The organism is Escherichia sp. AM3 (assembly GCF_032029835.1).
Classification (GTDB): domain Bacteria; phylum Pseudomonadota; class Gammaproteobacteria; order Enterobacterales; family Enterobacteriaceae; genus Escherichia; species Escherichia coli.
This window is the reverse complement of record NZ_JAVUPQ010000020.1, coordinates 1-57,671: the sequence shown is the minus strand read 5'-3', so window position 1 is coordinate 57,671 and position 57,671 is coordinate 1. Positions and strand designations below refer to the sequence as shown.

The 57,671-nt window shown below is 49.9% G+C and carries 54 protein-coding genes, 1 tRNA gene, 1 other RNA gene and 2 pseudogenes; 21 read left to right on the top strand and 37 right to left on the bottom strand.

Translation table 11 applies throughout. The annotated features are described in order from the left end of the window. Window positions 1–63: 63 nt before the first annotated feature. From RTW80_RS10605 to RTW80_RS10585, 5 genes are all read right to left on the bottom strand, one after another. Entirely contained in the window at window positions 64–612 is a 549-nt protein-coding gene (locus RTW80_RS10605) for a recombinase family protein (RefSeq protein ID WP_000639140.1), read from the bottom strand. A gap of 59 nt (window positions 613–671) precedes the next feature. Beyond that, window positions 672–971: a hypothetical protein gene (locus RTW80_RS10600; RefSeq protein ID WP_312719065.1), complete on the bottom strand. Its 300-nt coding sequence runs from the start codon at window positions 969–971 to the stop codon at window positions 672–674. 106 nt (window positions 972–1,077) lie between these two features. Further along, window positions 1,078–1,272 carry a hypothetical protein gene (locus RTW80_RS10595; RefSeq protein WP_021543321.1) on the bottom strand — a complete coding sequence of 65 codons (195 nt, stop codon included), beginning with the start codon at window positions 1,270–1,272 and terminating at the stop codon, window positions 1,078–1,080. 9 nt (window positions 1,273–1,281) lie between these two features. Next, entirely contained in the window at window positions 1,282–2,034 is a 753-nt protein-coding gene (locus tag RTW80_RS10590; protein WP_021543320.1) for a hypothetical protein, read from the bottom strand. 13 nt (window positions 2,035–2,047) lie between these two features. After that, window positions 2,048–4,300, bottom strand: coding sequence for a hypothetical protein (locus RTW80_RS10585; RefSeq protein WP_409415303.1), 2,253 nt, complete (start codon window positions 4,298–4,300; stop codon window positions 2,048–2,050). Window positions 4,301–4,595: 295 nt separating this feature from the next. Between RTW80_RS10585 and RTW80_RS10580 the strand changes: the two genes are divergently transcribed. Beyond that, window positions 4,596–5,687, top strand: a complete 1,092-nt coding sequence (locus RTW80_RS10580) for an acyltransferase (RefSeq protein WP_021543318.1) — start codon at window positions 4,596–4,598, stop codon at window positions 5,685–5,687. Here the strand turns inward: RTW80_RS10580 and RTW80_RS10575 are convergent. From RTW80_RS10575 to RTW80_RS10525, 11 genes and pseudogenes are all read right to left on the bottom strand, one after another. Continuing rightward, window positions 5,666–6,451, bottom strand: a complete 786-nt coding sequence (locus tag RTW80_RS10575; RefSeq protein ID WP_001310746.1) for a hypothetical protein — start codon at window positions 6,449–6,451, stop codon at window positions 5,666–5,668. The two genes, RTW80_RS10580 and RTW80_RS10575, sit on opposite strands and share 22 nt — an antisense overlap. 26 nt (window positions 6,452–6,477) lie before the next feature. Further along, window positions 6,478–7,152, bottom strand: a complete 675-nt coding sequence (locus tag RTW80_RS10570) for a YmfQ family protein (protein ID WP_021543317.1) — start codon at window positions 7,150–7,152, stop codon at window positions 6,478–6,480. After that, window positions 7,149–8,297: a baseplate J/gp47 family protein gene (locus RTW80_RS10565; protein WP_021543316.1), complete on the bottom strand. Its 1,149-nt coding sequence runs from the start codon at window positions 8,295–8,297 to the stop codon at window positions 7,149–7,151. Before RTW80_RS10565 ends, RTW80_RS10570 begins: the two co-directional genes overlap by 4 nt. Next, a complete protein-coding gene (locus tag RTW80_RS10560) occupies window positions 8,287–8,736 on the bottom strand; it encodes a phage GP46 family protein (RefSeq protein ID WP_001280393.1) in 450 nt (149 codons plus the stop codon). Before RTW80_RS10560 ends, RTW80_RS10565 begins: the two co-directional genes overlap by 11 nt. Continuing rightward, window positions 8,733–9,314 (bottom strand): phage baseplate assembly protein, encoded by a 582-nt coding sequence (locus RTW80_RS10555; protein ID WP_001075147.1) that lies wholly within the window; start codon window positions 9,312–9,314, stop codon window positions 8,733–8,735. Before RTW80_RS10555 ends, RTW80_RS10560 begins: the two co-directional genes overlap by 4 nt. Continuing rightward, a complete protein-coding gene (locus tag RTW80_RS10550; protein ID WP_000102291.1) occupies window positions 9,311–10,396 on the bottom strand; it encodes a phage baseplate assembly protein in 1,086 nt (361 codons plus the stop codon). Before RTW80_RS10550 ends, RTW80_RS10555 begins: the two co-directional genes overlap by 4 nt. Continuing rightward, window positions 10,393–11,793: a DNA circularization protein gene (locus RTW80_RS10545; protein WP_021543315.1), complete on the bottom strand. Its 1,401-nt coding sequence runs from the start codon at window positions 11,791–11,793 to the stop codon at window positions 10,393–10,395. The genes RTW80_RS10550 and RTW80_RS10545 overlap by 4 nt, the downstream gene beginning before the upstream one ends. Before the next feature lie 46 nt (window positions 11,794–11,839). Continuing rightward, window positions 11,840–13,693: a hypothetical protein gene (locus RTW80_RS10540; protein WP_021543314.1), complete on the bottom strand. Its 1,854-nt coding sequence runs from the start codon at window positions 13,691–13,693 to the stop codon at window positions 11,840–11,842. A gap of 141 nt (window positions 13,694–13,834) precedes the next feature. Beyond that, on the bottom strand, window positions 13,835–14,113 hold the full coding sequence (locus RTW80_RS10535; protein WP_000818812.1) for a phage tail assembly protein: 279 nt from the start codon (window positions 14,111–14,113) through the stop codon (window positions 13,835–13,837). 1 nt (window position 14,114) lies between these two features. Continuing rightward, window positions 14,115–14,486 (bottom strand): phage tail tube protein, encoded by a 372-nt coding sequence (locus tag RTW80_RS10530; RefSeq protein WP_312719056.1) that lies wholly within the window; start codon window positions 14,484–14,486, stop codon window positions 14,115–14,117. A 3-nt stretch (window positions 14,487–14,489) separates the two neighbouring features. After that, window positions 14,490–15,467: pseudogene (locus RTW80_RS10525) on the bottom strand (phage tail sheath subtilisin-like domain-containing protein); the annotation flags it as partial. 10 nt (window positions 15,468–15,477) lie between these two features. Between RTW80_RS10525 and RTW80_RS10520 the strand changes: the two are divergent. Genes RTW80_RS10520 through RTW80_RS10510 form a run of 3 tightly spaced genes read left to right on the top strand, consistent with a single transcriptional unit; the run spans window position 15,478 to window position 17,005 of the window. Beyond that, window positions 15,478–15,600 (top strand): hypothetical protein, encoded by a 123-nt coding sequence (locus tag RTW80_RS10520; RefSeq protein ID WP_259282643.1) that lies wholly within the window; start codon window positions 15,478–15,480, stop codon window positions 15,598–15,600. 11 nt (window positions 15,601–15,611) lie between these two features. Next, a complete protein-coding gene (locus RTW80_RS10515; protein ID WP_000432226.1) occupies window positions 15,612–16,724 on the top strand; it encodes a RecT family recombinase in 1,113 nt (370 codons plus the stop codon). A 38-nt stretch (window positions 16,725–16,762) separates the two neighbouring features. Beyond that, window positions 16,763–17,005 carry a DUF4060 family protein gene (locus tag RTW80_RS10510; RefSeq protein WP_312719046.1) on the top strand — a complete coding sequence of 81 codons (243 nt, stop codon included), beginning with the start codon at window positions 16,763–16,765 and terminating at the stop codon, window positions 17,003–17,005. Between the two features lie 235 nt (window positions 17,006–17,240). On the opposite strand, the gene RTW80_RS10500 is transcribed toward RTW80_RS10510, so the two are convergent. Continuing rightward, on the bottom strand, window positions 17,241–18,434 hold the full coding sequence (locus RTW80_RS10500; RefSeq protein WP_000627155.1) for a tyrosine-type recombinase/integrase: 1,194 nt from the start codon (window positions 18,432–18,434) through the stop codon (window positions 17,241–17,243). 504 nt (window positions 18,435–18,938) lie between these two features. Here RTW80_RS10500 and kch point away from each other — a divergent pair. Then, window positions 18,939–20,192, top strand: coding sequence for a voltage-gated potassium channel protein (gene kch / locus RTW80_RS10495; RefSeq protein ID WP_000020078.1), 1,254 nt, complete (start codon window positions 18,939–18,941; stop codon window positions 20,190–20,192). A gap of 54 nt (window positions 20,193–20,246) precedes the next feature. Here kch and RTW80_RS10490 read toward each other — a convergent pair whose 3' ends face one another. Next, window positions 20,247–20,420 carry a YciY family protein gene (locus RTW80_RS10490; RefSeq protein WP_001309467.1) on the bottom strand — a complete coding sequence of 58 codons (174 nt, stop codon included), beginning with the start codon at window positions 20,418–20,420 and terminating at the stop codon, window positions 20,247–20,249. A 142-nt stretch (window positions 20,421–20,562) separates the two neighbouring features. Here RTW80_RS10490 and cls point away from each other — a divergent pair, with 142 nt between their 5' ends. Both cls and RTW80_RS10480 read left to right on the top strand, forming a co-directional pair. Then, entirely contained in the window at window positions 20,563–22,023 is a 1,461-nt protein-coding gene (gene cls / locus RTW80_RS10485; RefSeq protein WP_000214516.1) for a cardiolipin synthase, read from the top strand. Between the two features lie 34 nt (window positions 22,024–22,057). Further along, window positions 22,058–22,387: an HI1450 family dsDNA-mimic protein gene (locus RTW80_RS10480; protein ID WP_000366959.1), complete on the top strand. Its 330-nt coding sequence runs from the start codon at window positions 22,058–22,060 to the stop codon at window positions 22,385–22,387. A gap of 52 nt (window positions 22,388–22,439) precedes the next feature. Here the strand turns inward: RTW80_RS10480 and oppF are convergent, their stop codons facing one another. The 5 genes from oppF to oppA all read right to left on the bottom strand — a co-directional run bounded on the left by oppF (window position 22,440) and on the right by oppA (window position 28,026). Further along, window positions 22,440–23,444 (bottom strand): murein tripeptide/oligopeptide ABC transporter ATP-binding protein OppF, encoded by a 1,005-nt coding sequence (gene oppF / locus RTW80_RS10475; protein WP_000994905.1) that lies wholly within the window; start codon window positions 23,442–23,444, stop codon window positions 22,440–22,442. Beyond that, a complete protein-coding gene (gene oppD / locus RTW80_RS10470; RefSeq protein ID WP_000110945.1) occupies window positions 23,441–24,454 on the bottom strand; it encodes a murein tripeptide/oligopeptide ABC transporter ATP-binding protein OppD in 1,014 nt (337 codons plus the stop codon). Before oppD ends, oppF begins: the two co-directional genes overlap by 4 nt. An 11-nt stretch (window positions 24,455–24,465) precedes the next feature. Beyond that, window positions 24,466–25,374, bottom strand: a complete 909-nt coding sequence (gene oppC, locus RTW80_RS10465; protein WP_000979661.1) for an oligopeptide ABC transporter permease OppC — start codon at window positions 25,372–25,374, stop codon at window positions 24,466–24,468. A 14-nt stretch (window positions 25,375–25,388) separates the two neighbouring features. Continuing rightward, window positions 25,389–26,309, bottom strand: coding sequence for an oligopeptide ABC transporter permease OppB (oppB, locus tag RTW80_RS10460; RefSeq protein ID WP_000911112.1), 921 nt, complete (start codon window positions 26,307–26,309; stop codon window positions 25,389–25,391). An 85-nt stretch (window positions 26,310–26,394) separates the two neighbouring features. Next, window positions 26,395–28,026 (bottom strand): oligopeptide ABC transporter substrate-binding protein OppA, encoded by a 1,632-nt coding sequence (oppA, locus tag RTW80_RS10455; protein ID WP_001297114.1) that lies wholly within the window; start codon window positions 28,024–28,026, stop codon window positions 26,395–26,397. 283 nt (window positions 28,027–28,309) lie between these two features. Here oppA and RTW80_RS10450 point away from each other — a divergent pair, with 283 nt between their 5' ends. Then, on the top strand, window positions 28,310–28,606 hold the full coding sequence (locus RTW80_RS10450) for a hypothetical protein (RefSeq protein WP_001211521.1): 297 nt from the start codon (window positions 28,310–28,312) through the stop codon (window positions 28,604–28,606). Between the two features lie 157 nt (window positions 28,607–28,763). On the opposite strand, the gene ychE (RTW80_RS10445) is transcribed toward RTW80_RS10450, so the two are convergent. Together ychE (RTW80_RS10445) and ychE (RTW80_RS10440) are read right to left on the bottom strand one after the other, a co-directional pair. Continuing rightward, window positions 28,764–29,411 (bottom strand): NAAT family transporter YchE, encoded by a 648-nt coding sequence (gene ychE, locus RTW80_RS10445; RefSeq protein WP_000616554.1) that lies wholly within the window; start codon window positions 29,409–29,411, stop codon window positions 28,764–28,766. Between the two features lie 30 nt (window positions 29,412–29,441). After that, complete coding sequence (gene ychE / locus RTW80_RS10440; RefSeq protein WP_211180492.1) at window positions 29,442–29,495, bottom strand: protein YchT; 54 nt, start codon at window positions 29,493–29,495, stop codon at window positions 29,442–29,444. 392 nt (window positions 29,496–29,887) lie between these two features. On the opposite strand from ychE (RTW80_RS10440), the gene adhE reads away from it, so the two are divergent. Both adhE and RTW80_RS10430 read left to right on the top strand, forming a co-directional pair. Then, window positions 29,888–32,563, top strand: coding sequence for a bifunctional acetaldehyde-CoA/alcohol dehydrogenase (gene adhE, locus RTW80_RS10435; RefSeq protein ID WP_000301651.1), 2,676 nt, complete (start codon window positions 29,888–29,890; stop codon window positions 32,561–32,563). A 123-nt stretch (window positions 32,564–32,686) separates the two neighbouring features. Next, window positions 32,687–33,583, top strand: a pseudogene (locus RTW80_RS10430) (IS4 family transposase). Window positions 33,584–33,863: 280 nt separating this feature from the next. Here the strand turns inward: RTW80_RS10430 and tdk are convergent. Beyond that, complete coding sequence (gene tdk, locus RTW80_RS10425; protein ID WP_000068089.1) at window positions 33,864–34,481, bottom strand: thymidine kinase; 618 nt, start codon at window positions 34,479–34,481, stop codon at window positions 33,864–33,866. A 603-nt stretch (window positions 34,482–35,084) separates the two neighbouring features. Between tdk and hns the strand changes: the two genes are divergently transcribed. Beyond that, entirely contained in the window at window positions 35,085–35,498 is a 414-nt protein-coding gene (gene hns, locus RTW80_RS10420; RefSeq protein ID WP_001287378.1) for a histone-like nucleoid-structuring protein H-NS, read from the top strand. A 143-nt stretch (window positions 35,499–35,641) separates the two neighbouring features. Here hns and galU read toward each other — a convergent pair whose 3' ends face one another. From galU to rssA, 3 genes are all read right to left on the bottom strand, one after another. Beyond that, window positions 35,642–36,550: a UTP--glucose-1-phosphate uridylyltransferase GalU gene (gene galU, locus RTW80_RS10415; protein ID WP_000718995.1), complete on the bottom strand. Its 909-nt coding sequence runs from the start codon at window positions 36,548–36,550 to the stop codon at window positions 35,642–35,644. Window positions 36,551–36,751: 201 nt separating this feature from the next. Continuing rightward, on the bottom strand, window positions 36,752–37,765 hold the full coding sequence (gene rssB, locus RTW80_RS10410; RefSeq protein WP_000193447.1) for a two-component system response regulator RssB: 1,014 nt from the start codon (window positions 37,763–37,765) through the stop codon (window positions 36,752–36,754). 91 nt (window positions 37,766–37,856) lie between these two features. Then, the gene (gene rssA / locus RTW80_RS10405; protein WP_001295622.1) at window positions 37,857–38,762 is read right to left on the bottom strand and encodes a patatin-like phospholipase RssA; all 906 of its coding nucleotides are present in this window, start codon (window positions 38,760–38,762) and stop codon (window positions 37,857–37,859) included. Window positions 38,763–38,874: 112 nt separating this feature from the next. On the opposite strand from rssA, the gene RTW80_RS10400 reads away from it, so the two are divergent. From RTW80_RS10400 to RTW80_RS10385, 4 genes are all read left to right on the top strand, one after another. After that, window positions 38,875–39,333 (top strand): YchJ family protein, encoded by a 459-nt coding sequence (locus tag RTW80_RS10400; protein ID WP_032247457.1) that lies wholly within the window; start codon window positions 38,875–38,877, stop codon window positions 39,331–39,333. Window positions 39,334–39,382: 49 nt separating this feature from the next. Then, window positions 39,383–40,225: a formyltetrahydrofolate deformylase gene (purU, locus tag RTW80_RS10395; RefSeq protein ID WP_000555849.1), complete on the top strand. Its 843-nt coding sequence runs from the start codon at window positions 39,383–39,385 to the stop codon at window positions 40,223–40,225. 159 nt (window positions 40,226–40,384) lie between these two features. Next, window positions 40,385–40,469, top strand: a tRNA-Tyr gene (locus RTW80_RS10390). Between the two features lie 47 nt (window positions 40,470–40,516). Further along, window positions 40,517–40,648: non-coding RNA, RtT sRNA (locus RTW80_RS10385), on the top strand. Between the two features lie 183 nt (window positions 40,649–40,831). On the opposite strand, the gene narI is transcribed toward RTW80_RS10385, so the two are convergent. From narI to narK, 5 genes are all read right to left on the bottom strand, one after another. After that, on the bottom strand, window positions 40,832–41,509 hold the full coding sequence (narI, locus tag RTW80_RS10380; protein ID WP_001160110.1) for a respiratory nitrate reductase subunit gamma: 678 nt from the start codon (window positions 41,507–41,509) through the stop codon (window positions 40,832–40,834). Next, window positions 41,509–42,219, bottom strand: coding sequence for a nitrate reductase molybdenum cofactor assembly chaperone (narJ, locus tag RTW80_RS10375; RefSeq protein ID WP_032247455.1), 711 nt, complete (start codon window positions 42,217–42,219; stop codon window positions 41,509–41,511). Before narJ ends, narI begins: the two co-directional genes overlap by 1 nt. Continuing rightward, window positions 42,216–43,754, bottom strand: a complete 1,539-nt coding sequence (gene narH, locus RTW80_RS10370; protein ID WP_000702660.1) for a nitrate reductase subunit beta — start codon at window positions 43,752–43,754, stop codon at window positions 42,216–42,218. Before narH ends, narJ begins: the two co-directional genes overlap by 4 nt. Then, window positions 43,751–47,494, bottom strand: a complete 3,744-nt coding sequence (locus RTW80_RS10365) for a nitrate reductase subunit alpha (protein ID WP_000032935.1) — start codon at window positions 47,492–47,494, stop codon at window positions 43,751–43,753. Before RTW80_RS10365 ends, narH begins: the two co-directional genes overlap by 4 nt. Window positions 47,495–48,009: 515 nt before the next feature. Then, complete coding sequence (narK, locus tag RTW80_RS10360; protein WP_000019827.1) at window positions 48,010–49,401, bottom strand: nitrate transporter NarK; 1,392 nt, start codon at window positions 49,399–49,401, stop codon at window positions 48,010–48,012. Window positions 49,402–49,739: 338 nt separating this feature from the next. Here narK and narX point away from each other — a divergent pair, with 338 nt between their 5' ends. After that, the gene (gene narX / locus RTW80_RS10355; protein WP_000918073.1) at window positions 49,740–51,536 is read left to right on the top strand and encodes a nitrate/nitrite two-component system sensor histidine kinase NarX; all 1,797 of its coding nucleotides are present in this window, start codon (window positions 49,740–49,742) and stop codon (window positions 51,534–51,536) included. Next, a complete protein-coding gene (gene narL / locus RTW80_RS10350) occupies window positions 51,529–52,179 on the top strand; it encodes a two-component system response regulator NarL (RefSeq protein ID WP_000070491.1) in 651 nt (216 codons plus the stop codon). The genes narX and narL overlap by 8 nt, the downstream gene beginning before the upstream one ends. Here the strand turns inward: narL and ychO are convergent, their stop codons facing one another. Further along, on the bottom strand, window positions 52,180–53,574 hold the full coding sequence (gene ychO / locus RTW80_RS10345; RefSeq protein WP_063119222.1) for an inverse autotransporter invasin YchO: 1,395 nt from the start codon (window positions 53,572–53,574) through the stop codon (window positions 52,180–52,182). 185 nt (window positions 53,575–53,759) lie between these two features. On the opposite strand from ychO, the gene ychN reads away from it, so the two are divergent. After that, window positions 53,760–54,113: a DsrE/F sulfur relay family protein YchN gene (ychN, locus tag RTW80_RS10340; RefSeq protein WP_001169669.1), complete on the top strand. Its 354-nt coding sequence runs from the start codon at window positions 53,760–53,762 to the stop codon at window positions 54,111–54,113. 43 nt (window positions 54,114–54,156) lie between these two features. On the opposite strand, the gene chaC is transcribed toward ychN, so the two are convergent. Both chaC and chaB read right to left on the bottom strand, forming a co-directional pair. Next, window positions 54,157–54,852, bottom strand: coding sequence for a glutathione-specific gamma-glutamylcyclotransferase (gene chaC / locus RTW80_RS10335; RefSeq protein ID WP_001297117.1), 696 nt, complete (start codon window positions 54,850–54,852; stop codon window positions 54,157–54,159). 157 nt (window positions 54,853–55,009) lie between these two features. Beyond that, window positions 55,010–55,240: a putative cation transport regulator ChaB gene (gene chaB / locus RTW80_RS10330; RefSeq protein ID WP_001146444.1), complete on the bottom strand. Its 231-nt coding sequence runs from the start codon at window positions 55,238–55,240 to the stop codon at window positions 55,010–55,012. A 269-nt stretch (window positions 55,241–55,509) separates the two neighbouring features. On the opposite strand from chaB, the gene chaA reads away from it, so the two are divergent. From chaA to RTW80_RS10315, 3 genes are all read left to right on the top strand, one after another. Next, window positions 55,510–56,610, top strand: coding sequence for a sodium-potassium/proton antiporter ChaA (gene chaA / locus RTW80_RS10325; protein WP_001295620.1), 1,101 nt, complete (start codon window positions 55,510–55,512; stop codon window positions 56,608–56,610). Window positions 56,611–57,014: 404 nt separating this feature from the next. Then, on the top strand, window positions 57,015–57,122 hold the full coding sequence (locus tag RTW80_RS10320; protein WP_000170963.1) for a type I toxin-antitoxin system toxin Ldr family protein: 108 nt from the start codon (window positions 57,015–57,017) through the stop codon (window positions 57,120–57,122). Window positions 57,123–57,549: 427 nt separating this feature from the next. Next, window positions 57,550–57,657: a type I toxin-antitoxin system toxin Ldr family protein gene (locus tag RTW80_RS10315; protein ID WP_000170963.1), complete on the top strand. Its 108-nt coding sequence runs from the start codon at window positions 57,550–57,552 to the stop codon at window positions 57,655–57,657. Window positions 57,658–57,671: the final 14 nt, after the last annotated feature.

The following is a 57,671-nucleotide window of genomic DNA, read 5'->3' as shown; positions in this document are numbered from 1 at the left end:
AATAAATTAAAGGGCACATTAAAGTACACAATATTTGTGCCCTTCTCTGTTTCTTTCCCGTTATCAGCTAGCTGGAAACTTTTTATACAGAGTTGAGAGCCCTACTCCATACGTTTTTGATACGCTTTGTCGTGATTCACCGGTTGCCATCCGCTCCCCCATTTCCCGCCATTGCTCATCCGTGAACTTAGGCCTGCGACCACCAACTCGCCCTTTTGCCCTGGCTACGGCCAGCCCTGCTAAGGTACGTTCGCTATTAAGATCAGATTCATATTGTGCTGCGGAAAGGATGTTACGAAAGTTATAGCGGCCGCTGGCTGTTTTGAGATCCACGCCATCGGTAATACTGCGGAAGTTGATACCCTTTTCCTGTAACTGCTGGAACATCAACAGCGCATGCAGAACGTTGCGGCCTATCCTGTCCAGCTTCCAGACCACCAGTTCATCCCCCGGCTGCATAGTGGCGATCAGCCGTTTTAGAACCGGCCGATTCGATTTCCTCCCGCTGGCATGCTCTTCAAAAATTTTCTCACAACCCGCTGACTTGAGCGCCGTTAGTTGCAATTCAGTGTCCTGGTGGTTTGTTGATACTCGGGCATAACCGTAAATCATGGGATTTCTCCTGTTATGAAAACAGGAGAAACGGCGAAGCATCACCAGATTTTTGATGGTTATAAAAAAGGTTGGTTTGGGAGGGATGGGGCAAACCTATAGCGCATCGCAAGATAACTCCTCAGAACCCTCCCCATGTTGGCCATCATCCACAGGCGGTTTTCACTATGCTCTGCCGTTTTGTCGACGAAATACGTTTGCTCGCGTGCGATCCAGGAGTTCGCCTCCTCCTCGGAAAAATGGATGCCGCGCCGGCGCAGCGCAGTAACGAAGTCGCGGGTGTGAAGGTACTGGAACCCCTTGGAACTGCGCAAAATGGACTCGCGGAAAGCCGCGGCGATGTCTGACTGTCTAAGCATGATCTGCCCTCCGATAAATACTGTTTTTATATACAGTAGTTTTATGAGGAGAGAAGATCAATATAGCCCATGGCTATCAATGCACGCTTCTGTGCTAACGTTTTGATTATTCAGCAGACCATGAATTAACTGTGACGGCATCAGGTATTCCACCACCGAATTTCATATTTATTGCATTCAGCTCAGCCATCACAGCCTCTTTTATCGCTGCATCATTTCCTTCTGATTCAACAGCAAGCGTTCCTGAATAAATTACCTGACCGTTTTTTGTCGCCTGATAATCCGCAATATAGCCAGCCATATGCACTCCTTAAATGTTTTTGCCTTTCAGCTGATAATAATTTTTGTAATAGGTGTAAATAGTTGCCATTTCAGCATCCGTTATTGCCCTAGATACAATCAGGCATGCCCGCATGAAGATAGTGGCAGTCGTGGCTCCCTCGACAGAACCGCCCAGCAGAATTTTTGACGAAGGTACAGCATAAGGAGTCGTCGCTGCGGTGCCGGTTGCTGACTGTGATGTGCGTGGCAGATCAAGCTTAGTCAGCATTGATCCGCTACCGTTGTCTCGCACAAACCGACTGACTGCCATTTCGCCATCAATTGCGGCAGTAGACGGGATAAGGTCGGCCTGTTGTGCTGCACCTGCTGCAGTCAACCATTTAGCTCTCCACGCTGTAGCCGTAGTTTGTGTACCACGAGTACGCTGTGGCGCGTTCATCTGCACCCGGCCCACAACAGCACCAATTACCCCTGGATGGACAGCTATTGTCACCATTGTCAGATCGCTGCCGTTATATGCTGCTATGTCGATGTTTGTATCCAGGTGGTTAGCCTCAGTGAGGCTGACGCCGTAATCACCAAGAACAGGAGAGCCAACAACGGACATAGCAGCTCCAACCCGGTTTCTGGTTAATGATGCAGTGTCGTTTACGTCAAAATCAGCCTGCAGGATAATCCCCGGTATTAAAGCCGGAAGTTGGGTGATGTCGTATGGATAAGGGTAAGTGTCAAGGTAACGCGTGGCTGTCACACCGTTATCAACATAAAAGCGGGTAGTCATGATTTACAGTCCTTTAAAGCTGGATGGAGAAAACGCAAAGGTCGTTATAGAGAGGCAGGCCGGATAGTGACGTCCCTGTTTGGGAATCTCTGATACACCCGCGCGAACCGGTTACAGGGCCGGGGTTTTGTCCGGCAATCCCCTGGCTTGCATAAGATATCGCCGTCGCAGTGGTAGAATCGGTCTTGGTGATAACTATTTTTGCTGCTGATCCGCTGCCGCTAACGGCTACCGAAGCAATTGTGGCCCCGGTCAGGACAAAGCCGTAGTTGCCTGGATCGGTAACCCTCGAGGTGTCAATCACGAGATCACCAACACAACCCGCCACTGGTATAGTGATTGTGGTTCCTGACTGCACAACACCAGACTCTATCGGCACAAGCGAGGATTTTGTATTGTCATTCAGCCACCCACCAACCACCGCGCCAATAACTTCGCCTTCTGTCCGATACCCTGCGCTGGTCAGATGCTCACCGTCTGAATACGGGCGGGCATACTGTGCGCTGGCAAGATGGATTAATGCGTTATCACGGGCTTCCTGATATTGCGCGATACCGATGTTATTAGTTTTGGTCGAACCGGCAGTTCCGCCGTATGGAATGGTATTAGATAACTGGCCTACAAACATGTGAAGCGACTGGCTTTTTCCTGTTGCCGCGTTAATGACAGACTCATACTGAGCACGGAGAGTCTCCATTGCGGCGCGATAACTGGATATAGATGTGCCTGCTGCTGCATTCTGGTTGCCGTGGATAAGCACCATTACGGGAACATACTGCATACCCAACTTTTCAGCCATGGCTACAGCTGACTGAATCATTTTCGTTGCACCAGTAAAAGTCGCTGAACCGGATGAAATGTCTGCGATTGCAGTACCGGATGAGCACGCATCGGAAACCAGAACCGTATGCCCGGTGAGATCATGAATTTTAAACGCCATACCGCTTGATGGCGACTCCTGTCCAGGCCGCGTCCCAGCATTCTCCCGGCATGGGATGACAGCCTCAAGGAGCGATTCATTCAGCGTGTCATACTTAAAATCGACTTTCGGGCCGGTCTCAAACGAGAGTATGCCGTAATCTGCCTGCGCTGTTGTCGTTACAGGGCTTTGTGCTTGCGTTGAACCGCCTGCAGCAAGAGACTGACCAGTTATAATCAGGTGAATAAGAAAGCGCAATGACTCTCGCGCCCGGTAATTCCCGTCATAAGTGGATCGATAAGTGATGTAGTTGCCGCTGACATTCGACAAATAACGCAAAAATTCCGCATATGCCACTGGCGCAATATTTGAAACTCCGGAGTCGTTCGTGATCTGAGTTACATCGCTGCCATCTACCGCAATGATATTTCCATCAACTGAAGCAACCATTGGGAATTCAGAGGCGTCATCATCAGGTGTGTCATCGCCCAGCTGCTCCACGGTACCATCTGTGCGAACTCGCCGAAAAATTCTCCCCTGTCCGTCCATATGTATTTCAGAATAGTCACTGACACTGTCATCATCAGCAAACCACGTGGTCAGGCTGCCATGTGTCAGATTGCCAAGGGCAGAAATGTTAAATATTTCTTCACCAGTGGCGCGCATCTGGCAGACAAATCCTCCACCTGCAATTTGCACAAGCTCAATCCCTGAACCAATCATCAATGCCGGAAACTGGCTCGTGCCATCGGTATAACGGCGATAAACGGCATGCCCTACACTATCAAGAATGAGCTCAGCAATATCTGGGTATGCATCGGTAGTCTGAGCAGCACCGAAAGCCATAATTTTCGCCAGTTCAGTGGCAACCAAATCTCTCAGCGCGTCAACATATCCAGCAGAAATCATCCTGCGACCGGTTGGCTGCAACGTTCCGCCAACGTTCATGACCTCGATCGCGAGGGCGCTGTCATCCGGGCTGCGATAATAAGTAGTGCTCCCCTCGGGGATATTAGCAATATCTGCCTGTGCATCAGCAAGCGTCATGTATTGCTTGCTCAGAGGGATCAGGTTTTGGCGGGCTTCATCAATAACAGCGTCGGTAGCAGCTGCCATTTTTTTAGTAGCCCCAATTATCGTATCCTGGGCGTTACCAAAACGATCTATAAAAGTATCTCTTTCGCTGTTCAGGAAATCATCGTACGCCAGGGCGTTATCATTCAGATCCTTCATGCTATTTGAAGGTCTTGGATTGCCGGTATTATATCTTTTGTCCATACCTGTTCCTGTCTTCATCTTTTCAATGAAGCAATTAAGATTGACGCCCCGCCCCTTCAGGGCTAACATCGCCTTACGTGTTTAAACGGTTAAATAAGAGAATGATTTTAATAAATAAATACACCCCTCCAACGCAGGAAGATTTAGCCAGACTGAAATCCGCACTAAATTACTCCGGAAACCAAATGGCAGGGCTCGCAGGTGTAGCCAGCGATAGCCAATGGCGGAAATACACTGGCGGAGAGAGCCCCAGGGTAATGTCAAGACACATACTGTTTTATATTGCAGCTCAGCTTGTTCTGTCTGATGAGCAACTTAACAATGTAATAAATAAAATGCGCGATATTGGCGCGGAGATAAAATAATGCTTGGCCTAATAAGGTTTTTTTTGGCATCGTGCGTCATTGCTTTTCACTTAACGGCTCGCATACCTGCACTTGGCAACTTTGCAGTGAATTGCTTCTATGTTATTAGTGGTTTTTTAATAACATACATTTTGCATGAAACATACAAGTTCAACTTCTCTATGTTTTGGAAAAATAGAATGCTGAGGTTATTCCCGGCATATATATTTTTTCTCGTCATGGGCTTTCTTATTATAAAATTAATTCCATCCGCAAAGGAATTCCACTCAAACTGGACAGGCAATTTCTTACCTGGAGATTTATTAGGAAACCTCTTAATCTTCCCCTGGGCTTTCCTTTCTGATAATGCTGTAGCAAATCCATTCGGTGCCTTTTCATCCATTTATCACTTTGCTATTGATGGTAATAGATTCAGAATAGTCACATCATCATGGTCAGTGGGTGTTGAGATAACATGTTATTTTTTATTGTGGCTTTTCATAGCCCGAAATAAATTTACAGCCATTACGTCGATTCTGCTTTCACTGCTTTATCATGCTTACGTATATGTAGTACACCATTCTTTTGATATGGCGTATTTCCCATTCCTTGCTGCAACACTTCCTTTTAGCATGGGTTCTCTGGGTTATTTTGCCCATAGAAAGTTCAAAGCTATGTATCTTTCTCCACACAAAGCTTTTTTAATAACATTTATTTGCATCGGGATTTTTATTACCAATTGGCATTTATATACAATTAATGCATTAGGTCAGTACAACATAATACTTTACTACACCAATAATGTAATAGCATTGTTTACAACCCTGGTATTATTAAAAATAAAGACAAACATACATCTTGAGAAAATACTCAAGTGGTTTGGTGACCTGGCCTATCCAATTTTTCTTTGTCAATATTTTGGTGGATTTCTAGCATGGCTTGCTATTGGTGGTGAAAATCGTGGCTTATCCATCTTTTTATTAGGCTACCCAATATCAATTGCACTTGGGATCGTTTGTGTAATATTAATAGACAAGCCACTAATTAAAATTAGAGCAAAAATAAGGGCGGACGCTCAAAGCAAAAATAATCAGGAAAACTCTTCAAGGTAAACTAAACCATTCGCTCCTTTTCCTGATGAATAGTTACCATTCCCCCCGGCACCACCTGAGCCGGGGAAACCGCCATCATCGCCAGAACTACCGAAGTGGCCATTGCCACCCGTTGATGAAAATGCAGATCCTCCAGCCCCGCCAATAAAAGCATCAGAACCATAATACAGACCACCTTGAGATATTCCGCCAGTAATATTTAAAATGTTCCCGCCACTTCCGATACCTCCAGCAGGAACTGTAGCCCCGCCACCACTCCCTCCAGTAGCTGAGATTAAACTCCCGAACCTTGTATCACCACCATTCCCGCCTTTAGACGAGACACCAGCAGCAACAGCACTGCCACCAGTACCTATCGTCACAGATATAGTTTCGTTATCAGAAATATTAAATAACCCTTCCGAAAATCCACCAGCACAACCTCCAGATGCGCCCACACTAACTGGAGCATTCTGGCCACCTCCCCCCGCTCCCCAAACTTTCACCCGCACTCTTTTCGTCCCTTTAGTTGGAGTGTAAGTCCCTGACTTAGTAAAGGTGACAATATTAAGCAGGCGACCGCCACCAATCGCTTTAAGAACCTGTGAATCATCATCAGGATCAAGCTCAAGCCCCGCGCCCTCAACAACGTTTACCAGCTCACGCTGAAAGGTATTCATCATCTCAGCATTAATTATTGTCGGTGAAATACCATTAGCGACATTACCATTAGTGTATTCACCATTAGCATCAGCGGTGTCAGTTGTACTGCCAACTTTTCTCATATAAACCTTCTTTTTAAATGTCTGAATTAAACGTAACCGGAAGCGATATCAAATATTCTGGCAAACTCAGGCGTGACTTCGTAAACCCCCTCATCGTTAAAACCGAAATAGATATAGCCAAATTTCACCAGGGTGTATGAGGGGGCAAGGGCATTTATCCGGCACTCAAGCTGGCGATTACCCCAGGAGCGTAATGGATCGCCGCAATAACTCAGACCTGCACGGGCATAAGTTATCGTTGTGTCTTCTGCCTCTACCAGCCAGACAAATGGCCAGTCATCCCCATTTAGCCCGTCACCACATACCGATAAGCCAGCACGCGCCTGCCGGTATTCCTTAATCGAAATCGTATAACCCATTGCTGCGGCAATACTGATGAAATAGCTCTTTGACTGCCCGCCGGTGCTGATGAGTTTCGATACAATGGCAGACTGACGCTTCGCAATCGTATCCACTTCGCCAATTGAGCAATCATCAGGTAAGCCGAGTGTTTTTTCCCACTCGGTGAGCATAATCGTCGCAGTTTTTGGAAAGGCACCGCGCAGCAATGCAAGTGCGTCGTTATCACTTCGCTGGAAACTGGCCGCAATGGCCCGCAGTACAGCGGCCTGAACAGCTTTTGGATCCCGTGTCCACGCTCGGCCGGTGGGGATAAGCGCCTGCAGTGCCTTCTGATAATCGTCTGTTGAGAAAAGGCTCATGTGTAGTTCACCTCACCACGAACAGCCAGCTCCCCAACTCCCGGCTCAATATTCGCAGAAGGCGACACAAGGATATAACCTGAAGTACCGGCAACATCCCCTATCGCACGGTTGAGATCTGAAAGGTAAATTTTCCCTGTGCCGAGCGGGTTAGCAGATTCAAACAATACCCCGTCAATCGCATCAGCAATGGCCGCAGTCGTTGCGCTGTCGGCATCAGATATCCCGCTTATTTCAAAATCGATAACGCGTTCGATGGGAGAGCAGACATAGTTAAGGGAGGTAACCGGCGCAAGCGGATACATATAATCGGCAACTCTCCCCTGATCCCCGGTGGCTTTTACAGCCCCCCACTCTTCCAGTTGAGAGACACCGTCAGTTCCTGCAGGGAATCCATGATTGGTTTTATCATCGCCGTCGCACATGATGTAAATCACCACGGTACCCGGCCCCATCCCCCGGCGCCGTATCCATGCCCTGGTGATCCCCGACACGGATAAAGCCCAGCTTTTATAATCAGTGTCACTCCCGCCCTGCGGGGGATTCTGATACGCCAGCAGACCACGTAATCGGAAATCCTCTTCACTTTCAATGTTGGCGCCGCCGGTGGCGGGCTCAATCAGCGTAACCGAGCTGTCTATGCCGGGGGCATTAGCATCCAGTGTAAGAATGGTGCCAGCATCGGCATTTCCGGAAGTGCCTCCTCCTGTCACATCGTCTGTGATATCCGGCAAAACCGCTGTTACAGCAACCGACGCACTGCCAGCAGTGTTTATCGTTATGGCATCATCGGTTGTGTACTGGTAACCATCATCACGGTTTAACACCGCCCCTTTTGACAGTGTTTTCCCCGGCGTTCCGGTAACGGTCGCCGCCGGAGAGCGTGCTGCCGTTGCGGCTTTTCGGTAAATCTGCTTTAGCGCCATCCATCCGGCAAGCCACTCATCGGTAGAGGTGAAAGGCGTGCTCTGACGGGCAATATAATCCAGGTAGGCGTAGTGCAGATGGGCCATGCCCGCATCCATATCAGCGAGCACCTTAAGGTTGCCAAACCGTAACAGCGCGCCAACACTTTCAAGCTCTGCCTGCATAAACTGGCGATTCTCCTGCCGGAGCTCGCTCAGTGTTTTCCGCTTAAATGGCATTATTCAGTTGCTCCCATAGCCAGAAGAATTTGAACTCCTGCCAGTCCCCCGCCGGCGGCAAATACCGGATGATGAGGTTCAGCCTATTCGGGAAAACAATCTCTGACTGAGCCTCTATCGCTGCTGCAATACCATCCGACTTCATCCAGGCCAGAGCCTCTTCGGCATAATCTTCAGCTCTCATCGCCACTTCGCGCGTCAGTTTTTCACGCCGCAGTAGCCACAGCCTTGAGCCAATATTCCGGTCGTTGTCCAGATCCCCCCACCAGCCGCGGCGGTCAGTTCCTTCATAATCATCATCAGCGCGCGCCAGTCCGTCAGTAAACAAACTGATAATTATGGCCGTGTGCATATCATTCTCAGATGTCAGTACGCCGTTACCGGTTTGCCAGTCAGCATGAATGGCATCCACATCCCAGAATGAGGAAATATCACTCATACCTGACTCTCTGTTTTTTCGCTTATGATCGTGCTATCGCCGGACTGAACTTTTTTAACGTCATGGTCATGATCGTTGTGAGCATCCCGCAGCGCTTTGAGCGTTGAATTGTTCGTCTCGCAGTTATCGATGATGTCACCCGTCACCAGGAGTTTGGGGGTAACCAGCTTTACCTGTTCCGTTGCCGTCGCGGTGATGTTTCTGGCATTATTGATCTCTACATCTTTGCCTTTCGCATCAATGAAAATTCCCTCCTCGGTCAGATGAATATTCATCCCCTGCTGGTTATAGACCACGGTTTCGCCTGGCTTAAGCCCGGTATACCGGAAGCTTTGATGGTTAGAGGCAATGACGACAGGACTGGAGCGGTCCCCGCCGAGAAAGGCAATAAGCACATCCGATCCCGCCGGTAACCCCGATGAAAAACCAAAATCAGAGAGCCGTGGGGCGCTGGCCACTTCCAGCGGAGTCTGGTACTGGATTTCCTGCACAACCCCGCTATCTTTCTGCGTGGTAATACGGCCAATGCCCAGCATGCCGGCGATGCGCGTGGCCGATTTCTTTAAATTTTGATTCATTGGTTTAGTCCGGGTATTTGCTGGTAGAAAGCATAAGGCTGGACAGCGAAAGCCTCCGGGGGCATCAGATAAAGGCGCGCATGGGTGCCGTCACTGTCTCTGATATAAGTCACCTCTGCGATAAGCAATTCGGTGTCAGGCAGCTGCAGACTCGGGATGTTGACCGGGATAAGCGTATTCGGCTCCCATAATTTCCCGGATTTATCGCGCCAGGAATCAATCGTCACCGTTAACTGACGGGAACGGCCGTATCGGCGGTTCATCTCCCAGTCAATCGCTCGCTGAGCCTGTTGTGAAGCCATCAGTGTACTTTCAACAATAATGATCCGTTTTCGGTAACGCATACTGGCCGCCTCAGGATCGCGGGCCGTCGCCAGCGTCACCGAATCATAAGCCGTATCTGGCGAGAATCCTGCAATCGGCGAAATGCTCATCGATACGCCGACGTAATCAGAAAAGCGGTCAGCCATCGAACGGCGGTAATAAGCCTGTTCGATATTTACCCCTTCTGCGATACCGCTGGCCGCGCGCTTTGTCCCCACCCGGGTCAGAAATAAGTTACCGTCAGGCTGATCGTAATAAAGCAATGCCGACCAGCGGGAGACACGATCAAGTATTTCCTGTGGCGATTCCCCCCAGTTCAGGGAAAATTGCGGAACTTTCACCAGATCATCAACGTCTGTACTTACGCCAATGTTGTAATGGGATGCGAGGCGGGAGGCAATATCAAGCGCATTACTGTTATTGATGACGTTATTTGGCCATTCAGCAGAGCAATCAACGAGATCTGCGCACTTACTGCGGCCTGAGGCTCTGACTTCATGGCGCGAACGGGAAATAGCAGGCGACCAGTCATCAACATACCCCGTCACTACCAGGTCGTTACCAAGCTTTACCTGACAAGGCATCCCTTCCTTTACCAGCTGCTTCTGGTCACTTCCCGGAAAATAATCCATCAGTCCCAGGTCAAAATCGGAGGGAAAACGCTCAATGCCACGGGTCACCCGCACAGAGTCCCATCCTTCAATGATTTTTCCGCCCACTGTCAGGGAGACAATATCCTGATCATTATCCGTACTCATTGTCTCAACACCTTCATCGTCGTCGGCATAAATGCCGGATGCGGTACGCTGGCCTCCTGTATCAGTTCATTTGCCCGCGAGGCATCCTGATACAGGCGGTTGGCCAGTACCAGGGCAGGAACCGGCACCGCAGTATTGATTTGCATCAACTCACTCAGTCCGGATGAAGTCTGAGCCATGGTATTCAGAAAAGCGGTTCTCACGTCCATCAATGCCGTATAAAGATCATCATCGCCACGGTCGCCCGCCAGTAGTAACGCGGTATCCAGTTGCCCGGCCACGCGTTGAGTGATTTCTTCGGCCTCATTACGACTGGTTGGGTTGTAATCTGCAGCAGCATCCGTCATGGCTCCGGTACATAGCACTACGATCAGCGTGTTCATGGTGCCAGCCAGTTGCTGGCTGCTTTCGGAACGCTGGTATCCGGTACTGGTTGAAGCCGCCAGTTTTTCAAATGCGGCAATTTTGTCACTCACGCTACCAGCGCTGGACAGAATGCGATTAATCACATCGGCAACGCCCTGAACAAATTCCTCGACCGATACAGATTCATTCAGTGCAGCCGTTGTATCGAGCACAGCCTGGCGATCCATCACCGCCCGGGCGGTAACCTGTTCAGACAATGCCTGATGGTCTTCTGAATCATCGGCATCACGATTGCCGTTAATACCCGAAGAGCTCCCGCCTACGGTCCCCTTGCTGTACCGCCCGTAACGATTATTCCCGAAAGTAGAATCCAGCACGTTACTGACGTTTGTTACCTCACTGATGGTGTTATCCACCATATTGGTCCAGAACGTCACGGTTCCCCTGATGGTCTGAATCCCCTGCGACACACCGCGGATCTCGCTTTTAATTCTCGCGAGGGTACTGGCAACCGTCGTACTAACCAGCTTCAGATAGTTGGTGCCAACGGTATTCCCCGCGGCGGCGCTGTCGGTAACGGCAAAGACCTTTAACCCCGACTCAATCACCATCAGGGTAAATTCAAACGAACGACCGTTGTCGGCGGAGCCGGAAAGCCTTAACCCGTTCTCAGGTATGGAAACGGTCATCTCCCCCAGCGTGGGGTGAATGAGCGTACCACTCCCCTTAGCTTCACACGCATTGATCAATGACTGGCGCTGAGAAATAACGTCGCCACCGCCGTATACCAGACTGTTCTGGACGATAAAGCCACGGATAATAAATCGCCGTGTCCCGCGCCCCATATCCTCAATCCAGGCGGTATCACGGTATGGATATTCATGAACCGCCTGCCGCCGGCCATGACTGCCTTCCTCATTCACCACAGCAAAAGGCACGCCCCGGAACGAGCCGGGACGTAGCTGGCTCAACCAGTCCTCACTACCACCGCCCCCCATCAGAGAAGTTATTGCATCCTGGATAATTGCCATCAGGCCTCCTGAATTAAAAAACCGCCAGGGTGGCGGTTTAATAGGGTTAGTAATTCATGGCAGTTGTTATTCTGCCGTTATCCTCGACGTTATAGGTTTTCTTCTCCCCCTTATCATTGACCAGGGTGATTTCCAGCTTCATTTTCTGATCGGCCATCGCCTCTTTGAGGGACCGGGTCAGGTTTTCACTGACAGTGTCTCTCCCATTACCGGAAGCTGTCAGGATTGAGGAACTGTCAAACTTGTCCGGTTGCGGTACGAGGATGTTCTCTCTCTGCTGGCTGAGCACTCGGCTGTCACGAAGACCAGACCAGCGCGGATCACTGATAGCCGTCTGAATTGCCGCCCGTATCTCATCTTCAGAATATGGCTGCGCCCCATTCTCATGCTGAATCATGGCCGCCATGACTGACTTCAGCACCTCCGGGTTATGCAGATCCACCCGCAGCTGGGGTTGAATACCTGTCGCGGCCGATACTGAATTGATATAGGACTGCGTATCATTTTCCGAGCGTGGCGCATAAGTGTGGATCATGCTGTTCAGCGTGTTATTCCCACGATCGCCATATAACATCAGTTGCCGGGCCATTGCCGCCAGCCCGTCGCTGCTGTTGTCATAAGTGACGAAACCACGATTCACTCCGGTCGCATTAGGCGCTATCCGGAGATTGCCGGGGTTATTATTTCTCAGGCCCAGTGCCTGGTTAGATGGCTGGCTGTAATTCACTTCTCTGCGTGGAGCTGCTGCACCTGCTGGCAGGATGACAGACAAATCATTTCGGAGTTGTTCAGCTCTGTCCCCGGCGCCATATTGCGCGTCGTAGCGTTTACGGACGGCATCAGTCATAAAGCCGGCATCCACCGCTCCGCGCTCGCGCCGGGAAAGGGTGTTATACAGCGCCTTATCACCCTGAATGCGGCGTAGCTTCCCGGCATCCTTGCTACTGATAAACCCCAGCGCATGCGACAGCCCGGTGAAATCGCCATTCGTGAACAAGTCGGTCACTCCTTCAAGGCCGTCTTTCACCGAACCATCGGAAAGCAATCCCTTAAACAGAGAGTTTTTCGAACGGTTTTTCAGCCCATCCCATGCAGCGCCCAGCTCATTCATGGAGCCGTTAACCTCGGACAATTGCCGGTTAAGTTCCGGATCAACCGTCAGGCCAAGTTCATCAGATTTAGCCAGCAATGCTTTCATCCGTACGCCTTCACGCATCAGCGCCAGCATTTCCGGCGTCAACCCGAGGGCATCGGAAACTGATTTCTGCTGGTCCGGTCGCAGACTCGGTAAAACGCGTGCTATCGACTCCAGTGTTCTCAGCGTATCAACGGATCCATCGTTGTTTTTCTGGATCTGAACGCCAATCTGTGACAATGCGCCGAGCACCTGGCTGTTGGCACCACTGGCGGCCTCCTTCAGGCTTTTAGCCATCCCCTCGATGGAGGAATTTGCACTGTCGCCATCAGCACCCAGTATCCGCATGGCACCGGACAGGCGGGAAAAATCGTCCACTCGCATACCCGCATTTTTCGCGGCGACATCGAGGTTATAGGCTTCCCTTGAGGCCTCATGGAAACCGTAGGCAATCTGTTTTAGCCCATATCCCGCCGCTCCAACAACCCCCAGTGATGCCAGCTTACCGGAGAGCTCACCGACCATCTTCAGCGGTGGTACCATGTCCCCGATGTACTGAACATTATCACGGGCATTTTTGGACAGATTTTCGAAGCGGGAAATAAAGCCGTTCAGTCCATCGAGGGTCTCCTGCCCTCCTAACTGGAGTCCCTCTTTGGTTTTATCCAGCTTTGGTTCCAGATCACGGATAGCCTCATTGATACGCTCAATGGCTTCCGTCGCCTGGTCGCTGGCCACCAGCTCAAAGTCGAAAGAATTACTCATCGGGTTCGGGATTCCTGAGTTTATTGATACGGGAGGCCTGCGATACCCACCACTTCAGACGGGCATAGGTCATGCCCCATGCCCTGTCTTCTGTCCAGCGGAAATAAAATGTGACGTCAGCGGCCGTTTCCTGCCAGGCGGTCAGGGCTTCCAGGTCAAAAAACCGAGCAAAAACTCCTCGCATTTTCGGAAGTCGATAAAATCCATCGGCTGAAGCACACTTTCCCGCGTATCCGTGACCAGCGAGATCAGCAGGCGCATCGCCGCCAGTGAAGTGGACGATGCCTGCTTTTCGTAGAACTGCTCTGCCTGGCTGAGCGTCGGCGCCTTCAGCTCCAGTTGCTCATAGCGTGTTTTTTGCGCCTCATCGACCAGAGGCTTGATGAGGGGAATGACTTTGGTGCGTTCAAGTTCTGCCATCTTAGTTCTCCGTTACGTCCCGGCCTTCCCAGCGAACATCAAACACTGCATCTTCGCTTTCCACTTCCTGAACGTTCACCGTCCATAGCGCGCGACCGATAATAGTCTTTCCGTTCGCCAGTTCGGCGATCACGTTGACGTTCGTCTGTTTGTTAAAAACCAGTACGTTGGTACCGCCGCTGTCGCGAAGACGGGCAGAAATATACGGGGCAACCGGCTTTTCTTTGTAGCCATGCACACCGTCCATGCCTGTCAGTGTGGTACGGTTAACAGTGGAGGTCTGATACTTGAATGAGCCCTCCACCATAACGGTCACCCCGTTTACGGTGACATAAGCGGTACCTGCCAGGCGATTAGTGGTATCTCCAGCCATGTTTTATGCTCCTGTTGATTCAGCCTGCAGGCGGAACTGGTTAAGCAGCGCGAAGATGCGCAACTGGTTCATAAGCGTTCCCGGCCACAACACATCGACGCGGTTCGGATTTGTTTTGTTCTGCTCCACGATAATGTTTCTGGCGAAGGCCTCAGCGTCCTGCGCGTAGCCGTTAAAGACCAGCGTCTGGTATTCCGCGATCTGATCGGCTCTGATGATGTTTGGCGTCACTATCGCCGCCCCCGGCGCAAAACGCGTGCCATCCGCGGCCAGCTTCATGCGACCAAATTTACTGGTCACTGCAGTGCGGAGATATCGCGTGACAAACATCAGGCTGAAGAGCGTTTCCACCTGAAGGTAACTGTCGTCTTCGTCGCCATAGCTGTTTTTCTGGTAGGTGGTAATCAGGTTTTCAATCATCACCGTCCCGTCATCACCCACGGTGTAAGTGGAGATGCCGCTGTACAGCAGGTTGTTGCGCTCTGTCAGCTCAAAGCGATCCGCCAGGTCCGGTGCCAGCACGCCATAAACAGGCAGACTTTGTAGCGGACGTGCGGGGTCATTACGCAGGCTGGGTGCGGCGGCCCCTGTCAGTGCCGCCGCCCAGATATAACGCGGTGACGGTGAGCGATACACACCAAGCAGTGACTCATGCTGGTTATTACGGGTTTCCCCTTTGGTGCCAAGCTCGGCGTAAGTGCCGTTGGTAGTGGTGAATGCGTGGCCATAAAGCTGTTTATCCCATGCCCAGCGGCCGGTTGCATCGTTCAGAAATTCTCTGATGGCATCCAGTGATGCGGTGTCATCATAAGGGTTGATGACAAAATCAAAGGTCTTATCCTGCAGGTTGCCAAGGGCATCAACAAAATCCGGCGCGCCGGCGCCGCCGGTCATGCCCGTGATGGTGAGTGTCAGGCCCGCGGGCGTCACCTCACCACCCTGAACACCGAGATAATTCAGCCTGATATCAATACCATTGCCCAGCAAAGCGATGCGCAATATCGCAACCGGATTCGACACAGGTGAATGGCCAGCGCCAATCACTGCTGACTACACCGACGAACTGAACGACTTCGACCTGCGCCGCCTTGAAGCGCTGCGTACTCAGGCATAAGGGGAATGATGATGGAAAACACGAATATCGTAACCGCTGAACAGCAGACTCCAAACACGATCTCAGCCAGCAATGCCATTTTCAACGTGCAGGCTTTAACCCAGCTTCAGTCTGTCGCCGGGTTGATGGCACAGGCAGCCGTAACGGTGCCTGAGCACCTCCGCGGCAATCCGGCAGACTGCATGGCCATCATCATGCAGGCGATGCAGTGGGGTATGAACCCTTACGCCGTGGCGCAAAAGACGCACCTGGTTAACGGTGTCCTGGGATACGAAGCGCAACTGGTTAATGCGGTGATCTCCAGCTCAAACGCCATCGTTGGCCGCTTTCACTATGAGTACGAGGGCGACTGGTCGAAATGTGCCAGCAGCCGCGAGATAACCGTTAAAAAGCCTGCGAAAGGTGGCGGGACGTACGACAAGAAAGAAATGGTACGCGGTTGGGAAAGTGCTGATGAACAAGGACTGTCGGTACGGGTAGGTGCCGTTATTCGCGGTGAAAGTGATATCACCTGGGGAGAGCCTGTTTTCCTCTCCAGCGTAATCACACGTAATTCTCCACTTTGGGTATCAAACCCGAAACAGCAGATCGCTTATCTGGCACTCAAATACTGGGCGCGCCTGTATTGCCCTGCAGTTGTTCTTGGTGTGTACACCCCTGATGAGATTGAACAGCGCACAGAAAAAGAGATCAACCCAACGCCGCAACGCGTTAGCCTGGCTGATATCTCAGGTGACACCGTCACAACCACGCAAAGCGCACAGGAATCGTCGGTAAATGTCGACTCTCTTGCCGATGATTTCCGCGAACGCATCGAATCTGCTCAGGACGTGGATAGCGCCAAATCGCTGCGTGCCGACATTGAAACGGCGAAAGCTACGCTGGGATCCGCACTATTCACCGAGCTGAAAAACAAAGCCGTAAAGCGTTATTACCTAGTGGATGCACGCAACAAGGTTGAGGAGGCTATTAAATCCCTGCCCCAGCCCGACGAGCCGCATGCAGCCGAACGGTTCGCTGAAGCCGAGCGCATGCTTGCATCTTCAAAGCGTCACTTAGGCGATGAACTGCACGATCAATTCAGCATCACCCTGGCGGATATGAAACCGGAATACGTGGCCTGACGAGACCGGGAGGGGTAACCCTCCCTCAAGGAGATTATATGCGACTGATCAATCGAGGAAGTAAGCAATCACCTTTAGCTCGCCAAGCATGCGACATCGCGCTGGCAGCTCACTTGCAAACATATGGCGACTATGGGCGAAGCAAGATGAAAGAGACTTATACGGTGAAGGTTGAAGGCGTGAAAGTCTGGATGGAGGTGGTGAACCGAAAGGCGAGCTACGTGGCCACAGCGATGACCGGCATGCGCCGTCTCCGCTCCCTGCCCGGGCAGGTTGGTTGAAAAAGATTTTGAATGGCCCGAACGGGCAACTAGAGAGAGCTATGGATGATATTTTGGTAACGTCAGACCTGACCAGTCGCTACAAAATTTCACGCAAAACCCTTTGGTCATGGCAAAGTGCAGACACAATGCCTCGGGGCTTCGTATGCCCGTTCCCACCCCCTGACTGGCCCGGCAACCCTAACCGCTGGCGCTCTGAGTCAATCAAAGAGTGGGAGGATAAAAAGAAGATAAATTAACTGAAGGGCTCTCCGATGATCTCTTCAAGATGGCTCTGCCAAACGCGGAGCCAGTGTTTCTGATCATCGATATAGTCATGAAGGTTGTAATGCGCCATAACCCCCACCATCTGATGCCCGAGCAGCTTTTCAATTACGTGCGGCGGGCAACCTAACTCAGAGAGATTTGTGGCTATCGTCCGCCTCATATCATGAAGCGACCACTCTGCCATACCTGTTCCATTCCAAATAGAACGGGCGTAATTGGATGCCACAGGTGAATGAACGGGCGAATCTTTGATCCCGCCATCAATTTTACGTTGTGAAGTCACCAGGTGATTGGTGTTTATTTTCTTGAGGTGATTTCTGACCAGGTTAACGGCGGCGTCTGAGAGTCCCCTTCTAATATGTACCCGAGTTTTATAACTGCCCGCAGGCACGACCCACTCATTATCATCCAATCGAAACCATGATCTCTCACTAAGTCGAATCTCAGCCGTACGGCATCCGGTAAGCATAATAAATTTCACCAGGAAAACGGACTCTATCGACATATGGCTTTTCAACCACTGATAGATTTTGCGCAGATCGTCATCGTCCATCCTGCGAGTTCTCTTTTTAGGCTTTTGCCCGACATCAGATGGCAGTAATCCCTCGAGTGGGTTTGAGGCGATCACACTTCTGTTAACGCAGAACCTAAACGCCCGTTTGCACAGCGAAAGCATGTAATGAGCCATCACCCTGCTTTCTATAGAATCGAAGACGTTGATCCAGTGCATTTTCGCTGTGTTATCGACTTTGACATTCTTCATCGGTTCGGCGATATGTTTCTCAAACACCTGGCGATAGTAATCGACTTTAACTAGCCCGTTAGCGATACAGTGCCTTTCAATCCAGTAATTGAACGCTTCGGCAACGGACATCGCTTCCTGTCGGGTCTGCTTATCCAGCTTCACCTGCTCTCGCGGATCCAGTCCCTCAGTTAACCAGTTTCTGAATTGTTGGCGACGCTCTCTTGCCTGGGTGATACTCATTGCAGGATAATCACCAACATTGAGTTTTACCGCTTTACCGGCCCAGCGATACCGATAGAAAAATGATATTTTTCCGGCCTGGCTGATTCTGGCGTTGAGCCCGTGCGAATCAGAAATAATCTCGATATCATCTCTTTTCTTGCCGAGCGCCTTCCTGAGCTTTGTGTCGGTGATCATTGAATGGGTACACATTTTTGTTTTTGGGTACACAAAAGTGTACACAAAGTTGCCCACTCAAAGCTACACGCAATGTAACACTAGTTCGCAGAGTGTTATGGTTTACATCCTTGAAAGCCTGCTGGATAAGGGTTTAGCGTAACAGAACGTTTTTACGCGGAATTGTTCGTAATATGCCAAATGACAATTTAAGAAAGTGTTCTGAATAGAGATTCAATATTTAAGGGCACGGTTTTTGCAACCGTGTTCTTGTTTGGCCTTTCCTTATAGCCGGTCAGTGCATTCACCACCACAAGCAGATAATAACTTTATCTGTATTTCTTTATATGATGTGAGCATATTCAGGAAAAATGACCTTTCCTGAGGTACAGTTGCTCGCTCAAATCCTTTGATTACTGCGGATAAAGTCATCTACTATTGTTTAACACATTCACGCGCTGCATGTATGTTCAGAAAATGTGCACGCTAAGATAATTAAACAAAATTGTGGTTACAGAGGTATCAGTGAGTCACTGGGCTACATTCAAACAAACAGCAACAAATTTATGGGTGACCCTTCGGCACGACATTCTCGCGCTGGCCGTCTTTTTAAATGGATTGCTTATTTTTAAAACAATCTATGGTATGTCGGTCAATTTGCTTGATATTTTCCATATCAAAGCATTTTCAGAGTTGGATCTCTCCTTGCTGGCAAACGCCCCACTCTTTATGCTCGGCGTCTTTCTTGTCCTGAACTCCATTGGCTTACTGTTCCGGGCAAAGCTCGCATGGGCAATCAGTATCATTTTGTTGTTGATAGCGCTAATTTACACCCTGCATTTTTATCCCTGGCTGAAATTTAGTATTGGATTTTGCATTTTTACGCTGGTGTTTTTGCTGATACTGCGCAAAGACTTCTCCCACAGTAGCGCCGCAGCCGGGACAATTTTTGCATTTATTAGTTTCACGACATTACTGTTTTACTCAACCTACGGTGCGCTTTATTTAAGCGAAGGTTTTAATCCGCGAATAGAAAGTTTGATGACCGCGTTCTATTTTTCGATAGAAACCATGTCAACCGTCGGCTATGGCGATATTGTCCCTGTTTCTGAATCAGCACGATTGTTCACTATTTCGGTCATTATTTCCGGCATTACCGTTTTTGCCACATCTATGACCTCAATTTTTGGTCCGCTTATCCGCGGGGGATTCAACAAACTTGTAAAAGGAAACAATCATACAATGCATCGTAAAGATCATTTTATTGTTTGCGGACATTCGATTCTCGCCATCAATACGATCCTGCAACTGAATCAACGCGGACAAAACGTAACGGTTATCAGCAACTTGCCTGAAGATGATATCAAGCAACTTGAGCAACGCTTAGGCGATAATGCTGATGTTATCCCCGGTGACAGTAATGACAGTTCTGTATTAAAGAAAGCGGGAATCGATCGTTGCCGGGCCATTCTGGCGCTGAGTGATAACGATGCAGATAACGCGTTTGTTGTACTCTCGGCAAAAGATATGAGCAGTGATGTCAAAACAGTTCTCGCCGTCAGTGATAGCAAAAACCTGAATAAGATTAAGATGGTACATCCGGATATCATTCTCTCACCGCAACTGTTTGGCAGCGAAATTCTGGCGCGAGTTTTAAATGGTGAAGAGATTAATAATGATATGCTCGTTTCAATGTTGTTGAACTCAGGTCATGGTATTTTCAGCGATAACGATGAACAAGAAACGAAAGCTGACAGTAAAGAATCGGCGCAAAAATAGAGTTTAAAGACGGAGGAGTAAACTTATTGGGCACCGCAATGGTGCCCAGTACATTTAGATATTGTAGATCGCAAACAATAACGAGTTACGCTGTTTGTTTAGAATGCACTTCCTGATGCTGTGGATACGCATATTTCGGCGCGATTGCCCCTCAAGCCAACGCGATTTACGTCGGCTAGCCTGACGCTGCATGCGCCAGCGCCCCACTTCCGTTCTACTCCGCTTCATGTTAACTACTCTATGCAATAACAGAATGGTCATTATACCCCCGCCCCCGACGCTGACCAGTGCTTTTCCCGCGTTTTTATTTGCCAGATGAATCCATATGCGTAAACTCATAACAATGCGCTTTCAAAAGGATTTCTAATCTATGACAACCGTTTATACGTTGGTGAGTTGGTTGGCCATTCTGGGATACTGGTTGCTCATTGCAGGCGTAACTTTACGCATTCTAATGAAACGACGCGCAGTTCCCTCCGCGATGGCCTGGCTGTTGATTATTTACATTCTGCCGTTAGTCGGAATTATTGCCTATCTTGCCGTTGGCGAGCTCCATTTAGGCAAACGCCGCGCTGAGCGCGCCAGAGCGATGTGGCCTTCCACCGCAAAATGGCTTAACGACCTTAAAGCCTGTAAGCATATCTTCGCCGAAGAAAATAGCAGTGTCGCTGCGCCATTATTCAAGCTTTGCGAGCGTCGTCAGGGGATCGCTGGGGTCAAAGGGAATCAGCTACAACTGATGACCGAGTCAGATGATGTGATGCAGGCGTTAATCCGCGACATCCAGCTCGCGCGCCATAATATTGAGATGGTGTTTTATATCTGGCAGCCCGGCGGCATGGCGGACCAGGTGGCTGAATCATTAATGGCCGCTGCGCGACGCGGCATTCATTGCCGATTGATGCTCGACTCCGCCGGGAGTGTGGCTTTTTTCCGCAGCCCGTGGCCCGAGCTAATGCGTAATGCCGGTATTGAAGTGGTCGAAGCCTTAAAGGTCAATCTGATGCGTGTGTTTTTACGCCGTATGGACCTGCGCCAACATCGCAAGATGATCATGATCGATAATTACATCGCGTACACCGGCAGCATGAATATGGTCGACCCTCGCTACTTCAAACAAGATGCGGGCGTAGGGCAATGGATTGATCTGATGGCGCGTATGGAAGGCCCCATCGCCACCGCGATGGGGATTATTTATTCCTGCGACTGGGAGATTGAAACCGGAAAACGTATTCTGCCGCCACCACCAGATGTCAATATTATGCCGTTTGAACAGGCCAGCGGTCACACCATTCACACAATTGCTTCTGGCCCAGGCTTTCCGGAAGATCTCATTCACCAGGCATTATTGACTGCGGCTTATTCGGCGCGTGAATATTTGATCATGACAACGCCCTACTTTGTGCCAAGCGATGATTTACTTCATGCGATTTGCACGGCGGCACAGCGCGGGGTGGATGTCAGTATTATCCTTCCGCGAAAAAATGACTCGATGCTGGTCGGCTGGGCCAGTCGCGCATTCTTTACGGAACTGCTGGCTGCTGGGGTTAAAATTTATCAGTTTGAAGGCGGGTTACTGCATACCAAGAGCGTGCTGGTCGATGGTGAACTAAGTCTGGTTGGCACCGTTAACCTTGATATGCGGAGTCTGTGGCTAAATTTCGAGATTACTCTGGCAATCGACGATAAAGGTTTTGGTGCAGACCTTGCCGCCGTTCAGGACGATTATATTTCGCGTTCACGTCTGCTCGATGCCCGTTTATGGCTAAAACGTCCATTATGGCAACGTGTCGCCGAGCGACTGTTTTACTTCTTCAGCCCGTTGCTGTAAAACGTCGCCAACAGAGGTTAAACAGGTAGTGACTATGGATATGGATCTAAACAATCGCCTGACTGAAGATGAAACGCTTGAGCAGGCCTACGATATTTTTCTCGAACTGGCTGCCGACAATCTCGATCCAGCTGATGTTCTGCTGTTCAATCTTCAGTTTGAAGAGCGCGGCGGCGCGGAGTTATTCGATCCGGCGGAAGACTGGCAGGAACATGTTGATTTCGATTTGAACCCGGACTTTTTTGCCGAAGTGGTGATTGGTCTGGCGGACAGTGAAGATGGTGAAATCAACGATGTTTTCGCCCGCATTCTGTTATGCCGCGAAAAAGATCACAAACTTTGCCATATCATCTGGCGGGAATAAATAATCGCTTTCGGCGTGAAAAAGGGCTGACAACTGTCAGCCCTTATTGTGTTTAAAGCGGATCGACTTTCAGGCAAGAAACGGCGTGTCTGAAACTCCCCTCCAGAACAGGACGTGTTTTGGCGCACTCCGGACCGGCAATCGGGCAACGGGTACGGAAAACACAACCGGAAGGCGGGTTGATCGGCGACGGTAATTCCCCTTCCAGTAACTGGATGGTTTTGTTCTTCTCCAGATCCGGATCAGGTATGGGGACTGCCGACATCAATGCCCTGGTGTAAGGATGTAGTGGATTGTGGTAGACCTCATCATAGGTCCCCAGTTCTACCGCATGGCCGAGATACATCACCAACACACGATCGGAAATGTGTTTTACCACGGCCAGGTCATGAGCGATAAAAATTAATGACAATCCCATCTCACGTTGCAGCTGCTGGAGCAGGTTGACCACCTGCGCCTGAATTGACACGTCCAGCGCCGACACCGGCTCATCGCAGATAATCAGCTTCGGTTCAAGAATAAGAGCACGAGCAATCCCGATACGCTGGCACTGCCCACCGGAGAACTCATGCGGATAGCGGTTAATCAGGTTAGGCAATAACCCGACTTTCAGCATCATCGCCTTCACGCGCTCGCGAACTTCCTGGCGTGACATTTTCGGATGATAAGTACGCAGTGGTTCAGCGATGATCTCGCCGATGGTCATACGCGGGTTTAGCGATGCCAACGGATCCTGGAAAATCATCTGAATATCACTGCGAACGGCACGCCATTCATCGGGCTTCATGCCCAGCAACTCTTTACCTAACCAGGCAACATGACCGTCGGTCGCCTTGACCAAACCGATGATGGCGCGAGCAAAGGTGGACTTACCGCATCCCGATTCCCCTACCACACCTAATGTTTCCCCTTCATACAGGCGAAGAGTGACACCATCGACGGCTTTGAGCGTTTTCGGCGGTTGCCAGAACCACTGTTTGCCATCTTTGATTTCAAAGTGCACTTTAAGATCGGCGATTTCAAGGAGGACTTTTCTTCCTTCAGTTACAGCATTCATAACAGTTCCTCCACCGGTTTAAAGCAAGCACGCAGACGGCCAGGCGTAAACTCTTCCAGCGGCGGTGCGCTACTACAAATTTCCATCGCATGTGGACAACGTGGCTGGAACGGGCAACCTTTCGGTAATCGCAGCAAGTTTGGCGGATTACCAGGGATGGTCAACATTGTTTCACCTTCCGCATCAAGACGCGGCACCGCGTTGAGCAAACCGATAGAATAAGGATGAACGGGTTGATAAAAGACATCGCGCGCATTGCCATATTCCATCGTGCGCCCGGCGTACATTACCAGCACTTTGTCGCAGATCCCCGCCACCACGCCAAGATCGTGGGTGATCATAATGATGGCGGTATTAAATTCCCGCTTCAGTTCATTTAATAGCGTCATGATCTGCGCCTGTACGGTGACGTCCAGCGCAGTAGTGGGTTCATCCGCAATCAGTAGCTTAGGTCGACATAGCAATGCCATCGCAATCATGACTCGCTGACGCATGCCGCCAGAAAATTCGTGCGGGTACATTTTCATGCGTTTACGCGCTTCCGGCATTTTTACCGCATCGAGCATCCGCACCGACTCTTCAAACGCCTCAGCTTTGCTCATGTTCTTATGCAGCATCAACACTTCCATTAACTGCTCACCGACGCGCATATAGGGATTCAACGAAGTCATTGGGTCCTGAAAAATCATTGAGATTTGTTCAGCGCGCAGTTTATTGAGTTCATGCTCTGGCAAATTGAGGATTTCACGCCCATTGAAGGTTGCCGATCCGCCAATACGTCCGTTGGCAGCCAACAGGCCCATCAACGCAAATGCAGTTTGCGATTTACCCGAACCAGACTCACCTACAATACCCAGCGTTTCTCCGGCACGTAGGGAAAAATTCAAATCATTGACCGCCGTGACGTCGCCGTCCGGGGTACTAAAGGTGACACGCAAATCTTTCACGTTCAGCAGTGCGTCAGCCTGTTGTTGTGCGAGCGGCACAGTTGCAGTTTCAATTACGCTCATGGCTGCACTCCTTAACGATCTTTCGGGTCGAGGGCATCACGCAAGCCATCGCCGATAAAGTTGAAACAAAACAGCGTCACCACGAGGAATCCCGCTGGGAACAACAATAACCATGGAGAGACTTCCATCGAGTTCGCGCCATCACTCAGCAATGCACCCCAGCTGCTTAACGGCTCTTGCGTACCCAACCCCAGGAAGCTAAGGAAAGATTCAAAGAGGATCATGCTGGGCACCAGAAGTGATGCGTAGACCACCACCACACCGAGTACATTCGGCACAATGTGGCGAATAACAATGCCCGATGTCGATACACCGCCAACTTGTGCCGCCTCAATAAACTCTTTGCGCTTCAGACTCAGGGTTTGCCCACGCACAATACGAGCCATATCCAGCCAGGAAACCATGCCTATCGCCACGAAAATCAGCAGGATGTTTTGACCGAAAAAGGTCACCAGCAAAATGACGAAGAACATGAATGGGAAGGAGTTGAGGATTTCCAGCAGACGCATCATTACCGAATCCACTTTACCGCCCAGATAACCGGAAAGCGAACCATAAAGTGTCCCGACGACCACAGCCACCAGTGCCGCAGCAACACCGACCATGAGTGAGATACGCCCGCCAATCGCAACGCGCACAAGCAGGTCGCGACCGGATGAGTCAGTACCAAAGTAGTGACCGGACTCCATATCCGGGGCGCTGGACATCATCGCCCAGTCAGTATCGTCATAGGCAAACTGGGAAAGCATCGGTGCCAGGATTACAAATAACGCGATCAGCACCAGCACTATCAGACTGGCAACCGCCGCACGGTTATGCATAAAACGTCGACGTGCGTCCTGCCACAAGCTGCGCCCTTCGACCTCCAGCTTTTCACTGAAATTTTCCAGCGTCTCGCTGTTTTTCTTACTTAACATCATCGCGAGCTCCAGTATCAGTAACGGATTTTCGGGTCGATAACCGCATATAGCACATCGACAATGGCATTAAACAAAATGGTTAAAGCACCAACCAGGATGGTCAGGCTTAACACTAAGGAATAGTCACGGTTCAATGCGCCATTAACGAACAGTTGTCCAATCCCCGGCAAACCATAAATGGTTTCGATAACCATAGAACCGGTAATAATGCCGACAAATGCGGGGCCCATATAAGAGAGCACGGGTAACAGAGCAGGTTTTAATGCGTGACGTAAAATGATCCGCCGCATAGGTAACCCTTTCGCCCGGGCAGTACGAATAAAATTGGAGTGTAATACTTCAATCATAGAGCCACGGGTAATACGCGCAATACTGGCGATATAAGCGAGTGACAACGCCACCATCGGCAATATCATGAATTTAAGCGCCCCACCATTCCAGCCACCGCCCGGCAGCCAATGCAAAATGATCGCAAATATCATGACTAATAATGGTGCAACCACAAAACTGGGGATAACAACCCCGGTCATTGCCAGCCCCATCACGGTATAGTCCCATTTGGTGTTTTGTTTTAATGCGGCAATAACGCCAGCACTAACACCCAGTATTACCGCAAGGAAAAATGCTGCGGCTCCCAGTTTGGCAGAAACGGGAAAACTGGATGCAACCAAGTCATTGACCGAATAATCTTTATATTTAAACGATGGACCGAAATCACCGTGCGCCAGTTGTTTCAGGTAGCTGAAATACTGTGTCATGATCGGATCATTAAGATGATATTTCGCTTCGATATTGGCCATCACTTCTGGCGGTAAAGTACGTTCGCCGGTAAAAGGGCTTCCCGGCGCGAGGCGCATCATAAAGAACGAAATAGTAATAAGAATAAATAGCGTCGGAATCGCTTCCAGACAGCGACGTAGAATAAATTTTAACATTGCCCTACCTTCTGGCCTGTGCCTTCTGTAATGCGATAAAAATCAGACACCGTGGAGCAGGACACTCCTGCCCCACGTATTGCCATTAGTGCTTCACAATGTACATATTCCGGGTATAGGTATTATCCAGCGGATCTTTGCCGGTATAGCCACCAACCCACGGTTTCACCAGACGCGCATTCACGTAGTAATAAACAGGAACAATGGCCGAATCCTTATCCAGCTGTTGTTCTGCTTTAGTGTACAGAGCTGTGCGCTGCGCCTCGTCAGTCACTTTCAGCGTTTCCGCCATAATGCTGTCAAAGGCCGGGCTCTTATAATGCGCGGTATTCATCGAGCTGTTCGAAAGCATGGTGTTCAGGAAGGAAGTTGGTTCGTTGTAGTCAGCACACCAGCCTGCACGGGCCACATCAAAAGTACCCTGGTGACGGGTGTCGAGGAACGTTTTCCACTCCTGGTTAACCAGTTTGACGTTTACACCAATGTTTTTCTTCCACAATGAAGAGGCAGCAATCGCCAGCTTTTTATGCAGATCGGAGGTGTTATACAACAGGTTGATGGTCAACGGTTTGTCTGCGGTATAACCCGCTTCAGCCAGCAGTTTTTTCGCTTCTTCGTTACGTTTTTCCTGGCTCCAGCCAAACCATTCCGGCTGAGTCAATTTTGCGCCATCAGTATACGGTGGAGTGTAACCATAGGCGGGCATGTCGCCCTGCGCTTTCACTTTATTAACAATGATATCGCGGTCCATACCTAGTTTCAGTGCGGTACGCACACGCACATCGTTGAATGGCGGTTTCTGGTTGTTAATTTCGTAATAGTAAGTGCACAGGTATGGATCAACGTGAACTTCGTCCGGGATCTCTTTTTTCAGCTTCTGGAACAATTCGATCGGCATGTTGTTATAAGTCATGTCGATTTCACCACTACGGTAGCGGTTGACATCGGTAACTTCAGAAGCAATAGGCAAATAGGTTACCTGGTTAATAACGGTTTTCGCGTTGTTCCAGTAGGTCGGGCTGCGTTCAAGAACGATTCGTTCGTTTACGACCCAATCTTTTAAGGTATAGGCACCGTTGGTGACGATATTACCAGGCTGGGTCCATTTTTCGCCGAATTTCTCGATAGCGGCTTTTGGCACCGGTGAAGTTGATGGGTGAACAAGTAATTTATAGAAGTACGGAACGGGTTCACTTAAGGTGACTTCTAATGTGTGATCATCAATAGCTTTCACGCCGAGATCGGTAATCGGTTTTTTCCCTTCAAGAATTTCATCAATACCGGCGATATGCCCATATTGCAGATAACTGGCATACGGAGAAGCAGTGTTCGGATCAACAGAACGTTGCCAGCTATACACAAAGTCTTGTGCTGTGACTGGCGTGCCATCAGACCATTTCGCATCTTTACGCAAATGGAAGGTCCAGACTTTCGCGTCTTTATTATCCCAGGATTCAGCGACGCCAGGTGCTGGATGACCGTCAAGATCGCTGACCAGTAAGCCTTCAAACAGGTCTCGGCTGATATTAGACTCCGGAACACCTTCAATTTTGTGCGGATCTAATGACTGAACTTCTGAACCATTGTTACGTACCAGTGTTTGTTTTTCCGCCAGTGTGACGCCTGCGGGTACATCAGCTGCCAGCGCGACATTCCCTGCCATTAGCGCAGCCAGAACGCCAGCTGCTACTAAACTTCTCTTGGTGATGTTGGTCATTGTTTTTTGGACTCCCTCATTATAATTACTGGTATTAACCAGCATGTGTAATCCCGGATTGGGACCCTGCACAGGCTCGGAGACTTTCTGCTGTTAGGTTACTTTATCGTTACGTATTACTATCACCGACTTTATTTATTCTGGTGATTCAGACGATCACCTTATGTCGATTCGTACTGTGTCTCCCCTGTCGAGACACATTATTCTTTCGCGACGCTCTTTAATTGTTAATTATTCTCATTACCAATAAAGAATCGTCTGGCGGTTGCCCGGAAAGTACCAAATGCGGTTCTTACTCGCCAATACATTTTGCAAAATTGTTAAGCAATTCTCTTTTATTGACCGTATCAGAATCTATAGCTTGCATCCATGCCTTAACAAACATCTTTCAATTCAATCAAATAGAGATTGGCTAAGCATGTCTATCTTTTCTGATTACAGTTCCAGTAGTGAAATGCACAATAATTTAACAATTGATTATTATTTAGCACTTTCCTCTACCAAAGGCAGTGGAATTACTAATATCATTTCAATTATTCTTCAGCAAGCCCAGGATTATGATGTGGCGAAAATAACATGATGGTGAGGAGAAGCAGTTAAGGAAATCCTTATAACTAACTGTAATTTGAGAAGAATATTTTTACCTATTCCTTTTGCTTTTGATAACTGCGCGGGAACAAAGTAAAAATAATGACGAAGTAAACGGAGCATGGCAGCTCCGTTTCATTTGAAAGGAATTAATTAAGCAGGCCGGGGAAAATCCCCTTAATACCAGTAACGATAAATTCAATCCCCAATGCCATCAGCAATAGCCCCATAATACGCGTAATCACGTTGATGCCGGTCTGGCGTAAAACCCGTACCAGCCACGGTGCCATGCGGAACAATCCCCAGCAACATAAAGCGAACAATGCAATAGCCACAAAGAAACCAAACAGATAGCTAATGCTGTGATAACGCGTACCCCAGACGATGGTAGAACTGATCGCCCCTGGCCCCGCCATCAACGGCAACGCCAATGGCACCACACCAATGCTTTCACGTACCGCGGTTTCTGATTTTTCTTGCTTGTTCTGTTTATCCTCGCCAAGCTTGCCGCTGATCATCGACATCGCTATCGTCACCACCAGGATGCCCCCGGCGATACGGAACGAATCAATTGATATACCAAAAAGTTGCAGAATCGTGTCGCCGAGAAAAAGCGAGATCCACAAGATAATGGCCACAGACAGGTTGGCTGTAAGGTTAGTTTTGTTTCGCGCTGCCGCTGTCTGATAACTGGTCATGCTGATAAAGACGGGAATAATCCCTACCGGGTTGACCAGCGCAAATAACCCGATGAAAAATTTGAAGTAAACGGGAAAATCAAAAAAGGTCTGAATCACGGTTAGCTCCGAAGCAAAAGCCGGATAATGTTAGCCATAAATAAGGTTGAAAAGACGCGCTGACAATACGCCTTTTGACAGCATTTTTCACCTCCTAACTACTTAAAATTGCTATCATTCGTTATTGTTATCTAGTTGTGCAAAACATGCTAATGTAGCCACCAAATCATACTACAATTTATTAACTGTTAGCTATAATGGCGAAAAGCGATGCTGAAAGGTGTCAGCTTTGCAAAAATTTGATTTGGATCACGTAATCAGTACCCAGAAGTGAGTAATCTTGCTTACGCCACCTGGAAGTGACGCATTAGAGATAATAACTCTAATGTTTAAACTCTTTTAGTAAATCACAGTGAGTGTGAGCGCGAGTAAGCTTTTGATTTTCATAGGTTAAGCAAATCATCACCGCACTGACTATACTCTCGTATTCGAGCAGATGATTTACTAAAAAAGTTTAACATTATCAGGAGAGCATTATGGCTGTTACTAATGTCGCTGAACTTAACGCACTCGTAGAGCGTGTAAAAAAAGCCCAGCGTGAATATGCCAGTTTCACTCAAGAGCAAGTAGACAAAATCTTCCGCGCCGCCGCTCTGGCTGCTGCAGATGCTCGAATCCCACTCGCGAAAATGGCCGTTGCCGAATCCGGCATGGGTATCGTCGAAGATAAAGTGATCAAAAACCACTTTGCTTCTGAATATATCTACAACGCCTATAAAGATGAAAAAACCTGTGGTGTTCTGTCTGAAGACGACACTTTTGGTACCATCACTATCGCTGAACCAATCGGTATTATTTGCGGTATCGTTCCGACCACTAACCCGACTTCAACTGCTATCTTCAAATCGCTGATCAGTCTGAAGACCCGTAACGCCATTATCTTCTCCCCGCACCCGCGTGCAAAAGATGCCACCAACAAAGCGGCTGATATCGTTCTGCAGGCTGCTATCGCTGCCGGTGCTCCGAAAGATCTGATCGGCTGGATCGATCAACCTTCTGTTGAACTGTCTAACGCACTGATGCACCACCCAGACATCAACCTGATCCTCGCGACTGGTGGTCCGGGCATGGTTAAAGCCGCATACAGCTCCGGTAAACCAGCTATCGGTGTAGGCGCGGGCAACACTCCAGTTGTTATCGATGAAACTGCTGATATCAAACGTGCAGTTGCATCTGTACTGATGTCCAAAACCTTCGACAACGGCGTAATCTGTGCTTCTGAACAGTCTGTTGTTGTTGTTGACTCTGTTTATGACGCTGTACGTGAACGTTTTGCAACCCACGGCGGCTATCTGTTGCAGGGTAAAGAGCTGAAAGCTGTTCAGGATGTTATCCTGAAAAACGGTGCGCTGAACGCGGCTATCGTTGGTCAGCCAGCCTATAAAATTGCTGAACTGGCAGGCTTCTCTGTACCAGAAAACACCAAGATTCTGATCGGTGAAGTGACCGTTGTTGATGAAAGCGAACCGTTCGCACATGAAAAACTGTCCCCGACTCTGGCAATGTACCGCGCTAAAGATTTCGAAGACGCGGTAGAAAAAGCAGAGAAACTGGTTGCTATGGGCGGTATCGGTCATACCTCTTGCCTGTACACTGACCAGGATAACCAACCGGCTCGCGTTTCTTACTTCGGTCAGAAAATGAAAACGGCGCGTATCCTGATTAACACCCCAGCGTCTCAGGGTGGTATCGGTGACCTGTATAACTTCAAACTCGCACCTTCCCTGACTCTGGGTTGTGGTTCTTGGGGTGGTAACTCCATCTCTGAAAACGTTGGTCCGAAACACCTGATCAACAAGAAAACCGTTGCTAAGCGAGCTGAAAACATGTTGTGGCACAAACTTCCGAAATCTATCTACTTCCGTCGTGGCTCCCTGCCAATCGCGCTGGATGAAGTGATTACTGATGGCCACAAACGTGCGCTCATCGTGACTGACCGCTTCCTGTTCAACAATGGTTATGCTGATCAGATCACTTCCGTACTGAAAGCAGCAGGCGTTGAAACTGAAGTCTTCTTCGAAGTAGAAGCGGACCCGACCCTGAGCATCGTTCGTAAAGGTGCAGAACTGGCAAACTCCTTCAAACCAGACGTGATTATCGCGCTGGGTGGTGGTTCCCCGATGGACGCCGCGAAGATCATGTGGGTTATGTACGAACATCCGGAAACTCACTTCGAAGAGCTGGCGCTGCGCTTTATGGATATCCGTAAACGTATCTACAAGTTCCCGAAAATGGGCGTGAAAGCGAAAATGATCGCTGTCACCACCACTTCTGGTACAGGTTCTGAAGTCACTCCGTTTGCGGTTGTAACTGACGACGCTACTGGTCAGAAATATCCGCTGGCAGACTATGCGCTGACTCCGGATATGGCGATTGTCGACGCCAACCTGGTTATGGACATGCCGAAGTCCCTGTGTGCTTTCGGTGGTCTGGACGCAGTAACTCACGCCATGGAAGCTTATGTTTCTGTACTGGCATCTGAGTTCTCTGATGGTCAGGCTCTGCAGGCACTGAAACTGCTGAAAGAATATCTGCCAGCGTCCTACCACGAAGGGTCTAAAAATCCGGTAGCGCGTGAACGTGTTCACAGTGCAGCGACTATCGCGGGTATCGCGTTTGCGAACGCCTTCCTGGGTGTATGTCACTCAATGGCGCACAAACTGGGTTCCCAGTTCCATATTCCGCACGGTCTGGCAAACGCCCTGCTGATTTGTAACGTTATTCGCTACAATGCGAACGACAACCCGACCAAGCAGACTGCATTCAGCCAGTATGACCGTCCGCAGGCTCGCCGTCGTTATGCTGAAATTGCCGACCACTTGGGTCTGAGCGCACCGGGCGACCGTACTGCTGCTAAGATCGAGAAACTGCTGGCATGGCTGGAAACGCTGAAAGCTGAACTGGGTATTCCGAAATCTATCCGTGAAGCTGGCGTTCAGGAAGCAGACTTCCTGGCGAACGTGGATAAACTGTCTGAAGATGCATTCGATGACCAGTGCACCGGCGCTAACCCGCGTTACCCGCTGATCTCCGAGCTGAAACAGATTCTGCTGGATACCTACTACGGTCGTGATTATGTAGAAGGTGAAACTGCAGCGAAGAAAGAAGCTGCTCCGGCTAAAGCTGAGAAAAAAGCGAAAAAATCCGCTTAATCAGTAGCGCTGTCTGGCAACATAAACGGCCCCTTCTGGGCAATGCCGATCAGTTAAGGATTAGTTGACCGATCCTTAAACTGAGGCACTATAACGGCTTCCACAACAGGGAGCCGTTTTCTTATGCCACTTCTCAATGATCTGCTCGATTTCAGTGACCATCCGCTTATGCCTCCGCCCTCTGCACAACTATTTGCAGAACACCTTCCCACCGAGTGGATACAACACTGCCTGACGCTTTCTGCTCATGCGACCGTTCGCCGCCGTCGTTTACCGGGGGACATGGTTATCTGGATGGTGGTGCAATGAGCCAATTACCGATGTTGTTCGCCGTCTGAACCTGAGCGCGGATGGCGAAGCGGGGATGAACCTGCTGGCCCGCAGCGCTGTCACCCAGGCGCGTCAGCGCGTGGGGGCCGCCCCAGTGGAATGGCTCTTCCGCCAGACCGCACAGACAGGGGCGCGGAACGTTACCTGAAGGATGACTGGCACGGCCTGCAACTTTTTGCCATTGATGGCGCACAGTTCAGGACACCTGATAAACCCGAGCTGCGTGAATATTATGGGTCTGCCAACACATCCACTAAGCGGCAGAACGCCTACCCGGTTATGCGTCTGGTGGCCTTAATGAACCTGGGAAGTCACATTCTGCTGAATGCCGTGACCGCACCTTACCGGCAGAGCGAAACTGTGCTGGCCCACTCCATGCTCGCCACCATCCCGGATAACTCTATTACGTTGTTTGATAAACTTTTTTACAGCGAAGACCTGCTGCTGACGCTGAACCAGAAGGGTTGTAACCGCCACTGGCTACTGCCTGCGTGGAAGAATATCGCATCAGAAATGATAGAGCTGGGAAACACGGCGTCACCAGGGACCATCCCGAAACGACTGGAGCATCTTCGGGGTGCTCTGGAAGTGGTGTTCATAACAAAACGCCCCCGACCATCAAGGCCGAGGTCGGTTAAGATATCAAAAACCCGTTATCCTGTGAAACATAGTGCCGCTCCTCTTAAGTGAACGGCATTGCCCTTCTGGGGCCGTTTTTTTGTTTACCCAAAGCAACTTTTCCATAAACCGACAGCATTAGCCTTCATCATATTTGCGACGATGTATAACGCCTAAACACAGGGATATTGTACTTTACAGGTCACAAGTCAACGTCGGTGCTTAAGCGTCCTGTGAGGCGTATAGCGGCGTTAAAAAACTGCCGAGAAGGGTGTATAGCCCGGAAGAAGTGAGTAAAACGAACTGACAGGATAAAAGCGCCCTGCTCACCCTGTCAGTAAAGAAATTCTTATTAATCGTGGCGATGCCTTTCCTGAATAGCCGTTAATGAGCCGACTTGTAACGCCTCTTTATAGTGTTTACGGCATACAGAAACGTATCGTTCATTACCACCAATAACCACCTGCTCACCTTCGTTATAAGGTCTGCCTGCTTGATCAAGACGCAGCACCATGCTTGCTTTACGGCCACAAAAACAGATGGTTTTTAATTCAACCAGTTTGTCGGACCATGCCAGTAAGTATTGGCTGCCAATAAATAATTCACCTCGAAAATCGGTACGTAAACCATAACAAAGTACGGGTATATCGAGTTGATCGACAACCTCCGATAATTCATATACTTGTTGTCTGGTTAAAAACTGGCATTCATCAACCAGTACGCAATGAATTGCCTGCTGTTCATGTTCCGAACGAATCTCATCAAATAATGATGAATTTTGGTTAAATAATTTTGCAGGCGATGACAAACCTATACGCGAACTGACTTTCCCGGCACCAAAGCGATCATCAATTTCTGCCGTATATACGACAGTGCGCATGCCGCGTTCCTGGTAATTGTATGAAGATTGCAACAATGCTGTAGACTTACCCGCATTCATTGCGGAATAGTAGAAATATAGCTGTGCCATCAGCCACAGGCCCTCAATGATATGAAATAAAGTTGGCTGGAGTTTATCATAATTCGTCAGTTTTTCAGCTCAACAGTATGCACAGAAGTGGTATATGCGTTCTCCCTTACGAAGCCTTGCATAATCCTTCTGAGCTATCATTACAACTGCCTCGCTTGTTATAAGCGGGTAAATGACTGCTGGTAACTATTCACAATCTTTAATCTGTTGCGCAAGTAATAGCCCTCTGTTGACCTCCAGGAGATAGTGCAATACTAAGTCCCTGCTCTTATTGCGACTGTTCTACTTTTCATCATTCGCTTAATAGGGAATTCTCGTAAACACGACTAATACAGAAGACTGAAAGGTCGTCAGCCTACGATAATCTCCCCATAAAATGTGACATGAATCAGGAAGTTTTAACCTCACGAGCTGCGAAATCATCGGTACAAATAGGGCTATATGCCGCGTCTTTTCTGGCTAATTTTATGAAAAGATATTTATTGGCGGCACAAAATAAAGAACAATTTTGAATTCCTTACATTCCTGGCTATTGCACAACTGAATTTAAGGCTCTATTATTACCTCAACAAACCACCCCAATATAAGTTTGAGATTACTACAATGAGCGAAGCACTTAAAATTCTGAACAACATCCGTACTCTTCGTGCGCAGGCAAGAGAATGTACACTTGAAACGCTGGAAGAAATGCTGGAAAAATTAGAAGTTGTTGTTAACGAACGTCGCGAAGAAGAAAGCGCGGCTGCTGCTGAAGTTGAAGAGCGCACTCGTAAACTGCAGCAATATCGCGAAATGCTGATCGCTGACGGTATTGACCCGAACGAACTGCTGAATAGCCTTGCTGCCGTTAAATCTGGCACCAAAGCTAAACGTGCTCAGCGTCCGGCAAAATATAGCTACGTTGACGAAAACGGCGAAACTAAAACCTGGACTGGCCAAGGCCGTACTCCAGCTGTAATCAAAAAAGCAATGGATGAGCAAGGTAAATCCCTCGACGATTTCCTGATCAAGCAATAATCTTTTGTAGATTGCACTTGCTTAAAATCCCGCCAGCGGCGGGATTTTTTATTGTCCGGTTTAAGACAATTTAATAAGAATAAGCTATAAAAAAACGGCGTCGATTGCTCAACGCCGTTTCGTGGATAACACCGATACGGATGTTACTTCTTAATGCCCATCTCTTCTTCAAGCCAAGCTTTAAATTCCGTGCCAAGGGTGTTATGACGAATACCGTATTCAACGAAGGCCTGCATGTAACCTAATTTATTACCGCAGTCATGGCTCTTCCCTTTCATATGATAGGCTTCCACCGTTTCTTTTTCGATCAGCATATCAATTGCGTCGGTGAGCTGAATTTCATCACCAGCTCCCGGAGGGGTTTTTGCCAGCAACGGCCAAATATCCGCGCTAAGTACGTAACGACCCACAATAGCGAGATTAGACGGCGCAACATCCGCTTTCGGTTTTTCTACCACACCAACCATCGGTACGCTTTCACCCGGCGCTAATTCAACGCCTTTGCAATCCACAACGCCATATGCGGTCACATCAGCAACCGGTTCAACCATGATCTGGCTATGACCCGTTTCATCAAAGCGGCGGATCATCTCTGCCAGGTTATCCTGTGACAAATCGGATTCATATTCATCCAGAATAACATCAGGCAAAATAACAGCTACCGGTTCATCACCCACTACCGGGTGAGCACACAATACCGCGTGTCCCAGGCCTTTCGCCAGACCCTGACGAACTTGCATAATAGTCACGTGCGGTGGACAAATAGACTGCACTTCATCAAGCAGTTGACGTTTTACACGTTTTTCCAGCATTGCTTCCAGTTCAAAACTGGTATCAAAGTGGTTTTCAATAGAGTTTTTAGATGAGTGTGTAACCAGCACAATTTCAGTAATGCCAGCCGCAATACATTCATTCACGACGTATTGAATTAATGGCTTATCGACAAGTGGCAGCATCTCTTTCGGGATGGCTTTCGTCGCCGGCAACATCCTGGTTCCTAATCCCGCAACGGGGATAACGGCTTTTTTGACTTTCGTATTAATGGCAGCCATTTAAATTCTCCTGGACTGTTCGTGTTTTGAACGTGTTCATATTTCTGTATCGCATCCCAGTATATCAGCACCCCGAAGGGGCTAAGTTCTGAAAAGGAGGCGAGTTAGCATAATTAAGACAATTACTTATACGAATGGCGACGATAGTACCACCAGCCGACATTAGCAGGTAATGCAAATTTAGCCCGCGTTATCGTTTGCTCATTCTGCAGACAACATCAAGCGCAGTCGACCACCGGTTCCCCATATTTGGCATTGCCAGGCATCGCATCGCTGGCTCAATTGATTCAAATAAGCGTTACCTAAAGTGCCTAACGGAACACCATTACTGATTTGCACCTGGTGTTCGCCGGTATTTAACGTCGCATTCAGACCCGCAGAAACCAGAATGAGATTTTTCAGTTCGCGATGATAATAGCCAACTAATAGCGGAAACTGCCCCGGCAGATTGGCCTGACGAAGTAAATGGTTTACCTGCTTCAATAACGCGCCCAACTCTGGCAACCGTTGATTTTGGTGTGCAAGCTGTTCCTGTAATAATCCGTTAAACAATGCGCGTAATAACAAGGCAGCAAGTACGCCATTATGTCCAGCTCGGGTGACATCAAGGCAATAAAATGCCAGATCGTTTTCCGAAAGTGCGGCAATATCAAGCACCAGGCCGGGTTTGTCCGCGGCAACCAATTGACGATAATTAACCCGGCAATGGGAAATCACCTGCTGAACCGGCGGTTGTAGTTCCTGTAATAATTTCGCCGCTGCGGCAGGGTTATCAACCATTGCATCCCAGTCGCGAAAAAGCCTTTCCTCTTCCTCAACGCGCGAATTAAACATGCTGGGATAGAGACAGGCAAAAACCATCTCGCGCAAGCGATTCAGATCTTTAACTGGTTTCAGCAAAACATCTTCAACGCCCAGACGTAACGCTTTGGCAATATCTGCCATATTTTCAGTGGCAGATATCACCAGAACTGGGGTCTGGTCGCCTCTGTTACGTATATGCTCCAGCAGTTTAAGCCCGTTCATTCGTGGCATCGCGATATCACATATCATCAGGTCTGGAGTGAAACCTCCCAGCAACTCAAGGGCATCCACCCCATCAGCCGCCAGTACCGTTGTCGCTCCCAATGAGGAAAACCATGAATCCAGAAGCGAGCGAAATACCTGCTCATCTTCAACAATGAGAATCTGTTTTCCGACCAATGGCTGCGTCATGTTCTCTCCCCTGACTGGCTTTACTCAATAGTGGCATGCTATTGCCACCTGCGCCTGTCAGAATTAACTTAAGTGTAGATAAAAATTCTGGTCAAATGTTGGTGCGTACCAACGGCAAAAGTTCGTCCATTTTCCTTTCCACTGCCAGCTGTCCGGCCGCAATGGCAGCGTGCGCGCGATGGAAATCAAGCGTAGATATTTGCGGGCAAACAGGTTGAATCAGAATATCGGGCGGATCACCTGCCATGCGGTTCCTTTTAAGGCGGTTCTCCAGCACCTGGATAGAAGTGGTCATAATCTCTGTTGCCGTTGGCGCTGTCACCGCCCGACGTGTCGTTATGCTGCCTAACCTTTCTTTCAGACGCGCATGCCACGGCAGAGAATCACCATTCTCGCTATTTTCTTCACTGACATTAAAGGAGAGCAAATCTTGTTGCATCAAATGAGCATCGTGCTGCAGGTCAACCGCTATCACAATATCAGCCCCCAATGCACGCGTGAGGGAAATAGGAATTGGGTTAACGACTGCTCCATCAACCAGCCAGTAGCCGTTATGTGCAACAGGTGCCATGAGTCCTGGAATACTGCATGATGCGCGAATAGCAAGATGGAGATCGCCTTCAGTAAACCATAATTCACGTCCCGTACTTAAATTGGTGGCAACAGCCGCAAAGCGACGGGAACAATTTTCGATCTCTGTTTCCGGCATTATTTCGCGGTATTGATTGAAGACACGCTCGCCGCGCAGTAACCCACCGCGCTGCCAGGAGAGATCCATCAGGCGTAAAACATCCCAATAACTGAAAGAGGTCACCCAATCTTCCAGCGCAGATAATCGATCGCATGCATAGGCAGCGCCCACCAGCGAACCAATTGAACATCCTGCAACGATATCAATTTCAATACCCACTTTTTTTAGCGCATTAATAACGCCAATATGCGACCAACCTCTCGCCGCGCCAGATCCCAGCGCCAGCCCTATTTTTATCTTTCTCATTATTCCCGCAAGATTCCCCTGGAATGCAATCGTAGCCACATCGCTACTGCTCGGTTAACATAGTGCTACTCAGGCGGTTAATACGCCGTTATTGTTTCCAGGGAGATTATTTGTGTCTCAGCTTTGTCCCTGTGGTAGTGCTGTCGAGTATAGCCTATGTTGCCACCCTTATGTGTCTGGTGAAAAGGTTGCACCTGATCCAGAACATCTCATGCGTTCGCGTTACTGCGCTTTTGTGATGCAAGACGCAGATTATTTAATAAAGACCTGGCATCCATCTTGTGGAGCAGCGGCGTTACGTGCCGAATTGATTGCCGGATTTGCGCATACTGAATGGTTGGGATTGACCGTATTTGAACATTGTTGGCAGGACGCCGACAATATCGGATTTGTCAGTTTTGTTGCTCGATTTACCGAAGGTGGCAAAACAGGTGCAATAATTGAACGTTCGCGATTTTTGAAAGAAAACGGTCAATGGTACTATATTGACGGTACACGTTCGCAGTTTGGCCGCAACGATCCCTGCCCTTGTGGTTCAGGTAAAAAATTTAAAAAGTGCTGCGGCCAATAATGGTTGACGGTACGGTTTAGCAAACACTCTCAACAAGGTTTTTCCAGCAATGCATTCACTCCAACGTAAAGTTCTGCGTACTATTTGTCCGGACCAAAAAGGTCTGATCGCACGTATTACCAATATTTGCTACAAGCACGAGTTAAATATCGTACAGAACAATGAATTTGTTGATCACCGTACCGGGCGCTTTTTTATGCGCACGGAACTGGAAGGGATTTTTAATGATTCCACCCTGCTGGCGGATCTCGATAGCGCATTGCCAGAAGGCTCCGTGCGTGAGCTGAATCCTGCCGGTCGTCGCCGGATAGTGATTCTGGTCACTAAAGAAGCGCATTGCCTTGGCGATTTGTTGATGAAAGCCAATTACGGCGGCCTGGATGTCGAAATCGCGGCAGTTATTGGTAACCACGATACTCTACGTTCTCTGGTTGAGCGTTTTGATATTCCGTTTGAGCTGGTAAGCCATGAAGGGTTAAGCCGCAACGAGCACGATCAAAAGATGGCGGATGCCATTGATGCTTATCAACCTGACTACGTGGTGCTGGCGAAGTATATGCGGGTATTAACGCCGGAATTTGTGGCACGCTTCCCGAATAAGATCATCAATATTCACCATTCATTCCTGCCAGCGTTTATTGGCGCACGTCCTTATCACCAGGCCTATGAACGTGGTGTGAAGATTATTGGCGCAACCGCTCACTATGTGAATGACAATCTGGACGAAGGCCCAATCATCATGCAGGACGTTATTCATGTCGATCATACCTACACAGCTGAAGATATGATGCGCGCAGGTCGTGACGTCGAGAAAAACGTCTTAAGTCGTGCACTATACAAAGTACTGGCACAGCGCGTCTTTGTTTACGGTAATCGGACGATTATTCTTTAATCGCCAGCAAAAATAACTGGTTACCTTTAATCCGTTACGGATGAAAATTACGCAACCAGTTCATTTTTCTCAACGTAACACTTTACAGCGGCGCGTCATTTGATATGATGCGCCCCGCTTCCCGATAAGGGAGCAGGCCAGTAAAAAGCATTACCCCGTGGTGGGGTTCCCGAGCGGCCAAAGGGAGCAGACTGTAAATCTGCCGTCATCGACTTCGAAGGTTCGAATCCTTCCCCCACCACCATCACTTTTCAAAAGTCCGTAAACTCTCAAACGAATCCGCAATTAAATATTCTGCCCAAGCGGGGAAGGATGAGAAGCTTCGACCAAGGTTCGACTTGAGCGACAGCGAGAGAGCGTTGCCGCAGGCAACGACCCGAAGGGCGAAGCGCGCAGCGCTGAGTAATCCTTCCCCCACCACCATCACTTCCTGAAATACTCAAAACCTGTTACTCCGAGCTAATTTTGCCCGATGGCACCGCGTTTACCGGACCTACAATATCCTCCCCTGTAGGTCGGATAAGCGAAGCGCATCCGACAACTCACCCCGCACCGTGCCCATAAAAAAACCCCGCCGAAGCAGGGTCTATGTGAACTAAAATTCGCTTAGTGACGAGCGCGCACCAACTGATACTTACGTGTCAGATACTCCACCGGTACGCTCCAGATGTGCACCAGACGCGAGAACGGGAACAGCAGGAATAACGTCATCCCCAACACCAGGTGCAGACGGAAGATAAACGCCACACCATCGAGGTGTTGAGAAGCGCCACCGTGGAAGGTCACCACCGACTGCGCCCAGCCAACCAGTTTCATCATCTCGCTACCGTCCATATGCTGAGCGGAGAACGGAATGGTCAACAGGCCCAGCGCGCACTGGATAACGAGCAGCGACAGGATCAGGATATCCGCTCCGGTAGTGGTTGCACGCACGCGTGGGCTGAACAGACGACGCTTCAGCAACAGCACGCCGCCAATCAGACACAGCACGCCGCTGGCACCACCAGCAAACATCGCCATTTTCTGTTTCACTTCAATCGGCAGCCAGGCTTCATACATCCAGTGCGGCGTCAGCATACCGAAGAAGTGACCAACAAAAATCCCCAGAATACCGATATGGAACAGGTTCGACGCCAGGTTCATCCCTTTGCGATCCAGCATCTGGCTGGACGCCGCGCGCCAGGTGTACTGCCCGTAGTCATAACGCAGCCAGCTACCAATCAGGAAGACCGCCCCGGCTATGTACGGGTAGATATCAAAGAAGAACATATTCAGGAATTGCATTAGTGCTGTCCTCCGGTGGTGATATTCAGATATTGCGGCGCGACGGCACCGGCAAAGCGACGCTGATGAGCAGTGATTGCTGAATCACCGCAGCCTTTGTCAGCAAAGAATTTAACCTGCTCTTCTTCCCAGACAGCATCCAGCGCCTGCGGCGTATCATCGCGCGCTTCGTCGGCAATTTTTTCCGCCACTTTGTCGCTTTCGATAGCGGTATTGGCCAATTTCAGCAGCAGATCAAACATCACGGCATAACGGCTTTCACGCTGTTGCAGACGCGCGCTCAGCAATGCCAGAATCGGCGCGATATCTTTCAAACCTTCCACGGCTTCGCTTTGCGGCAGCTGCGACAGGTACTCCAGATACAGCGGCAGATGGTCCGGTAATTCGCGGCTGTTTAACTGCAAACCGTGCTGCTCGTACTGCGCCAGCAGGTCCACCATCGCCTGGCCGCGGTCACGGGATTCACCGTGAACATGTTCAAATAGCAACAGTGACGTGGCGCGGCCACGGTCGAACAGTTCGCTGTACTGGGCCTGGGCATCGAGCGGATCCATCGCCGTTAAATCGCGCAGGAAAATGCCCAGCGCATGGGCATCTTCTTTCGACAGATTTTTCGACGCAGCAATCGCCTCAAACATCTCTTGTTGATGCTGCCATAAGGCAGCATCCGGATATTCAAGGAGACGCGATACAATCACGAGTTCGATCATGGATGCGGCTCCGTTTTGCTGGTCACATCGATGGCATCGATACGACGGCTGTTGAACAGATTGAATTTGGTATCTGAACCGTGGCAGCCATCACCAAAGGTAAAGCCGCAGCCATTTTTCTCCGGGAAGGCTTCCCGTGCCAGTTCACGATGACTACTCGGCACCACAAAGCGATCTTCGTAGTTAGCAATCGCCAGATAACGGTACATCTCCTGTGCCTGGGCTTCGGTCAGACCGACCTCTTCCAGCGCACGGGTATCAACTTTACCGTCAACGGTTTCAGCACGTTTGTAATGACGCATCGCCAGCATACGTTTCAGTGCGCGCAGTACCGGTTTGGTATCACCGGCGGTCAGCAGATTCGCCAGATACTGTACCGGAATACGCAAGCTTTCGACGTCTGGCAGAATGCCGTTGCTACCCAGCTCACCCGCGTCTGCTGCAGACTGAATCGGAGACAGAGGCGGCACGTACCAGACCATCGGCAGTGTGCGATATTCTGGATGCAGCGGCAGCGCCAGTTTCCATTCCATTGCCATTTTATAAACCGGCGACTGCTGTGCGGCTTCAATAACGCTCAGCGGAATACCGTCTTTAATCGCCTGCTCGATGACTTTCGGATCGTTCGGATCGAGGAACACCTCCAGCTGACGCTGGTAAAGATCTTTCTCGTTCTCGGTGCTGGCTGCACGTTCAATCGCGTCGGCATCGTACAGCAGCACGCCAAGATAACGGATACGACCGACACAGGTTTCTGAGCACACGGTCGGCTGACCCGCTTCAATACGCGGATAGCAGAAGATGCACTTCTCAGACTTACCGCTCTTCCAGTTGAAGTAGATTTTTTTGTACGGGCATCCGGTGATGCACATACGCCAGCCACGGCATTTATCCTGGTCGATCAGGACGATGCCATCTTCTTCACGCTTGTAAATCGCACCGCTCGGGCAGGTCGCCACACATGCCGGGTTCAGGCAGTGTTCGCACAGGCGCGGCAAATACATCATAAAGGTGTTTTCGAACTGGCTATACATCGCCTTCTGGATGTTGTCGAAGTTCTTGTCTTTCGCCAGTTTGTCAAACTCACCACCCAGGTCATCTTCCCAGTTCGGCCCTTTTTCGATTTTCGCCATCCGTTCCCCGGTAATCAGCGAACGCGGACGGGCAATCGGCTGCGATTTGCTGCCTTCCGGCGCGGTATGCAGGTTCTGATAATCAAAATCGAACGGCTCGTAATAATCGTCGATCCCCGGCAGATGCGGGTTAGCGAAGATTTTACCCAGCAGCATGGCGCGGTTACCCATGCGCGGCTGCAGTTTGCCATTGATTTTACGGATCCAGCCGCCTTTGTATTTTTCCTGGTTTTCCCAGTCAGTCGGGAAGCCCTGACCCGGCTTGGTTTCCACGTTGTTGAACCACGCGTATTCCACGCCTTCACGGCTGGTCCAGACGTTTTTACAGGTAACTGAACAGGTGTGGCAGCCGATGCACTTATCGAGATTCAGCACCATGCCGACTTGTGAACGAATTTTCATTTTACGCTCTCCTGTACCTGGTCATTGCCTTCGCCATCTAACCAGTCAATGTTCTTCATCTTACGCACTACAACAAACTCATCGCGGTTAGAACCTACGGTGCCGTAGTAGTTAAAGCCGTATGCCAGATGGGCATAGCCGCCGATCATATGCGTCGGTTTCGGCGTGATACGGGTGACCGAGTTATGGATACCACCACGCTGTTGGGTAATTTCCGAACCAGGCAGGTTAACGATACGTTCCTGCGCGTGGTACATCATGGTCATCCCTGCCGGAACACGCTGGCTGACAACCGCACGGGCAGTCAGAGCACCGTTGCTGTTGAATACTTCAATCCAGTCGTTATCGGCGATACCCAGATCTTTGGCATCGGCTTCACTCAACCAGACCACCGGACCACCGCGACCTAAAGTCAGCATCAGCAGGTTGTCGCTGTAGGTGGAGTGGATACCCCACTTCTGGTGCGGCGTCAGGAAGTTGAGCGCTTTTTCCGGGTTGCCGTTGGATTTCTGGCCTATCACTTCTTTCACCGAACGGGTGTCGATCGGCGGACGATAAACCAGCAGGCTTTCACCGAAATCACGCATCCACTGGTGATCCTGATACAGTTGCTGACGACCAGAGAGCGTACGCCATGGGATCAGCTCGTGAACGTTGGTGTAACCGGCGTTGTAAGAAACGTGTTCATCTTCCAGACCAGACCAGGTCGGGCTGGAGATAATTTTGCGCGGCTGTGCCTGAATATCGCGGAAGCGGATCTTCTCGTCTTCTTTATTCAGCGCCAGATGCGTATGGTCACGACCGGTAAATTCGCTCAGGGCAGCCCAGGCTTTCACGGCTACCTGACCGTTGGTTTCCGGTGCCAGTGTCAGGATCATCTCTGCCGCATCAATTGCGGTGTTCAGCATCGGCTGGCCTTTCGCCGGACCTTCCGCTTTGGTGTAGTTGAGCTTACGCAGCAGATCCATCTCGCTCTGGGTGTTCCAGGCAATCCCTTTACCGCCGTTACCGATTTTCTCCATCAGCGGGCCGATAGAAGTAAAGCGTTCGTAAGTTGCCGGATAATCGCGCTCTACGACCATAATGTGCGGTGCAGTTTTGCCTGGGATCAGGTCGCATTCGCCTTTTTTCCAGTCTTTCACATCCAGCGGCTGCGCCAGTTCAGCGGCAGAGTCATGCTGGATAGGCAGCGTGACGATGTCGGTTTCTTTACCCAGATGGCCGACGCACACTTCGGAGAATTTCTTCGCGATGGCTTTGTAGATTTCCCAGTCGCTTTTCGCTTCCCAGGCCGGATCGACCGCCGCAGACAGCGGGTGAATAAACGGATGCATATCCGAAGTATTCATGTCGTCTTTTTCGTACCAGGTCGCCGTCGGCAAAATGATGTCGGAATAGAGACAGGTGCTCGACAGACGGAAGTCCAGCGTAACCACCAGATCCAGCTTGCCTTCCAGACCATTGTCCTGCCAGTCCACTTCTTCCGGCTTCACGCCGCCCTGTTGCCCCAGATCTTTACCCTGGATACCGTGCTCCGTCCCCAGCAGGTACTTGAGCATAAACTCATGACCTTTACCGGAAGAACCGAGCAGGTTAGAACGCCAGATGAACAGGTTGCGCGGGTGGTTTTTACCGTTTTCTGGTTGTTCTGCCGCAAAACGGATGGAACCCTCTTTCAGGGATTTCACCGTATAGTCCACCGGATTCATCCCGGCTTTTTCCGCTTCGCCAGCGATAGTCAGCGGGTTAGTGCCTAACTGCGGTGCAGACGGCAGCCAGCCCATGCGTTCCGCACGGACGTTAAAGTCGATCAAGTGTCCGGTATAGCGGGATTTGTCCGCCATCGGTGACAGCAACTCTTCCGCCGTGACGGTTTCATAACGCCACTGGCTGGAGTGGTTATAGAAATAAGAAGTGCTGTTCATGTGACGCGCCGGACGCTGCCAGTCAAGGGCAAACGCCAGCGGCTGCCAGCCGGTTTGCGGACGCAGTTTTTCCTGACCTACATAGTGCGCCCAGCCGCCCCCGCTCTGACCGACACAGCCGCAGAAAATCAGCATGTTGATCAGACCACGATAGTTCATATCGAGGTGATACCAGTGGTTCAGCCCCGCACCGACGATAATCATCGAACGACCGTGCGTTTTATCAGCGTTATCGGCAAATTCACGGGCGATGCGAATAATCTGGCTGCGAGAAACGCCGGTAATCTGCTCGGCCCAGGCCGGGGTATAAGCTTTCACATCGTCATAGCTGGTTGCACAGTTAACGTCGTTCAGGCCACGTTCCAGACCGTAGTTTGCCAGCGTCAGATCATAAACGGTGGTCACCAGGGCGGTGCTGCCATCAGCCAGTTGCAGGCGTTTCACCGGCAGTTTGTGCAGCAGCACGTTTTCCAGTTCCACTTTGTTGAAGTGTTCCGTGCCGTCGCCACCAAAGTACGGGAAGCCTACCTCAGCGATCTCATCCTGGCTACCCAGCAGGCTCAGTTGCAGCTCGGTTTCTTCGCCAGTTTTGCCGTCGCGCTGCTCAAGATTCCATTTGCCCTTCTCGCCCCAGCGGAAGCCAATAGAACCGTTCGGCGCAACCATTTCGCCATTGGTATTAAAGGCGACAGTTTTCCATTCCGGATTGTTTTCCTGGCCCAGCGCATCAACCAGATCAGCAGCGCGCAACATACGACCTGCAGCGTAGTAACCGTCGCGTTCTTCCAGCATCACCAGCATCGGCATGTCGGTGTAGCGACGCACATAGTCGGTGAAATACTGGCTTGGGTTGTCGAGGTGGAATTCACGCAGCATTACGTGGCCCATCGCCAGCGCCATTGCCGCATCGGTGCCCTGTTTCGGTGCCAGCCACAGATCGCACAGTTTGGCGATTTCAGCGTAGTCTGGTGTGACGGCAACAGTTTTGGTGCCTTTGTAACGCACTTCAGTAAAGAAGTGAGCATCCGGGGTACGCGTCTGCGGCACGTTTGAACCCCAGGCGATGATGTAGCTGGAGTTATACCAGTCAGCAGATTCCGGTACGTCAGTTTGCTCGCCCCAGGTTTGCGGAGACGCAGGAGGCAGGTCGCAGTACCAGTCGTAGAAGCTTAAGCAAGTACCGCCAATCAGCGAGAGATAGCGTGCACCCGATGCGTAAGAAACCATCGACATTGCCGGAATTGGCGAGAAACCAGCAACACGGTCCGGGCCGTAGTTTTTGATGGTGTAAACGTTAGATGCGGCGATCAGTTCGTTCACCTCCTGCCAGGAAGAACGAACAAATCCACCGCGTCCACGCGCCTGCTTAAAGCTTTTCGCTTTATCGGCGTCTTCAATGATAGAAGCCCATGCCTCAACCGGATCGCTATGCAGCGCCTTCGCTTCACGCCACATTTTCATCAGGCGTTTGCGCATCATCGGGTATTTCAGGCGGTTGGCACTGTAAAGATACCAGGAGTAGCTGGCACCGCGCGGGCAGCCGCGAGGTTCATGGTTTGGCAGATCCGGACGGGTACGCGGATAGTCAGTCTGCTGGGTTTCCCAGGTGACCAGACCGTTTTTGACGTAGATTTTCCAGCTGCAGGAGCCGGTGCAGTTTACCCCGTGGGTAGAGCGGACGATTTTGTCATGCTGCCAACGCTGGCGATATCCATCCTCCCAGTCACGGTTGGTATTGAGAAGCTGGCCATGCCCATCGGCAAAGGTTTCACCCTTCTGTTTGAAGTAGCGAAACCGGTCCAGGAATTTACTCATCGGTTTTCTCCTGTGGGAGCCTGTCGGCCCTCTGATAAATCGACATTGCTAATGTTTAAGGGCAAGGTAACGCTCTGAAACAGCGTGGGAATTGATAACGATCAAGAGTGATGGGGATGAAAAATAAAGTAAATTCCTAAGATACCCCTTTAGGATAATTAACAGCCACCACATAACATACTGTAAATTAAGACGTTTTATACCTGTAGTTATTTAAACTATTAAGATTTTTATGCAGATGGGTATTAAGGAGTATTCCCCATGGGTAACATATTAATGGCTCTTAATGAAATCCGGCGAAATAAACCATATAACATTAGTATGTTGTAACTAAATAACGCATAAAAAAAGCGCGACATCATGCCGCGCAAAGGATAATCAAATATTTTACTCTATATAATTCGGTTTACAGGAAGGCGGCAAGTGAATGAATCCCAGGAGCTTACTAAAGTAAGTGACTGGGGTGAATGAACGCAGCCGCAGCACATGTAACCCGAAGTATGACGAGTAACGGTTTATTTTTTAGAATGCCGACCATATACCGCCCAGGTAATCACTACGCAGGCGATATAGAAAATCAAAAATACCTTCATTGCGCCGACTGGCGAACCCGTTAATGCCAGCGAGCTACCAAACGCTTTCGGGATAAAGAAGCCACCAATCGCGCCAATCGCAGAGATGAAACCCAGCGCCGCCGCCGTGTCGGTTGCCGCTTCACGCATCGCACGTTCGTCAGAACCCCCTTCTGCTTTCACGCGATCCATTGTCAGTTTACGGAAGATCACTGAAATCATCTGGAAAGTGGAACCACTACCCAGCCCAGCTGTCAGGAACAGCGCCAGGAAGACCGCGAAGAACGCCATGAAGCTTCCGCCCTGCCCGTCAGTCGGTAAGGTCAGGAACAGCAGGCCGCTGAAAATCGCCATCAGAATAAAGTTCACCAGCGTGACACGAGTTCCGCCCAGACGGTCAGATAATGCACCACCTGCAGAACGCGCCAGCGCACCAATAAACGGCCCGAAGAAAGCGTATTGCAGAATCTGAACATCCGGGAACTGCGTTTTTGACAGCATTGCAAAGCCCGCGGAGAAGCCGATGAAGGAGCCGAAGGTTGCCAGATACAGCAGGCTCATAATCCACAGATGACCCCGTTTGAGTACCGGCAACTGCTCCTTGATGGAGGCTTTCGAGGTAGCAAGATCGTTCATGCCAAACCACGCCGCAATGGTGAAGATGGCAAGGAACGGCACCCATATCCAGGACGCATTCGCCAGATACAGCTCAGTCCCATCCGGCTGTTTGACGCCCTGGCTACCAAATACTGCGAAAATCGACAGTGATACCACCAGCGGAGCAACCAACTGCATGACGCTGACGCCCATGTTTCCCAGACCACCATTCAGACCCAGCGCGCCACCCTGCTTCTGTTTCGGAAAGAAGAAGCTGATGTTTGCCATACTGGATGCGAAGTTCGCGCCAGCAAAGCCGCATAGCAGAGAGATGATGATGAAGACGCTATAAGGCGTGGAGGTATCCTGCACGGCAAAACCCAGCCAGACGCAAGGAATAATCAGAATACCGGTGCTGAACGCCGTCCAGCGACGACCACCGAAGATAGGAACCATAAAGGAGTATGGAACACGTAATAACGCGCCAGAAACCGAAGGCAGCGCAGTCAACATAAATAGCTGATCGGTCGTAAAATTAAAACCGACTTTCGGTAAGTTCACCGCAACAGCGCTGAACAACATCCATACGCAAAACGCCAGCAGCAGACAGGGAACGGAAATCCACAGGTTGCGGCTGGCAATACGTTGACCGCGTTGTTGCCAGAACGCAGGATCTTCCGGTCGCCAATCTGTAATGACAGCTCCAGTAGCCCTTTCGGGGGCGGATGAGTGACTCATAGACACCTCTGATACTCGTTTCGATGTCTGCCACCTTAGTGTCTGGAGCTAAAGGCAATTTGATGTAAATCAAACGATAAGATAACTTTATCTATTATTGATATTTATCATTACCCATAGTGAGTACAGTGATTTCATAAAAATTATGAGATTTTTCACGGTGCTGTAAAATTCCTACCCTTACCGATGTAAAGCGACTAACCACACGGCAAATAAGGAGTAACTCTTTCCGGGTATGGGTATACTTCAGCCAATAGCCGAGAATACTGCCATTCCAGAATGTATCGTCACATTCATTAAGGTTATTGCTCATTTAAAGCCTGAAGGAAGAGGTTTACATGCTTAAACGTTGTCTCTCTCCGCTCACCCTGGTTAATCAGGTTGCGCTTATTGTGTTGCTTTCTACTGCTATTGGACTGGCAGGGATGGCGGTTTCTGGCTGGCTGGTGCAAGGCGTTCAGGGCAGCGCCCATGCGATCAACAAAGCGGGATCGCTGCGCATGCAAAGTTACCGTCTGTTGGCAGCAGTGCCATTAAGCGAGAAAGACAAGCCCTTAATTAAAGAGATGGAACAAACGGCATTTAGCGCCGAGTTGACTCGAGCAGCAGAACGAGACGGACAACTGGCGCAATTACAGGGTTTACAAGATTACTGGCGTAATGAACTGATCCCTGCACTGATGCGTGCACAAAACCGCGAAACGGTGTCAGCGGATGTCAGCCAGTTTGTTGCCGGGCTTGATCAGCTGGTATCTGGTTTTGACCGCACCACGGAAATGCGCATTGAGACAGTGGTACTGGTCCATCGGGTAATGGCGGTATTTATGGCACTTTTACTGGTGTTCACTATTATCTGGTTGCGGGCGCGACTGCTACAACCGTGGCGGCAACTGCTGGCAATGGCGAGTGCCGTCAGTCATCGCGATTTTACCCAACGCGCGAACATCAGCGGGCGCAACGAAATGGCGATGCTTGGAACTGCATTGAACAATATGTCTGCAGAACTGGCCGAAAGTTATGCCGTACTTGAGCAGCGGGTTCAGGAGAAAACCGCCGGGCTGGAGCATAAAAATCAGATCCTCTCTTTTTTATGGCAGGCTAACCGCCGTTTGCATTCCCGCGCCCCGCTGTGTGAACGCCTGTCACCTGTACTCAACGGCTTACAGAATTTAACCCTGCTACGTGATATCGAATTGCGGGTGTATGACACTGATGATGAAGAGAATCATCAGGAGTTTACCTGCCAGCCAGATATGACTTGTGATGATAAAGGCTGCCAGCTCTGCCCGCGCGGCGTATTACCCGTTGGCGATCGCGGCACAACCCTGAAGTGGCGGCTGGCTGACTCACATACGCAGTACGGTATTTTGCTGGCGACCCTACCGCAGGGGCGTCATCTTAGCCATGATCAACAACAACTGGTGGATACCCTGGTTGAACAACTCACCGCCACGCTGGCGCTGGATCGGCATCAGGAACGTCAGCAACAGTTGATCGTGATGGAAGAGCGTGCCACCATTGCGCGCGAACTGCATGATTCTATTGCCCAATCTCTCTCTTGCATGAAGATGCAGGTGAGTTGTTTACAGATGCAGGGCGATGCGCTGCCAGAAAGCAGCCGCGAACTGTTAAGTCAGATCCGTAACGAACTGAATGCATCCTGGGCGCAGTTGCGTGAATTGCTCACCACATTCCGCTTGCAGCTCACCGAGCCTGGATTACGTCCGGCGCTGGAAGCGAGTTGCGAAGAGTACAGCGCCAAATTTGGCTTCCCGGTGAAGCTGGATTATCAATTGCCGCCTCGTCTGGTGCCTTCACATCAGGCAATCCACTTGTTGCAAATTGCCCGTGAGGCATTAAGTAACGCCCTCAAACATTCGCAAGCGAGTGAGGTCGTGGTGACGGTGGCGCAAAACGATAATCAGGTCAAACTGACCGTCCAGGATAACGGCTGCGGCGTGCCTGAAAATGCCATCCGCAGCAATCACTACGGCATGATAATAATGCGCGACCGTGCGCAAAGTTTACGAGGCGATTGCCGCGTCCGCCGTCGTGAATCAGGTGGCACCGAAGTGGTGGTCACCTTTATTCCCGAAAAAACTTTCACAGACGTCCAAGGAGATACCCATGAGTAATCAGGAACCGGCTACTATCCTGCTGATTGACGATCACCCGATGCTGCGAACTGGCGTAAAACAGCTTATCAGTATGGCACCAGATATCACCGTGGTTGGCGAAGCGAGTAATGGCGAACAGGGTATTGAACTGGCGGAGTCTCTTGATCCCGATCTGATCCTGTTAGATCTCAATATGCCCGGCATGAACGGTCTGGAAACGCTGGATAAACTGCGCGAAAAGTCCCTCTCAGGGCGCATTGTGGTATTCAGCGTCTCTAACCATGAAGAAGATGTGGTCACCGCACTGAAACGCGGCGCGGATGGCTATCTGTTAAAAGATATGGAACCGGAAGATCTGCTGAAAGCATTGCATCAGGCAGCTGCTGGCGAAATGGTATTAAGCGAAGCATTAACGCCTGTTCTGGCCGCCAGCTTGCGCGCTAACCGTGCCACTACTGAGCGCGATGTTAACCAGTTAACCCCACGCGAGCGCGATATTCTCAAGCTGATTGCCCAGGGTTTGCCGAACAAGATGATTGCCCGCCGCCTGGATATCACCGAAAGCACAGTAAAAGTGCACGTCAAGCACATGCTGAAGAAAATGAAGCTCAAGTCTCGCGTGGAAGCAGCGGTATGGGTGCATCAGGAGCGCATTTTCTGATTACGGTTCCCAGCGCAGTTCGTCGTTTGACAATGCGTCGAACGGTTCGACAAGCGTTAGCGTGATCTCATTGGAGGAGACACGCTGCCCCTGGTTATCTTCCACCACCACCGACAATCGCCAGTGATTGCTCGCCCCTTCCCCGTTCTGCCAGTCAGGCATGATCAGCGTCCAGCCCTCCGCGCTGTTGGCTTGTGCGCCTGGCGTCAAACTTAATATCTGCGTATCGCCCTGCCAAATCAGTTGCCGAATACCGTAACGACTGCGGATTTGTAATTTCAGCGGCACTGTTTCGCCAGGTTTTAGATCCCACGGCGGTGTCGCCAGAAACACCGTTAACGTTTTTCGCTGTCGGTACTCAAGAGTCGGTAGATTATTTCGCTGCGGATTATCATAGCGACTACCACGTAACGACTGACTTTCGGCAACCTCGCCCGCAGAAAGTTGTTTTTTGAGCGGTACACCAAAGCGGTAATTAAGATTCAGCCCGAGGTTATTTTGATTCTCGCCACTTTCACCCTGTTTATGCTGGGCCGTCACAGTGACTAATGGCACAGGGGTGTAATTTAATCCCAGACTCAACGCGACGGGATTGTGATAACCCGTACCAGAGTTAAACAAATCAACACGATCACCAAAATACTGTTCTACGCTGACACTGGTATTGAGGTGTTGATAGAACGGCATGCGCACCCGGGCTGTCAGGTCGTACCCGCGCGCCATCCGTTGTTCCTGCGTGGCTGTCTGTTCATGCCATGCAGCAAATGGCTGATAAAAGTTTGCCGATAGTCGCAAATATTCGCCCCACGCTTCGGCACCAAAGCCCGCTCGCTGAAGATTTTCGTCCAGCAAGTTGTCATAAAAAGTGTTATAACCCACCAGCCAGTTGCCGCGCGCCCAGCGTTGCCCAACGCCCACATTGCTCACCAACCCATCATCCTGCTGAGTAAGACCAAGCTGGCTCCAGGTGAGATAACGATCATTATCTTGTAACGGCACAAACCAGCTTCCACGACTGCCGGTAAAATGACCTTCGTTATCCACTTTGACATCAACACTGGCATTTCCCCACGGTGATAGCCAGGACTCTACGTGCTGATTAACCTGTTGACTAAGCGCGTCGCGGACTTTTCCCAATGCGAAAGCTTTTGCCTGCTCGCCAGTATCCAGCCCGTTATCATTCATACTGGTTTCGCCGAAATCTTTCACAATTTCAGCAAAGTGTTTTTCCCCATCATGATTTTCAGGTGCCATGCCTAAATCCGGCAGACCATCATTGTTATTATCAAAGGGATTTGCCGCTTTTTGCTCGAAGGTAGATTGTGCGTTAGCTGTACCGCCTGCCGCCAGCAAGAGTAAATAAAACGAAATAATGCGAGGAACGAAACGGCTCAAAACGTCGGTAACTTCCGGTAAAAAATGAAAAACCATAGCCTTTAAGAATAACGATTACTGGCAACTTTTGTCGTATTTTCTCGCGCTTTCAGGAAAATCCTTAAAAATGTGACCGATTGGTCAGACGCTGCAGAAGCAGTAAGATAGAAGATGAGTGTCTAATTCCCTGAATACAGGAGTAAATAATGCAAAAAATCGTGATCGTTGCCAATGGCGCACCTTACGGGAGCGAATCCTTGTTTAACAGCTTGCGGCTGGCCATTGCGTTACGAGAGCAGGAGAGCAATCTGGATCTGCGTCTGTTCCTCATGTCTGATGCGGTCACAGCCGGGTTGCGCGGGCAAAAACCAGGGGAAGGCTACAACATTCAGCAAATGCTGGAGATCCTTACCGCTCAGAATGTACCGGTGAAATTGTGCAAAACCTGTACCGACGGGCGCGGGATTAGCACACTTCCTCTTATTGATGGGGTGGAAATCGGTACTCTTGTGGAACTGGCGCAATGGACGCTGTCAGCCGATAAAGTGCTCACATTTTAATGTTTGAGGGGGCGTCTGACGCCCCACTATGAGGGAAGTTTACTCAGGCGAATCCCGGCCGTAACACACCATCCGGATAATTCTCCGCCAGCAGTTTTTTTACCGATACCAGCAAATCATTCAGCCCATCGTCCTGCATTCCCAGTTTGATAAGCTCCTGTTCCAGTGAAAACAGGTATTGTGCGTTGGTTCCCAGCGGACCGCTCGCCGCCGCAATCAACGGCGCGATGACCTGAGCGCGAGTGTCAGATTCATATTCTGGATGTCGCGGGTCCATAATAAACACAATGGCGTTTACTGTGCATCCATCATCAAGATCAAGCTGACACCAGGTTGGCAGATAACAGCCGGTAATCATCTCGCGCTTCCACAACAGGGTTAGTTCCTGCTCCAGCGTCTCTTCTGGCAGTCGATAGGCGACGCCTGTAGTGCGTCCGCCCTCTTTCAGTGCAAGCATCCGTCCCGGCTGGTGCGCAGTCCCGCGCCCGGCGGTCAGGCGCAGGCAAAACGCGCGATGCCATCCAACCAGTGTACCGGTGCACGACTCGGTAAACTCCAGTGCCGGATTCCACATCAACGATCCATAACCGAAGATCCACACCGGTCCCTCATCAGGTCGACAAGCCAGCGTCGCCGCCAGCGAAGCCGCCCGTTGCTCTGCTGACCATAAGAGTGATTCTTCAATGGCACCAAATGCCGTTTTACAATCGGCATTCATCAAGAAATCACGCGTTATCACCTTACACCTCCGCCACTGCATACTTCCCTGTGACAACTTTTTGGTGTCTTCCGGACATTTTTACTGCTCATTTTGAAACCACTAACGGGACAATATGCAATCCACGGACCACTTGCAAGGCAACACCGCACGAATAGCTTTAACTAAGCTACCGGTTTTACGATTTTTTATGCCATTTATCATCATCCCCTTTGGCATATTCATGCTTCACAGCAGCCCAGGCCACTTTATGCGCGGTTTCTTCGCGACTGGCGTCATCACGCCGATCCTCTTTATCTTTATATTGATCCCACGCGCTGTTGAACGCTTCTTTATAGATATCCTGGGCGTGAGACGGTAGAACGTGCTTTACGCTTTCCGGCAGATCGCTTTTCGTTTTATACGGCATCGTTGACTCCTTTTACAAAGTTGAACATTAAGTGTGGTCAACAATATCTACTCTTGCCAAAACATAAGAATTTTCATGTCAGACTGTTCTTAAGAAACGCTAAAACAAACATTGTCTAAACGTAATACTTATTTTTATGTCCCAATGAGTAAAAAATCGACAGTGGGGTAAAAATTCGTAAAATGTTACCGATATCCAGACACTTTCTGTTATTTTTCCTACCTATTTTTTACATTTTCGATAAATTCATCTGCAAAGGGATAACCATAATGTCAAATGCTCAAGAGGCGGTAAAAACCCGCCACAAGGAGACTTCGCTTATTTTCCCGGTTCTGGCGCTGGTAGTGCTGTTCCTGTGGGGAAGCAGCCAGACACTACCAGTGGTCATTGCCATCAATCTTCTTGCGCTTATTGGTATTTTAAGTAGCGCCTTTAGTGTTGTCCGTCATGCGGACGTATTAGCCCATCGCCTGGGAGAACCTTACGGTTCGCTTATTCTTAGCCTTTCAGTGGTTATTCTTGAAGTCAGTTTGATTTCAGCTTTAATGGCAACCGGCGACGCCGCGCCAACGCTAATGCGTGATACGCTCTATTCAATCATTATGATTGTTACCGGTGGGCTGGTTGGCTTTTCATTATTGTTGGGCGGTCGTAAGTTTGCCACCCAATATATGAATCTGTTTGGTATCAAGCAGTATTTAATTGCGCTGTTCCCCCTGGCGATAATCGTACTGGTATTTCCAATGGCTCTGCCTGCGGCGAATTTTTCAACCGGTCAGGCGTTACTGGTAGCATTAATTTCTGCGGCAATGTATGGCGTATTTTTGCTGATCCAGACCAAAACGCATCAAAGTTTGTTTGTCTACGAGCACGAAGATGACAGTGATGACGACGACCCGCATCACGGTAAACCGTCTGCCCATAGCAGCGTGTGGCATGCTATCTGGTTGATTATCCATCTGATTGCCGTTATTGCAGTCACCAAAATGAATGCCAGCCCGCTGGAGACATTGCTCGACAGCATGAATGCCCCTGTCGCCTTTACTGGCTTCCTGGTGGCTCTGTTGATTCTGTCGCCGGAAGGTTTAGGTGCGTTAAAAGCAGTGTTGAACAACCAGGTCCAGCGCGCGATGAATCTGTTCTTTGGTTCAGTGTTAGCAACCATTTCGCTTACCGTACCTGTCGTCACGCTAATTGCCTTTATGACGGGTAACGAATTACAGTTTGCACTTGGTGCGCCAGAAATGGTGGTGATGGTGGCCTCTTTAGTGCTGTGCCATATCTCCTTCTCCACCGGACGTACTAACGTGCTCAATGGCGCAGCGCATCTGGCACTGTTTGCCGCCTATTTGATGACGATATTTGCCTGACAGTTATATCTCCTCCGATGACGGAAATCGGGGGAGATAAGATAAATTCCTGCTTATTGTATTTCTTCATACTACCTGGACAGCTCGTTAATCAGAATTGCGAGCCTGTACCACAACCTGCACGAAACCACTGCAACAGCTGTTGAAAAGCCGGAATGTACTCTTTATTGCAAACATTTCAGGGATGAAGTGAAGATGAATTGAGAAGTAGTATCCACACCAAGCCGGAATTATCCGGTGAGGCGCAATGTTGCGGGGGCTTTATCCCTGGTGGCATTGGTTGCTGGAAAGAGAAAACCCCCGCACGTTGAGAGGTAAAACCTGACAACAGAACGGGGGCTAATCTTGAAACCAGACACTTCAAGAATAGCCGCAAAATGTTGTCATTACAACAAGGCGGCTATATGACGCTCGCGCAGTTTGCCATGACTTTCTGGCACGACCTGGCAGCACCGATCCTGGCGGGAATTATTACCGCAGCGATTGTCGGCTGGTGGCGTAACCGGAAGTAAGGTGAAAACGGGCGTCAGGCTGCCGTGATGGCAATATGCGCCCGAAACCGGCCGCAGGGGTAACAGCCTGCGGCCATTTTTGTCTTTATCTCTTCCACAAGTAAATATTGGCAACCCGAGCTGGAAGCATCATCCAGAGCACTCATGAAACGACTGTAACAGCTGTTGAAAAACCGGAATGCACTCTTCATTGCAAACATTTCAGGGATGAAGTGAAGATGAATTGAGTCGTAGTATCCACACCAAGCCGGCGTTATCCGGTGAGGCGCAATGTTGCGGGGGCTTTATCCCTGGTGGCATTGGTTGCTGGAAAGAGAAAACCCCCGCACGTTGAGAGGTACAACCTGACAACAGAACGGGGGCTAATCTTGAAACCAGACACTTCAAGAATAGCCGCAAAATGTTGTCATTACAACAAGGCGGCTATATGACGCTCGCGCAGTTTGCCATGACTTTCTGGCACGACCTGGCGGCACCGATCCTGGCGGGAATTATTACCGCAGCGATTGTCGGCTGGTGGCGTAACCGGAAGTAAGGTGAAAACGGGCG

Excerpts from the sequence above, each read along its gene's own strand:
- RTW80_RS10605 (WP_000639140.1), bottom strand. The coding sequence starts at position 612 with ATGATTTACGGTTATGCCCGAGTATCAACAAACCACCAGGACACTGAA.
- RTW80_RS10600 (WP_312719065.1), bottom strand. The coding sequence starts at position 971 with ATGCTTAGACAGTCAGACATCGCCGCGGCTTTCCGCGAGTCCATTTTG.
- RTW80_RS10595 (WP_021543321.1), bottom strand. The coding sequence starts at position 1,272 with ATGGCTGGCTATATTGCGGATTATCAGGCGACAAAAAACGGTCAGGTA.
- RTW80_RS10590 (WP_021543320.1), bottom strand. The coding sequence starts at position 2,034 with ATGACTACCCGCTTTTATGTTGATAACGGTGTGACAGCCACGCGTTAC.
- RTW80_RS10585 (WP_409415303.1), bottom strand. The coding sequence starts at position 4,300 with ATGTTAGCCCTGAAGGGGCGGGGCGTCAATCTTAATTGCTTCATTGAA.
- RTW80_RS10580 (WP_021543318.1), top strand. The coding sequence starts at position 4,596 with ATGCTTGGCCTAATAAGGTTTTTTTTGGCATCGTGCGTCATTGCTTTT.
- RTW80_RS10575 (WP_001310746.1), bottom strand. The coding sequence starts at position 6,451 with ATGAGAAAAGTTGGCAGTACAACTGACACCGCTGATGCTAATGGTGAA.
- RTW80_RS10570 (WP_021543317.1), bottom strand. The coding sequence starts at position 7,152 with ATGAGCCTTTTCTCAACAGACGATTATCAGAAGGCACTGCAGGCGCTT.
- RTW80_RS10565 (WP_021543316.1), bottom strand. The coding sequence starts at position 8,297 with ATGCCATTTAAGCGGAAAACACTGAGCGAGCTCCGGCAGGAGAATCGC.
- RTW80_RS10560 (WP_001280393.1), bottom strand. The coding sequence starts at position 8,736 with ATGAGTGATATTTCCTCATTCTGGGATGTGGATGCCATTCATGCTGAC.
- RTW80_RS10555 (WP_001075147.1), bottom strand. The coding sequence starts at position 9,314 with ATGAATCAAAATTTAAAGAAATCGGCCACGCGCATCGCCGGCATGCTG.
- RTW80_RS10550 (WP_000102291.1), bottom strand. The coding sequence starts at position 10,396 with ATGAGTACGGATAATGATCAGGATATTGTCTCCCTGACAGTGGGCGGA.
- RTW80_RS10545 (WP_021543315.1), bottom strand. The coding sequence starts at position 11,793 with ATGGCAATTATCCAGGATGCAATAACTTCTCTGATGGGGGGCGGTGGT.
- RTW80_RS10540 (WP_021543314.1), bottom strand. The coding sequence starts at position 13,693 with ATGAGTAATTCTTTCGACTTTGAGCTGGTGGCCAGCGACCAGGCGACG.
- RTW80_RS10535 (WP_000818812.1), bottom strand. The coding sequence starts at position 14,113 with ATGGCAGAACTTGAACGCACCAAAGTCATTCCCCTCATCAAGCCTCTG.
- RTW80_RS10530 (WP_312719056.1), bottom strand. The coding sequence starts at position 14,486 with ATGGCTGGAGATACCACTAATCGCCTGGCAGGTACCGCTTATGTCACC.
- RTW80_RS10520 (WP_259282643.1), top strand. The coding sequence starts at position 15,478 with ATGCGCAATATCGCAACCGGATTCGACACAGGTGAATGGCCAGCGCCA.
- RTW80_RS10515 (WP_000432226.1), top strand. The coding sequence starts at position 15,612 with ATGGAAAACACGAATATCGTAACCGCTGAACAGCAGACTCCAAACACG.
- RTW80_RS10510 (WP_312719046.1), top strand. The coding sequence starts at position 16,763 with ATGCGACTGATCAATCGAGGAAGTAAGCAATCACCTTTAGCTCGCCAA.
- RTW80_RS10500 (WP_000627155.1), bottom strand. The coding sequence starts at position 18,434 with ATGATCACCGACACAAAGCTCAGGAAGGCGCTCGGCAAGAAAAGAGAT.
- RTW80_RS10490 (WP_001309467.1), bottom strand. The coding sequence starts at position 20,420 with ATGAAGCGGAGTAGAACGGAAGTGGGGCGCTGGCGCATGCAGCGTCAG.
- cls (WP_000214516.1), top strand. The coding sequence starts at position 20,563 with ATGACAACCGTTTATACGTTGGTGAGTTGGTTGGCCATTCTGGGATAC.
- RTW80_RS10480 (WP_000366959.1), top strand. The coding sequence starts at position 22,058 with ATGGATATGGATCTAAACAATCGCCTGACTGAAGATGAAACGCTTGAG.
- oppF (WP_000994905.1), bottom strand. The coding sequence starts at position 23,444 with ATGAATGCTGTAACTGAAGGAAGAAAAGTCCTCCTTGAAATCGCCGAT.
- oppD (WP_000110945.1), bottom strand. The coding sequence starts at position 24,454 with ATGAGCGTAATTGAAACTGCAACTGTGCCGCTCGCACAACAACAGGCT.
- oppC (WP_000979661.1), bottom strand. The coding sequence starts at position 25,374 with ATGATGTTAAGTAAGAAAAACAGCGAGACGCTGGAAAATTTCAGTGAA.
- oppB (WP_000911112.1), bottom strand. The coding sequence starts at position 26,309 with ATGTTAAAATTTATTCTACGTCGCTGTCTGGAAGCGATTCCGACGCTA.
- oppA (WP_001297114.1), bottom strand. The coding sequence starts at position 28,026 with ATGACCAACATCACCAAGAGAAGTTTAGTAGCAGCTGGCGTTCTGGCT.
- RTW80_RS10450 (WP_001211521.1), top strand. The coding sequence starts at position 28,310 with ATGCGGTTCTTACTCGCCAATACATTTTGCAAAATTGTTAAGCAATTC.
- adhE (WP_000301651.1), top strand. The coding sequence starts at position 29,888 with ATGGCTGTTACTAATGTCGCTGAACTTAACGCACTCGTAGAGCGTGTA.
- tdk (WP_000068089.1), bottom strand. The coding sequence starts at position 34,481 with ATGGCACAGCTATATTTCTACTATTCCGCAATGAATGCGGGTAAGTCT.
- hns (WP_001287378.1), top strand. The coding sequence starts at position 35,085 with ATGAGCGAAGCACTTAAAATTCTGAACAACATCCGTACTCTTCGTGCG.
- galU (WP_000718995.1), bottom strand. The coding sequence starts at position 36,550 with ATGGCTGCCATTAATACGAAAGTCAAAAAAGCCGTTATCCCCGTTGCG.
- rssB (WP_000193447.1), bottom strand. The coding sequence starts at position 37,765 with ATGACGCAGCCATTGGTCGGAAAACAGATTCTCATTGTTGAAGATGAG.
- rssA (WP_001295622.1), bottom strand. The coding sequence starts at position 38,762 with ATGAGAAAGATAAAAATAGGGCTGGCGCTGGGATCTGGCGCGGCGAGA.
- purU (WP_000555849.1), top strand. The coding sequence starts at position 39,383 with ATGCATTCACTCCAACGTAAAGTTCTGCGTACTATTTGTCCGGACCAA.
- narI (WP_001160110.1), bottom strand. The coding sequence starts at position 41,509 with ATGCAATTCCTGAATATGTTCTTCTTTGATATCTACCCGTACATAGCC.
- narJ (WP_032247455.1), bottom strand. The coding sequence starts at position 42,219 with ATGATCGAACTCGTGATTGTATCGCGTCTCCTTGAATATCCGGATGCT.
- narH (WP_000702660.1), bottom strand. The coding sequence starts at position 43,754 with ATGAAAATTCGTTCACAAGTCGGCATGGTGCTGAATCTCGATAAGTGC.
- RTW80_RS10365 (WP_000032935.1), bottom strand. The coding sequence starts at position 47,494 with ATGAGTAAATTCCTGGACCGGTTTCGCTACTTCAAACAGAAGGGTGAA.
- narK (WP_000019827.1), bottom strand. The coding sequence starts at position 49,401 with ATGAGTCACTCATCCGCCCCCGAAAGGGCTACTGGAGCTGTCATTACA.
- narX (WP_000918073.1), top strand. The coding sequence starts at position 49,740 with ATGCTTAAACGTTGTCTCTCTCCGCTCACCCTGGTTAATCAGGTTGCG.
- narL (WP_000070491.1), top strand. The coding sequence starts at position 51,529 with ATGAGTAATCAGGAACCGGCTACTATCCTGCTGATTGACGATCACCCG.
- ychN (WP_001169669.1), top strand. The coding sequence starts at position 53,760 with ATGCAAAAAATCGTGATCGTTGCCAATGGCGCACCTTACGGGAGCGAA.
- chaB (WP_001146444.1), bottom strand. The coding sequence starts at position 55,240 with ATGCCGTATAAAACGAAAAGCGATCTGCCGGAAAGCGTAAAGCACGTT.
- chaA (WP_001295620.1), top strand. The coding sequence starts at position 55,510 with ATGTCAAATGCTCAAGAGGCGGTAAAAACCCGCCACAAGGAGACTTCG.
- RTW80_RS10320 (WP_000170963.1), top strand. The coding sequence starts at position 57,015 with ATGACGCTCGCGCAGTTTGCCATGACTTTCTGGCACGACCTGGCAGCA.
- RTW80_RS10315 (WP_000170963.1), top strand. The coding sequence starts at position 57,550 with ATGACGCTCGCGCAGTTTGCCATGACTTTCTGGCACGACCTGGCGGCA.